This window comes from Algoriphagus marincola DSM 16067, assembly GCF_000429405.1.
Classification (GTDB): Bacteria; Bacteroidota; Bacteroidia; order Cytophagales; family Cyclobacteriaceae; genus Algoriphagus; species Algoriphagus marincola.
The window spans coordinates 115,344-173,014 of sequence record NZ_AUBU01000013.1; the positions used below are offsets into that span (position 1 = coordinate 115,344).

The 57,671-nt window shown below is 42.3% G+C and carries 51 protein-coding genes (2 of these 51 cut by a window edge); 22 read left to right on the plus strand and 29 right to left on the minus strand.

The features are described from left to right. The 4 genes in view from G457_RS0112385 to G457_RS0112400 are tightly spaced (at most 38 nt apart) and all read right to left on the minus strand, a layout consistent with a single transcriptional unit that may run on beyond the window. Positions 1-24 carry the 5' end (the start) of an ion transporter gene (locus tag G457_RS0112385; protein WP_026946770.1) on the minus strand. 795 nt of this gene lie to the left of the window's left edge, so the window shows 24 of its 819 coding nt (coding positions 1-24); its start codon is at positions 22-24; its stop codon lies off the left edge, out of view. A 38-nt stretch (positions 25-62) separates the two neighbouring features. Next, positions 63-2,522 carry a bifunctional UDP-N-acetylmuramoyl-tripeptide:D-alanyl-D-alanine ligase/alanine racemase gene (locus tag G457_RS0112390; RefSeq protein ID WP_026946771.1) on the minus strand — a complete coding sequence of 820 codons (2,460 nt, stop codon included), beginning with the start codon at positions 2,520-2,522 and terminating at the stop codon, positions 63-65. Next, positions 2,515-3,588, minus strand: a complete 1,074-nt coding sequence (locus tag G457_RS0112395; RefSeq protein WP_026946772.1) for a lysylphosphatidylglycerol synthase transmembrane domain-containing protein — start codon at positions 3,586-3,588, stop codon at positions 2,515-2,517. Before G457_RS0112395 ends, G457_RS0112390 begins: the two co-directional genes overlap by 8 nt. Before the next feature lie 2 nt (positions 3,589-3,590). Then, positions 3,591-4,340, minus strand: a complete 750-nt coding sequence (locus tag G457_RS0112400) for a segregation and condensation protein A (RefSeq protein WP_026946773.1) — start codon at positions 4,338-4,340, stop codon at positions 3,591-3,593. 177 nt (positions 4,341-4,517) lie between these two features. Here G457_RS0112400 and dxs point away from each other — a divergent pair, with 177 nt between their 5' ends. Both dxs and G457_RS0112410 read left to right on the plus strand, forming a co-directional pair. Further along, positions 4,518-6,434: a 1-deoxy-D-xylulose-5-phosphate synthase gene (gene dxs / locus G457_RS0112405; protein ID WP_026946774.1), complete on the plus strand. Its 1,917-nt coding sequence runs from the start codon at positions 4,518-4,520 to the stop codon at positions 6,432-6,434. 4 nt (positions 6,435-6,438) lie between these two features. Continuing rightward, the gene (locus G457_RS0112410; protein ID WP_035483792.1) at positions 6,439-7,206 is read left to right on the plus strand and encodes an alpha/beta fold hydrolase; all 768 of its coding nucleotides are present in this window, start codon (positions 6,439-6,441) and stop codon (positions 7,204-7,206) included. Here G457_RS0112410 and prmC read toward each other — a convergent pair whose 3' ends face one another. Further along, complete coding sequence (gene prmC, locus G457_RS0112415; protein WP_026946776.1) at positions 7,207-8,043, minus strand: peptide chain release factor N(5)-glutamine methyltransferase; 837 nt, start codon at positions 8,041-8,043, stop codon at positions 7,207-7,209. A gap of 53 nt (positions 8,044-8,096) precedes the next feature. On the opposite strand from prmC, the gene G457_RS0112420 reads away from it, so the two are divergent. Genes G457_RS0112420 through G457_RS0112435 form a run of 4 tightly spaced genes read left to right on the plus strand, consistent with a single transcriptional unit; the run spans position 8,097 to position 10,744 of the window. Beyond that, the gene (locus G457_RS0112420; protein WP_026946777.1) at positions 8,097-8,903 is read left to right on the plus strand and encodes a hypothetical protein; all 807 of its coding nucleotides are present in this window, start codon (positions 8,097-8,099) and stop codon (positions 8,901-8,903) included. A gap of 57 nt (positions 8,904-8,960) precedes the next feature. Beyond that, positions 8,961-10,148: an RsmB/NOP family class I SAM-dependent RNA methyltransferase gene (locus G457_RS0112425; protein ID WP_026946778.1), complete on the plus strand. Its 1,188-nt coding sequence runs from the start codon at positions 8,961-8,963 to the stop codon at positions 10,146-10,148. A 52-nt stretch (positions 10,149-10,200) separates the two neighbouring features. Beyond that, complete coding sequence (locus tag G457_RS0112430) at positions 10,201-10,452, plus strand: type II toxin-antitoxin system ParD family antitoxin (RefSeq protein ID WP_026946779.1); 252 nt, start codon at positions 10,201-10,203, stop codon at positions 10,450-10,452. After that, entirely contained in the window at positions 10,445-10,744 is a 300-nt protein-coding gene (locus G457_RS0112435; RefSeq protein ID WP_026946780.1) for a type II toxin-antitoxin system RelE/ParE family toxin, read from the plus strand. Before G457_RS0112430 ends, G457_RS0112435 begins: the two co-directional genes overlap by 8 nt. A 50-nt stretch (positions 10,745-10,794) precedes the next feature. Here G457_RS0112435 and G457_RS0112440 read toward each other — a convergent pair whose 3' ends face one another. From G457_RS0112440 to G457_RS0112505, 14 genes are all read right to left on the minus strand, one after another. Next, positions 10,795-11,628 (minus strand): universal stress protein, encoded by an 834-nt coding sequence (locus G457_RS0112440; protein WP_035483794.1) that lies wholly within the window; start codon positions 11,626-11,628, stop codon positions 10,795-10,797. A 184-nt stretch (positions 11,629-11,812) separates the two neighbouring features. Continuing rightward, entirely contained in the window at positions 11,813-12,448 is a 636-nt protein-coding gene (locus G457_RS0112445) for a hypothetical protein (RefSeq protein ID WP_026946782.1), read from the minus strand. Between the two features lie 101 nt (positions 12,449-12,549). Beyond that, the gene (locus G457_RS21445; protein ID WP_051260817.1) at positions 12,550-13,095 is read right to left on the minus strand and encodes a DUF4136 domain-containing protein; all 546 of its coding nucleotides are present in this window, start codon (positions 13,093-13,095) and stop codon (positions 12,550-12,552) included. A gap of 82 nt (positions 13,096-13,177) precedes the next feature. After that, positions 13,178-13,771, minus strand: a complete 594-nt coding sequence (locus tag G457_RS0112455; protein ID WP_026946783.1) for an outer membrane beta-barrel protein — start codon at positions 13,769-13,771, stop codon at positions 13,178-13,180. A 2-nt stretch (positions 13,772-13,773) separates the two neighbouring features. Next, a complete protein-coding gene (locus G457_RS22270; protein WP_051260818.1) occupies positions 13,774-14,421 on the minus strand; it encodes a DUF4136 domain-containing protein in 648 nt (215 codons plus the stop codon). 19 nt (positions 14,422-14,440) lie between these two features. Next, positions 14,441-14,908, minus strand: coding sequence for a hypothetical protein (locus G457_RS0112465; protein WP_026946784.1), 468 nt, complete (start codon positions 14,906-14,908; stop codon positions 14,441-14,443). A gap of 126 nt (positions 14,909-15,034) precedes the next feature. Beyond that, entirely contained in the window at positions 15,035-16,246 is a 1,212-nt protein-coding gene (locus tag G457_RS0112470) for a BamA/TamA family outer membrane protein (RefSeq protein ID WP_026946785.1), read from the minus strand. Positions 16,247-16,366: 120 nt separating this feature from the next. After that, the gene (locus G457_RS0112475; protein ID WP_026946786.1) at positions 16,367-17,023 is read right to left on the minus strand and encodes an outer membrane beta-barrel protein; all 657 of its coding nucleotides are present in this window, start codon (positions 17,021-17,023) and stop codon (positions 16,367-16,369) included. 36 nt (positions 17,024-17,059) lie between these two features. Beyond that, complete coding sequence (locus tag G457_RS0112480) at positions 17,060-17,614, minus strand: hypothetical protein (RefSeq protein WP_026946787.1); 555 nt, start codon at positions 17,612-17,614, stop codon at positions 17,060-17,062. Between the two features lies 1 nt (position 17,615). After that, positions 17,616-18,641 carry an HAD family hydrolase gene (locus G457_RS21455; protein ID WP_035483796.1) on the minus strand — a complete coding sequence of 342 codons (1,026 nt, stop codon included), beginning with the start codon at positions 18,639-18,641 and terminating at the stop codon, positions 17,616-17,618. Between the two features lie 54 nt (positions 18,642-18,695). Next, positions 18,696-20,255, minus strand: coding sequence for an arylsulfatase (locus tag G457_RS0112490; protein ID WP_026946788.1), 1,560 nt, complete (start codon positions 20,253-20,255; stop codon positions 18,696-18,698). 276 nt (positions 20,256-20,531) lie between these two features. Beyond that, positions 20,532-20,654 (minus strand): hypothetical protein, encoded by a 123-nt coding sequence (locus tag G457_RS23100; RefSeq protein WP_282705552.1) that lies wholly within the window; start codon positions 20,652-20,654, stop codon positions 20,532-20,534. 97 nt (positions 20,655-20,751) lie between these two features. Continuing rightward, positions 20,752-21,753 (minus strand): helix-turn-helix domain-containing protein, encoded by a 1,002-nt coding sequence (locus G457_RS0112500; RefSeq protein ID WP_162142703.1) that lies wholly within the window; start codon positions 21,751-21,753, stop codon positions 20,752-20,754. A 287-nt stretch (positions 21,754-22,040) separates the two neighbouring features. Then, on the minus strand, positions 22,041-22,829 hold the full coding sequence (locus tag G457_RS0112505) for a hypothetical protein (protein WP_026946790.1): 789 nt from the start codon (positions 22,827-22,829) through the stop codon (positions 22,041-22,043). A 339-nt stretch (positions 22,830-23,168) separates the two neighbouring features. Here G457_RS0112505 and G457_RS0112515 point away from each other — a divergent pair, with 339 nt between their 5' ends. Further along, positions 23,169-23,900: a DUF2092 domain-containing protein gene (locus G457_RS0112515; RefSeq protein ID WP_026946791.1), complete on the plus strand. Its 732-nt coding sequence runs from the start codon at positions 23,169-23,171 to the stop codon at positions 23,898-23,900. A 3-nt stretch (positions 23,901-23,903) separates the two neighbouring features. Next, the gene (locus G457_RS0112520; protein ID WP_026946792.1) at positions 23,904-24,923 is read left to right on the plus strand and encodes a DUF6515 family protein; all 1,020 of its coding nucleotides are present in this window, start codon (positions 23,904-23,906) and stop codon (positions 24,921-24,923) included. A gap of 229 nt (positions 24,924-25,152) precedes the next feature. Here the strand turns inward: G457_RS0112520 and G457_RS0112525 are convergent, their stop codons facing one another. From G457_RS0112525 to G457_RS0112535, 3 genes are all read right to left on the minus strand, one after another. Continuing rightward, complete coding sequence (locus G457_RS0112525) at positions 25,153-25,782, minus strand: low molecular weight phosphatase family protein (RefSeq protein ID WP_051260819.1); 630 nt, start codon at positions 25,780-25,782, stop codon at positions 25,153-25,155. 72 nt (positions 25,783-25,854) lie between these two features. Then, positions 25,855-26,739: an arsenite methyltransferase gene (locus G457_RS0112530; RefSeq protein ID WP_026946794.1), complete on the minus strand. Its 885-nt coding sequence runs from the start codon at positions 26,737-26,739 to the stop codon at positions 25,855-25,857. A 38-nt stretch (positions 26,740-26,777) separates the two neighbouring features. Continuing rightward, complete coding sequence (locus tag G457_RS0112535) at positions 26,778-27,113, minus strand: ArsR/SmtB family transcription factor (protein ID WP_026946795.1); 336 nt, start codon at positions 27,111-27,113, stop codon at positions 26,778-26,780. Positions 27,114-27,271: 158 nt separating this feature from the next. Here G457_RS0112535 and G457_RS0112540 point away from each other — a divergent pair, with 158 nt between their 5' ends. Beyond that, on the plus strand, positions 27,272-28,351 hold the full coding sequence (locus tag G457_RS0112540) for a hypothetical protein (protein ID WP_026946796.1): 1,080 nt from the start codon (positions 27,272-27,274) through the stop codon (positions 28,349-28,351). On the opposite strand, the gene G457_RS21460 is transcribed toward G457_RS0112540, so the two are convergent. Then, positions 28,348-28,977 (minus strand): response regulator, encoded by a 630-nt coding sequence (locus G457_RS21460; RefSeq protein ID WP_035483801.1) that lies wholly within the window; start codon positions 28,975-28,977, stop codon positions 28,348-28,350. The genes G457_RS0112540 and G457_RS21460 overlap by 4 nt on opposite strands. Positions 28,978-28,990: 13 nt before the next feature. Next, positions 28,991-30,979, minus strand: a complete 1,989-nt coding sequence (locus tag G457_RS0112550) for a tetratricopeptide repeat-containing sensor histidine kinase (RefSeq protein ID WP_026946797.1) — start codon at positions 30,977-30,979, stop codon at positions 28,991-28,993. Positions 30,980-31,241: 262 nt separating this feature from the next. On the opposite strand from G457_RS0112550, the gene G457_RS0112555 reads away from it, so the two are divergent. Continuing rightward, positions 31,242-31,685 (plus strand): DUF6252 family protein, encoded by a 444-nt coding sequence (locus G457_RS0112555; RefSeq protein ID WP_026946798.1) that lies wholly within the window; start codon positions 31,242-31,244, stop codon positions 31,683-31,685. A gap of 122 nt (positions 31,686-31,807) precedes the next feature. On the opposite strand, the gene G457_RS0112560 is transcribed toward G457_RS0112555, so the two are convergent. Then, entirely contained in the window at positions 31,808-33,874 is a 2,067-nt protein-coding gene (locus G457_RS0112560; protein ID WP_026946799.1) for a helix-turn-helix domain-containing protein, read from the minus strand. A 235-nt stretch (positions 33,875-34,109) separates the two neighbouring features. Between G457_RS0112560 and G457_RS0112565 the strand changes: the two genes are divergently transcribed. The 8 genes from G457_RS0112565 to G457_RS0112605 all read left to right on the plus strand — a co-directional run bounded on the left by G457_RS0112565 (position 34,110) and on the right by G457_RS0112605 (position 46,531). Then, entirely contained in the window at positions 34,110-34,682 is a 573-nt protein-coding gene (locus G457_RS0112565; protein ID WP_026946800.1) for an ankyrin repeat domain-containing protein, read from the plus strand. Positions 34,683-34,706: 24 nt separating this feature from the next. Continuing rightward, on the plus strand, positions 34,707-35,801 hold the full coding sequence (locus tag G457_RS0112570; RefSeq protein ID WP_026946801.1) for an acyltransferase family protein: 1,095 nt from the start codon (positions 34,707-34,709) through the stop codon (positions 35,799-35,801). Positions 35,802-35,837: 36 nt separating this feature from the next. Next, entirely contained in the window at positions 35,838-36,527 is a 690-nt protein-coding gene (locus tag G457_RS0112575; RefSeq protein ID WP_026946802.1) for a DUF4386 domain-containing protein, read from the plus strand. Then, positions 36,524-37,576, plus strand: a complete 1,053-nt coding sequence (locus G457_RS0112580; protein WP_026946803.1) for a serine hydrolase domain-containing protein — start codon at positions 36,524-36,526, stop codon at positions 37,574-37,576. Before G457_RS0112575 ends, G457_RS0112580 begins: the two co-directional genes overlap by 4 nt. 255 nt (positions 37,577-37,831) lie before the next feature. After that, positions 37,832-41,206: an isoleucine--tRNA ligase gene (ileS, locus tag G457_RS0112585; protein ID WP_026946804.1), complete on the plus strand. Its 3,375-nt coding sequence runs from the start codon at positions 37,832-37,834 to the stop codon at positions 41,204-41,206. A 9-nt stretch (positions 41,207-41,215) separates the two neighbouring features. Continuing rightward, entirely contained in the window at positions 41,216-41,842 is a 627-nt protein-coding gene (locus G457_RS0112590; RefSeq protein ID WP_026946805.1) for a lipoprotein signal peptidase, read from the plus strand. 144 nt (positions 41,843-41,986) lie between these two features. Beyond that, positions 41,987-44,926: a DEAD/DEAH box helicase gene (locus G457_RS0112595; protein WP_026946806.1), complete on the plus strand. Its 2,940-nt coding sequence runs from the start codon at positions 41,987-41,989 to the stop codon at positions 44,924-44,926. A gap of 258 nt (positions 44,927-45,184) precedes the next feature. Further along, the gene (locus G457_RS0112605) at positions 45,185-46,531 is read left to right on the plus strand and encodes a PhoH family protein (RefSeq protein WP_026946807.1); all 1,347 of its coding nucleotides are present in this window, start codon (positions 45,185-45,187) and stop codon (positions 46,529-46,531) included. Between the two features lie 47 nt (positions 46,532-46,578). Here G457_RS0112605 and G457_RS0112610 read toward each other — a convergent pair whose 3' ends face one another. Then, on the minus strand, positions 46,579-49,728 hold the full coding sequence (locus G457_RS0112610) for an AsmA-like C-terminal region-containing protein (protein ID WP_026946808.1): 3,150 nt from the start codon (positions 49,726-49,728) through the stop codon (positions 46,579-46,581). A gap of 487 nt (positions 49,729-50,215) precedes the next feature. Between G457_RS0112610 and G457_RS21465 the strand changes: the two genes are divergently transcribed. Beyond that, a complete protein-coding gene (locus G457_RS21465) occupies positions 50,216-50,428 on the plus strand; it encodes a hypothetical protein (RefSeq protein WP_134199243.1) in 213 nt (70 codons plus the stop codon). Between the two features lie 238 nt (positions 50,429-50,666). Continuing rightward, complete coding sequence (locus tag G457_RS0112620; RefSeq protein WP_026946809.1) at positions 50,667-51,617, plus strand: hypothetical protein; 951 nt, start codon at positions 50,667-50,669, stop codon at positions 51,615-51,617. On the opposite strand, the gene G457_RS0112625 is transcribed toward G457_RS0112620, so the two are convergent. The 3 genes from G457_RS0112625 to G457_RS0112635 are packed head-to-tail and all read right to left on the minus strand — an operon-like array spanning position 51,609 to position 54,275. Continuing rightward, positions 51,609-52,169, minus strand: coding sequence for a LutC/YkgG family protein (locus tag G457_RS0112625; protein WP_026946810.1), 561 nt, complete (start codon positions 52,167-52,169; stop codon positions 51,609-51,611). The genes G457_RS0112620 and G457_RS0112625 overlap by 9 nt on opposite strands. Beyond that, on the minus strand, positions 52,162-53,523 hold the full coding sequence (locus G457_RS0112630) for a lactate utilization protein B (protein WP_026946811.1): 1,362 nt from the start codon (positions 53,521-53,523) through the stop codon (positions 52,162-52,164). Before G457_RS0112630 ends, G457_RS0112625 begins: the two co-directional genes overlap by 8 nt. Next, positions 53,520-54,275 (minus strand): (Fe-S)-binding protein, encoded by a 756-nt coding sequence (locus G457_RS0112635; protein ID WP_026946812.1) that lies wholly within the window; start codon positions 54,273-54,275, stop codon positions 53,520-53,522. The genes G457_RS0112630 and G457_RS0112635 overlap by 4 nt, the downstream gene beginning before the upstream one ends. Before the next feature lie 156 nt (positions 54,276-54,431). On the opposite strand from G457_RS0112635, the gene G457_RS0112640 reads away from it, so the two are divergent. Next, positions 54,432-56,963, plus strand: coding sequence for a M14 family metallopeptidase (locus tag G457_RS0112640; RefSeq protein ID WP_026946813.1), 2,532 nt, complete (start codon positions 54,432-54,434; stop codon positions 56,961-56,963). 410 nt (positions 56,964-57,373) lie between these two features. Then, positions 57,374-57,671, plus strand: the 5' end (the start) of a protein-coding gene (locus tag G457_RS0112645; RefSeq protein WP_026946814.1) for a carboxylesterase/lipase family protein. Its footprint extends 1,352 nt past the window's final position; only the first 298 of its 1,650 coding nucleotides appear in the window; its start codon is at positions 57,374-57,376; the stop codon falls past the right edge of the window.

The following is a 57,671-nucleotide window of genomic DNA, read 5'->3' on the forward strand; positions in this document are numbered from 1 at the left end:
AAGTCGCTTTTTGGTTAATTCCATGAGGGAAGATAAAAAAAATGAATTTCTGTTTTTACTGATCAGTCCAAAAAGTACACGCGCTTGACCCGGGTACTGATGTGGGTTAGTAACTCATAAGGAATCGTTCCGATGGCCTCAGCGAGGGGTGCCAGAGGAATCTCTGCACCATAAATTAATACTTCATCTCCCACTTCAGCATCGATAGCAGTCACATCGATCATGACCATATCCATGCAGACATTTCCGATTACAGGCGCGTTCTTTCCTCTAATCAAAACATATCCCTTACCGTTGCTGAAGCGTCTGTCATAGCCATCTGCATAGCCAATGGGCAAGGTTGCGATTTTACCGCCATTGGGGAGTCTTCCTTTTCGGGAGTATCCAACACTTGCTCCTGCCGGTAAATCTTTGATTTGGGAAATGGTCGTCTTCAATTGACTGATGGATTGGAGTTCGGATGAGTAATTTCCGGTGACTTCCACGCCGTAGAGACCTATACCCAGACGAACCATATCAAATTGATAATCCGGAAAGGCTACGATTCCAGCCGAGTTGAGTGCATGAAACAGTGGTTTTTCGGGTAGGAAAGCAGAGATTTCTGTACTCATTTCCTCAAAATCTTTCAATTGACTAAGCGAATACTCTTTTTCGTGGGACTCATCAGCAGCAGCCAAATGGGTATAAACTGACGCGATGCTAAGTTGGGGATATTCTTGAATGAGCTTTTTGAGTTCCTCCAAATGAGCTTTTTCAAAACCCAATCGATGCATCCCTGTATCCAGATCCAGATGAATCTTCATAGCCTGACCTCCATGCTTGGACCATTCTCCTACAAGCTGAAAGAATTCCAAACTAAACACTACTGGTTCCAATTGATATTCCTGACAAAGACTCAGGGACTCTTCAGCAGGATTGAGAACCATGATGGGTAAGTGTATGCCCTGCTGCCGCAAAGCCACTCCTTCGTCTGTAAAGGCAACTGCTAAATAATCTGCTCCCAAAATCTGAAGGTGATTGGCGATCTCCGGAGCCCCGCCTCCATAGGCAAAAGCTTTGACCATGACCATTACCTTGGTTTGGGGTTTGAGGAGCTTTTTATAAAAATTGAAATTATGGGTCAGGGAATTCAGATTGATTTCCAGAGTTGTTCCATGGATTCGCTGCTGCAGCTGATTGACAATTTTTTCAAACTCAAAAATCCTCGCTCCCGTGATCAGAAGCAGATCATTTTCGAAATTGAATGACTTGAGTTCTGCTAGCAAGCTTTGGGTAGTTGGAAACCAAGAGAATGAACTGATTTGGTGATTTTCTAAGGTTCGAATCTCTTTGCCCACCCCTATGATCAAGTCCAGTTGGTGATTCTTCAAAATTTCTGAAGCCTCTTGGTAGATTTGGGCTGCTTCCCCTTGCTGCAAAAAATCGGATAAAATTAAAATTTTCCTCCGCTTCGGTCGCTGCTGCTTCATAAAATCCAGAGCAACTCTCAGTCCTCCCAAGTCATGATTGTAAGTATCATCGATCAGTAAGCAATCCCGTATGCCCGCCTTTAGAGTCAGGCGCATGTCTACCGGTTTGAGATGACTTAGACCTTCTTGAATCTTTTGAGCTGGCAGACCCAAAGTCAAGGCTGCAACGATGCAATGGGTGATATTTTCAAGGGAAGCTGTGTCACGAAGCTGTGTCCGGAAAGTATGTGTGGACAGATCTTTTTTGATGAAAATAAGCCGAGTTTCGATCGCCTCTTTTTTTACAATTCGAGTGAAATCTGCTCCTTCCCTATCCGACCAGGCAATCAAACCATCTTCAGGGAATTTTCTTTCAATTTCCTCTCTCACTATTTCCTGATCCTTGCAATAGATCAAAAGCTTAGAATCTTTAAAAAGCTGGAGCTTTTCCTGAATCTTGGATCTTCTGTCCGGAAAGCCTGAGTCATGTGCCGTCCCAATATTGGTGAATATACCCAAGTCAGGCCGGATCATTTCTCCAAGAGTTTGCATTTCGCATACCTTAGAAATCCCTGCCTCCAGAATTGCCACTTGATGATAAGCTTGGATTTCCAAAATTGATAAGGGCACGCCTACCTGTGAGTTGTAGCTTTTGGGACTTTTGACCACAGAAAACCCTTGCTGTAGGAGTTGACCAAGCCATTCTTTGACGATGGTCTTTCCATTGGATCCAGTGATTCCAACGACTGGCTTTTCAAAATGATCTCGAAGCGAAGCACTGATTGCTTGCAATGCTTTGTGAGGATTTGCTACCTGAATAAAGTTTGCTTCTAGCCCCTGTGGATCAAATGAATCAGGGATAATAAAGGATTTTACGCCCTTTTCAATCAGCTCAGGGATAAAATCCACTCCATTTGCCTTTGCCCCTTGTAAGGCTACAAAGAGACTTTTGGATGGCTGAAATACTTGCCGGGAATCTATGAAAATGCGATTTATTTCGAGATCCTGCTGATTGGATGACAGGCTTCCCTCACAGATTTTTGCAATCTCCGGTAGCTTTAAAGGCCTAATCATGACTTTGACTTGGTGTCTTTTTCTTTTTGAAAAAAACCTGCCGAATCCATCTAGGAAGGAAAATGGCTCCTAAAATCAAATAAGGATAATAGGAAAGCAAACGCCACAGAATGCTGGTCACAAAGGTGTAACCATCTAGGAACTGGGTGAAAAACTGCCCGAAGAAAAACTCGGCAGTTCCCGAACTTCCCGGAGTCGGAGAGATCATCATTACGATCCACATGATCACCTGTCTGGCAAAAACAATCACGTGATTATCGAGGCTGAGCGGGACATAGGCTGAGATCAGCGCGTTTAGCATCAAGTATCTCGAGCTCCAGATAAATATCGTAGCCAGTATAATCGGAATCCAGTAGCTCCACTTTTTATCGCTAAGTTCCTTGGATGCTTCGATGATCTGATTGCCGTATTCCTGTGCATCATGCTTCCACTTTTTAAGCCATTTTATAGAAAATATCTTGATCAGTACCCATTTGAATACGCGTGGTCTGTAGAATAAGGCTGCCGCCATGATCAAGCTATAAGTGGCATACAGGCCATAGCTGATCCAAAATATTGCCTGTAGGCTGTTTTCAAGCTGATTTTCGAGGATTTTGCTGTCTGGAAAGATGTTTCCTTTGGCAAAGAATAAAATAATGGGAGCTCCGATGACAAAGAATAAGTTGTCCAAAATGGCAGTCACCATGACAAAAGAAATGGCTCTTCCTAGCTTGATTCCTTCCTTATTTAGGATGAAAATCGCGACAGCAGTACCGCCTACCACGGAAGGAGTCACCGCAGAGGCAAACTCCCAAAGGATGATGACATAAATCGCTCTAGTCCAAGTTAGCTCTCGCTGGGTGATTTCACGAATTCGGTAGACGTAGCCGGCATCTCTGAAAATGATTACCAGGATCGCCAAAAAGATGTAGGGTAATGAAGCGTCAAAGACTCCTTTCAAAGTCTTGGTATTGACATTGGGATCGAAATAAAACATTGCGAACACAATGCCTAGACCGATTAGGATCGGAACCCAAACCTTATTAGGGTTTAGCGTTTTGAAAATCTTCTTGTTGTCAAGCTTCATACTTAGGCTGCAGCGATTGGCTCAGTCTTTTCTACCCAAAAATTATTATATCCTTCACCAATGACAATGGTAACCTCTGAGAGCTGTAAGAGTTCCAAAATGGCAAGAAAGGTGTAAATGACAAAAATCTTATCAGGCTTGTATTCAATAAAATCTGAAAAGGGAACTTGTTTCTTGAAGCTTATTTTTTCCAATACGAAGTCTTTTTGTTGCTCGATAGTGTATGGATACTGAATGATGGTATGTTTTGTTTCCTCAGTTCGTGCAGCCATTTTGGCCATGCACTTTTGGAATACCTTCAGCAGTTTGTAGAGATCCACATGCTGCATTTCTGCATCCACATCATCGATCTTATGAAGTGATTTAAGTTCGGCTGCGATATTTCCCCGCTTTTCTTTAGCCTGACGGTCAGATTCCAGACTAGCTAAATCCTGAATGACAGACTTGTATTTTTTGTACTCCAGAAGATTTCGAATGAGTTCTTCTCTCGGATCGATTTCCTCTCCTTCTTCGTTGAGTTCGGGTCGGGGTAGTAGCATCCGAGACTTGATTTTCATCAGCGTGGCTGCAAACAAGATGAATTCGCTTGCCACCTCGATCTCCATCCGTTCGAGATGATGGAGATAATCGAGGAAATCATTGGTAATCTTGGAGATGGGAATATCGTAAATATCCAATTCGTCACGCTCGATGAAAAAGAGCATGAGGTCGAAAGGCCCTTCGAAAAGTGGTATTTTGATTTCGAAACTCAAAGGATATTTAGATTATTGGTTAATTTTGCGAACTTATAGCCAAAGATATTCAATTAAAGTAAATTAATTGAAAAGGGGAGATGGAGTAGCGGCTCGATTTTAGTTGCTATGCTAACTAAAAAACAATACCAAATCACGCTGGTTTATCTTTCCAAACATAAAAAAAGCAAAGAATTCATGTTGATCCAACCTGGAGAACTACTCGCCCAAATCGACAGCCCTGCCGATCTTAAAAAACTTCCAAAAGACAAGCTTGTCCAAATTTGTGACGAACTCCGCGACTTTATTGTGGACAATGTTTCTGTATATGGAGGGCATTTTGGAGCTAGTCTGGGAGTAGTCGAACTCACAGTAGCACTTCATTATGTGCTTAATACACCTGAGGATCAGTTGGTTTGGGATGTGGGGCATCAGGCATACGGGCATAAAATTCTAACAGGGCGAAAAGATAAATTCCATACGAACCGAATTTATGGAGGAATTTCAGGTTTCCCCAAGAGGTCAGAAAGTGAATATGACACTTTTGGAGTAGGGCACTCAAGCACCTCTATTTCGGCGGCGCTAGGAATGGCGATGGCCTCTAAATATAAGGGCAAAAACAAGCAGCAACATGTAGCAGTGATTGGTGATGGTGCCTTGACAGGAGGTATGGCTTTCGAAGCTATGAATCATGCGGGAGTCAGCGACAGCAATATTTTGATTATCCTGAATGACAATTGCATGTCTATTGACCCGAATGTTGGGGCTCTAAAGGATTATCTTACTGATATTACCACTTCTCATACCTATAACAAGGTCAAAGACGAAGTTTGGAAAATGCTCGGTAAACTGAGCAAGTTTGGCTCGTCTGCCCAAGAAGTTATCTCCAAAGTAGAGGGAGCGATCAAATCCGCTGTCCTTAAGCAAAGTAATTTATTTGAATCACTTAATCTTAGATATTTCGGTCCGGTGGATGGACATGATGTCAACCACCTAGTGGAAATTCTTCGAGATCTTCAAGATATTCCAGGTCCGAAGATTCTGCACTGTGTGACCGTAAAGGGCAAAGGATATGCTCCGGCTGAAAATGGAAATCAAACCACTTGGCATGCTCCCGGTACTTTTGACAAAGTGACTGGAGAGATATTCAAAAAAGTGCCTTCCACTCCACAGCCACCGAAATATCAAGAGGTTTTTGGACATACCATTGTAGAACTGGCAGAGCAGGATGAGCGAATCATGGGAGTGACCCCGGCTATGCCTTCCGGTTCTTCGATGAATATTATGATGAAGGCCATGCCTCACCGAGCTTTTGATGTGGGTATTGCGGAGCAGCATGCCGTGACCGTTTCGGCCGGTATGGCGACTCAAGGCCTGAAGCCTTTTTGTAATATTTACTCCAGCTTTATGCAGCGGGCCTATGATCAGGTGATCCATGATGTCTGCCTCCAAAATCTTCCTGTCGTATTTTGCTTGGATCGAGCAGGATTTGCAGGAGCAGATGGACCGACTCACCATGGTGCATACGATTTAGCTTATTTCCGATGCATCCCAAATTTGGTTGTTTCAGCTCCTATGAATGAGGAAGAACTTCGAAATATGATGTATTCCTCGCTTAGTCATGAAGGTCCTTATTCTATCCGATACCCAAGAGGTAAAGGCGTGATGCCTGAGTGGAGAACGCCTTTTCAGCAGATTCCTCTCGGACAGGGTCGAATTGTGAAAGAAGGGGAGGATGTAGCCATTTTGAGCATTGGACATATTGGAAATTATGCTGTCAAAGCTTCAGAAGAGTTGGCGAAAGAAGGGCTGAATCCAGCTCATTATGACATGCGATTTGTCAAGCCATTGGACGAAGAGCTACTGCATGAGATTTTTGGAAAATTCTCTAAAGTCGTGACCGTGGAGGATGGATGTTTGATGGGTGGTTTCGGATCCGCAGTATTGGAGTGGATGATGGACCATGGCTATCAGGCTCAAATCAAGCGATTGGGTATTCCTGATGCGATTATCGAGCACGGAGAGCAGGAGCAACTTCACAAGCTTTGTGGTTTTGATGCTGCGGGCATTGCTGATGCAGTTCGTAGTCTAGCTGAGGTAGCAAAGGCACACTAAAATCATGTCTTCAGTTTATTTTTTTGAAAAAGGCTCAGGTCAGCCTGTGGTTTTGATCCATGGATTTTGTGAGGTCGGAGCCATGTGGGAGGATTTTGCCCAAGAATTATCGCAAAGTTTTCGTGTACTTTGTCCGGATTTACCGGGTTTTGGAAAGAGTCCTTTGCCAAAGCCGCAAATCTCCTTGGAGGAAACTGCAGTGATGCTGGAGGAATGGATGGAAGAGCATTCAATCCAAGACCCCATGATTATTGGTCACTCATTAGGAGGTTATGTAGCCTTGGCACTATTGGAATTGATGGGCAGTAAAATCAAGGGAATAGGGCTTTTTCACTCGACGGCATTTGCTGATGATGCCGGGAAAAAACAAATGCGGAATCGTACGATTCAGTTTTTGAAGAAATTTGGAGCAGAGAAATTCGTCAGCTCTTTTGTTCCCCCGCTTTTTTCGGAGAAACACCGGGAGGAATTTGCCTCTGAAATCGAACAAGCTACAGAGCAGGCCAAGCAGTCTAGCTTGGAAGGATTGATCGCTTTTACCGAAGCCATGCGAGACCGAAAGGATAGATATGACGTTTTAAAGAGTTTTCAAGGCCCCAAACTCATGATCGCAGGTACGGAAGACGGAGCTGTTAAAATCGAATCCAGTCGGAGGCAAAAAGAAGCATTCTCCCACTATTACGAACTAGAAGGTACAGGCCACATGGGAATGATTGAGGAAAAGGAAAGGACTTTAAATCTTGTAAAGGGGTTTTGCCTAGAATTTTCCTAATTATAGGTTTTTGCCTTTTACCATCCGATCTTTCCCATTCAAATCAGGAATGATTTCTACCTCTGAATAGCCCAAATCAAAAAGAAGGTTCTGGACATCTTTTCCATAATCCTCATGGATTTCGAAGTAAAGCTTTCCCTTAGGTTTTAATGCCTTTTTACCCAAAATGGCAATTCTCCGATAAAAAAGAAGCGGGTTCTCGTCAGGTACAAAAAGTGCCAGTTCTGGCTCAAAATCCAAGACATTGCGGTGCATTTTTTCCTTTCCCTTTTCAGGAATATAAGGTGGATTGCTTACCAAGATATCCAAATCTCTGATTGGAATCTCTTCTTCCAAAATATCCTGCTGAACCCAGCGCACTTTCGTTATTAATGCCTCTGCATTTTTCTGAGCAATGGCTAAAGCCGACTCAGACACATCCAATCCGTAAACTTCTGCCCCGTTCATTTCCAAAAACAGAGTAATTGGAATACAACCTGTGCCGGTTCCGATATCGAGAATTTTAAGACCTGATTGCGGATTTTCCTTGATGATCAAATGCACCAATTCCTCGGTTTCATTTCTTGGGATCAAGGTATCTCTGCTTACCTGAAATTCTCTTCCGTAGAACGGAGCTTTTCCAAGAATCTGTTGAATTGGCTCTCCCTTTTTTAGTCTTTCAAAGTCATCAAAGAGGGATTTTGGCAAATCCTTTTCCTCCAAAAAATTCATCATGTCCACTCGTCGAAGCCCTAAATGATGCTCCAAAAGCCACTCGACCAAGTTTTGAGCTTCGGGTAGCTCATAGAGTTCAAGTTCTGAGGCCCACTTTTTGACGAGACTGTTATAATTGATCATTGGTAGCGAATTAGGTCTTTGCTCCGTAAAGGTAATCACTAATCAAGCTATCGATGAAAAAACTACTGCTACTCTTCGTTTTCGGTCTCAATCCACTTCTCTCTTTGTCTCAGGAAAGTAATAGAGGTCTCTTTTTTGAAATCGATGGGAGTTATTGGGAAAGGGCCATCAAGCATCCTCAATTCTTTGCTCCTGAGAAAAATCGCTTTGGAAGTGTACGTGTATTTTTGGGGCTTCCAATCGGTCAAAATTGGGCTATTGGTTTACTAGGTTCACATCAAGCCTACTATGAGGAGCAGGCAAATGGCTATCAAAATCGTGAGATTTATGGCCCTGACCCAAATGAAAGCGGTAATTCTATCTTGCTGGGATACACACAAGACGAATTGAATGTAGGATTGCAAAATGAACTGGTGGGATGGGGACTATTTTTACAGCGAAAAATCAAGCTTGGCACTCGGACTTCGCTGAATTTCAACCTGTATGCCATGAGAGAAAGCGGGAAAAATGGCCAAATAGAAATCTTTCCTGATTATTCCTATTGGGCTTGGTGGCCTTGTCCTAATTGCCTGTCGATTGCACCTGGCCCTATCATCCGAGCATTGGAGGAGCGCAATTGGAAATCGGGGATTGATTTGGCTTTTGCCTGGGCACTTTCCAATAAACTTGACTTGGGAATCAGAGCAAATTTTTTGGAGTTTCGCAAGCGAACGATCTCCACGAATTCTGGAGAAATCAACACGCTTGTTTTTGACCCCTTACAAGCCCTTGCTGATGGTTATGCAGGGGACCGCTATGACTTTGGGTCGGCGGTAGGTAGGGAAGGTGTCCGAATTTCCTTGACCTTTAGGCCCTTTTAGCATTCTTTTCCTTAAGTCTGCAAAAGAAAAACTACCTTTGTGCAGAATATATTTCTGATGAAGTTACACAACAACACCATACGAGGCGTGCATGATGCCTTAGAAGCCATTTTTGAACGGGGACAATTTGCCGATAAGGTCATCGAGCGAACCCTCAAGTCCAATCCAAAATGGGGAGCAAGGGACAGAGCATTTATAGCTGAAACTACCTACGAGATGGTGCGTTGGTGGCGCCTAGTAAATTACCTCAGTCCTTCTTCCAATTATTGGGATCTTTTTGGGACTTATTGGTTGATGCAAGGCCATGAGCTTCCTTCTTGGGAGGAATTTTCTAAGCTAAATCCAGCCAAAATCAAGGAAAAGTATGAGCAACTGCAGGATCCGGGTATTTTGGAATCTGTGCCAGAATGGCTTTATGAATTAGGAAAAAAGGAACTGGGGGAGACCTGGGATACTGAGTTGCACAGTCTCAACCAAGAAGCAGAAGTTGTCATCCGTGTGAATACCCTAAAGACTACTCGGGAGCGGCTGAAGAATCAATTGCTGGAAGAAGGAATCCGAACCTACCATGTGAAAGGTTATCCTGATGCTTTGATTTTGGAAGAAAGACAAAATATTTTCCGTTCTGCAGCATTCAAGTCTGGGCTATTTGAGGTGCAAGATGCATCCTCCCAACTGGTAGCTGCATCCCTTGCGGTGGAGCCTGGTATGCGGGTGATTGATGCTTGTGCAGGTGCAGGCGGAAAGACCTTGCATTTGGCAGCTTTGATGGAAAATAAGGGGAAAATCATCTCCATGGACTTGGAGGAATGGAAACTTCAGCAGACCAAACTCAGAGCGAGACGAAATGGAATTGACATCATCGAACGAAAGGTGATCGAAGGATCGAAGACTATCAAAAGGCTGAAAGATTCTGCGGATCGATTGCTTTTGGATGTCCCCTGCTCGGGTCTTGGAGTACTTCGTCGCAATCCGGATACCAAGTGGAAACTCAGTCCAGAGTCCATAGCAAAAGTGCAAGAGGCACAGCAAGAAATCTTACAATCCTATCCTAGCATGCTAAAAAAGGGTGGACAGCTAGTCTATGCCACCTGCAGTATTCTCCCTTCAGAAAATGAACAGCAAGTCAAGAAGTTTCTGGCATCAGAGGCAGGAAAAGACTTTGAATTACTGGAAGAGCAGAAGGTCTTTTCCCATCAGAGTGGATTCGATGGATTTTACATTGCGAGGATGATCAGGAAATAACTCAACATGGATTTTTTACCGATTTTTGGTAATTTTAATGAAAGGTTTTCCTATGAGTAAAAATACATCTATATCGTTAGGAGATTATTTTGACCGTTTTGTAACTACTCAATTGGAGTCAGGACGGTATAAAAATGCAAGTGAAGTCATACGGGCAGGGCTTCGTCTCTTAGAAAATCAAGAGACCCAGGCTCTGGCTTTAAAAAATGCAATTGAGGAGGGCTTAAATAGCCCAAGAGTAAATGAGTTTGATTTTGATCAGCATCTAATCAAGCTCAAGTCCCAAAAGAAGGAAAATGGATAATCTTGTTTTTCGGCAAGAAGCCATAGATGATCTTTCGGAAATATGGGAATATACTTTTTACAATTGGTCCGAAACGCAAGCGGATAAATACTATGAAATGCTAAAACTTGCCTGTCAAGAAATCGCTTCAAATAGTCAGTTAGGGAAAGATTACAGTGATATTTTACAAGGGTTGAAGGGTTATCGAATTGGGAAGCATATTATTTTTTATCACAAGTCAAACCCGTTTGAAATTGAAATTATCAGAATTTTGCATCAGCAGATGGATCTAAAAACAAGGTTAAAGGAATAATTCTTTGAAATTAACTGGAGTTTAGAAATTCCTTGCCTATTTAGAAATTTTCACTCCGCACAGATCGAAAGCATAGGAAAATTATGAACCCGTACTAGATTTTCGGTTAGACTTGGATTGAAAAACTTGCTAAAGCCTGACTTGTCGGTCTTAGCTAATGCTAAAATATCCGGTTGATTTCGCTCCGCATAGTATAAGATTCCATTCTCAGGATTTTCTGCATTGATGAGAATTTGGCGGATGGATGTGTCTCCATCGCATAGTTCTTGAAAGAGTTCATCGGATCGCTCCTGCTCATAGAAATCGTAAGGCGTATTAACAAAAATGACATCCAGTTCTGCTCCAAGCATATTGGCCAAGCTTTTTAGTTTCTGAAATACAGGTCTTTGACTTGGCTCAAGAGTGGAGAGAAAGGCAATCCGTTTGATTTCCATTCGGGCAGGCTCTTCTTTCACGATTAGCGTAGGGATTTTGATGTTCCGAAGAATCTTTTGGGCTGTCGAGCCTAAGAAGAAAGGTTTTTTAGATCCTCTTCCCTCGGAACCCATGATCACAAAGTCTGGAGAGGCTTGATTGACATGTTCGAAAACCGTCTCCGAGCCATAGCTATAGATCAGAGTAGAAAAAGCATCTAAGCCACCTTGCTCAAACTCATGTACTAAGCCTGAAAGCTTGTTTTTGGCAGAAGAGATGTCTTGCAAGGTTTGAGGATAAAACTTTTCCTTGTCTTTATCCAATCTCACCCAGTCTACGGGAGTGCTGAGAATATGCATGACTTCTACGGATGCTTTGAGTTTGGAAGCAAGCTGCTTAGCATAGTAAGCCGCATAGCCTGCGACCTCCGAGAAATCGGTCATCAACAAAACTTTAGATCCTGTCTTCATGGTTGTGATCCTTTTGGTGTAATACCAAATTACAAAAACTTCCCCCAATTTAGATTGAAAAATAGTGTCTCAAGAGCTGATATTTATCAGCTAGTCAGGAGTTTAATGGTAGGATTAGCATGTGTGAATAAAAAAGACCAGTTTGATAAAAACTGGTCTTTTCTGATTTGGATGCTTTAATTAATTATTTCGCAATCAAACCATCCTTGATCAATTGATTGATGATGGTTGTGGAGAAAGATCTTGAAAAGGTCTCGATAGAGCTTGGGTTGGTAGTTTCAGACTGGGAAGACCAAACTAGCTCTTCGGTAGCTGCATCATAAAGATTGGCCTCTAGGTAATATTTTTTGTCAGTAGTGTAATACCCTGGATCATACATGACGGGATTGTAATAATTATAGTAACCCCAGAATCTGCCATAATACCCATATCCCATCGGAGAATACATGGTTGAGCCTGGAACGTATCGCGTTTCATTGGTTTGGTCCAAAACTGCCACCGTAAGAATTGCATCGGTACCTAGTTCTCGGATTTTTCTTAGAACCTCCTCTTTATCAACTCCATCGGATTTGAATCCAGGAGGAAGAATATCAAAACTGCTTTCAGCATTTACTCCTTCTTCCATTAATAGATTATCCAGGTCAGTTTCGACCATTTGTCTGGCAAGTATGTTATCTGTCAGAGCCGTGACAAAAAGGTTGCTATATCCTTCAGCTGGTGTGCTTGGACCAGTCCAAGAACCTAGGATTTTTACACTGGGAGAGCAGGAAAGCATCAAAGCCACCAAGGATAGGCTAAGGATTGATAAGTTTTTCTTCATTTCTATTTTATTTTAAGCTGTTCAATTTACTAAAAATGCCCGATTAAATTTTCCATCTTTAAATTTGATCGGAGCTCCCATGAGAATACCAGCTGGGGTAATTATTTATCGATTTTAAGGAATAATAGGTCCACTGCACTCTGAATGGTACTTGGGATATTTTTTTGCTTTTTAGGAAGTGCCCGATCTATGGTGCCTACCCAAACGGCCTCATTGTCCGATACATCTACCAAGTGCATGGTCAGTGATCCCTCTGTATAGGTATTTACGGGTACTTCTGTCCTTGTCCAAGTATAGCTTCGTTGCCCAGTGTACATAAATGGATCAGTTGCCAAACTTGTCTCGCGGGTCTGAATTTGTTCTTGCACGCTGATACCCAAATTCACTTTTAGATCGGGGTTATTTGCATCTCGTTTCAAGCCCCTCTCTTCCATTTTTTTGGTTATGGCATCTTGAAGGAAGGCTATGTTCTCTTCATAGTATTCTCCACGCTCCTCAGGACCTTTGAGCTCATAGAAGTCAAAAGATTTATACTCTTGCAGATTGAAGTCATCATATATCCCTTTGGGAACATTCACGTATTTTTTACCAGAGCAAGAAGCAAGTATTCCTGCGATAGCAATCAGTAAGACAAATGAATTTCTCATAGCTGTTGAGGTTGATAAGTTAATATTTATTCAAAAAGCTACTTTTCATTGAGGCTAGCTTAATCATTAGATTTTATTTGTCTTAGCGAAGAAAGACAATTCCAAAGTTGATCCCAAGGTTAGATTGTCCGGCTAGATTATTACTCTCGAAGGAGTTGTAATATTTTGCCCCGATCTTGAATCCTACCTGAGGGGATGGTTCAAAGATCAATCCCACTTCAGGACGAATAGCAAATTGCCAATGGGTATCTTGTGATGTGAAAATTCCCATGTCAATTCGTCTATCATGAGCGATTGTACCTATTCCCAATCCTGCATAAGGCTTGACTTTACCTTCTACCACAGGGAAATAAGAACCTGTCACTAAGATAGGATATGCATATTGGTAGCGGTATTGAACACCAGAAAGGGAAGCGGTACCTTCGGTATAAACTTTATTCTCTTCTCTTTTATAAAGTGTCAGGTGGCCTACTTCACCACCCACGGCTATTTCTCTAGTGATAAATCGTTGGTACTCGATATTGATGCCTCTTAGGGCTGATTGATCAATGAAGTCTGAGGTATTGCCCAAGGGAATGGTCACAGGTACTTCAATAGTGAATGCAGATGTCTGGGCCTTAGCAACGCCTAAGCCCAAGAAAAGAAATAGAAAACTGCTGTAAATGATCCTTTTCATGGTTATTTGGCTAGGTAAGGTGATTGATTAAAAGCTTGATTGATGCCATTGGTGATTCTAGTGGCAATCTGATCTCTACTTCCTTCTAAAAGACCATTCATAATTCCAGACCAAACCACGGGGATTTTATCTGAAGCACTGATTCCGCTTGGCTGAGTCATCTGTAGAAAAACAGTACCGGTGCGTACTCTAGAAACTTGTGGAGGGAAGTAGCCAGGATAGTACCAGCCCCAGCCAAAGCCCCATCCCGGATAGTACCAGTTCCAATACCACCAATCATAGTAAAAAAATACCTGATCGGTTTGAAGAGCTGATGGTAATATTATCAAGTCAGGGTTTGCACTCTTATCGACTTCCCTGTAGCCCAAAGCATTCATATTGGATCGGATGGAAGCAATGATAGTTGCCGAATAAACCGGATCTATAAATTCTGGCTCGAAACCTTCTTCTCCATCAATCTCATCACCGGTTATTTTGATGACTTTGTCAGGTACTGAATAGGTGCTCTGGGAAGTAAAATTAAAATCCTCAGAGTAATTGGTGTAAACGATGTCTAGCTCATCAACATACTCTGCTCCCTCTGGAATACAGGCAGTATAAATGACCGCTAGAAGTAATCCTAGAAGGATTCCTTTGTAACTTTTTCTCATATTAATCTATTAGGCGTGTTTAGTTTTCGTCAATAAATGGTAACTCTTGTTGCATGGCATTTCGGATGGTATTGTGGATATACACATCGATTTGCAGAAATTTAGCAGCATCCTTGGCAGAAGTGGCTTTTTTGAATTTCTTGAAATAGGTTTTATGTAGCTTGCTCAGAGCAAGGTCGTTATTCAAGGTTCTTGTAGCCAAAGAATTGGCTTCATCTTCTCCGATGGAATCGAGACTTTCTAGATAATCATTGATAATAAGAAGTCTTTCCCGGGCGAGAAGCTGTCTTTCGGCTTCGTACTGTTGATAGACAGACCAAAAACTATTGGCAACGGACTCTGGTAGATCCATGTAGGCTTCCACCAACTGTTTTTTACCCATCCCAAATTCTGCCTGTATCAAGGTGATTTCATCGTCAATGGATTGGGCTTTGAGTGAAAAAAGAATGGAAGTCAGAAAAAAGGAGGCTAAGAATAGTTTTTTCATAGTAAGTTAGTTTTCATGGGTTTTCAAAAGTAGGGACTCAGTTCTTTAATTGATTTTATTTTTCCGCAGGTTTGTGAATATTCATTGAAAATAAACTTTTATCATGTAAAACCCTTATCCTAAGTATTAAAATGACTCATTAATGTTTAAGTAAAATCCTGAATTGCCTTCTCTCCCAAAGCCATAATCAATGGTGATCGTGGTTCGGTTTTTTTCATTGATCATTACCCGGAGACCAAGTCCATATCCAAGATTGACTTGATTCAGCAGCTTTTCTTGATTGAATTCATTTCCAAATGAGTTGGCGTTTAGGAATAAGGTGCCTCCAAAAGTTTCCTTGTTCTTTTGTAGCGGAAATCGGTATTCTACCTCTGAATAAAGCATGGATTCTCCCCGAAATCTTCCTTGAGCATAACCTCTTCCGGTACGGCCAAACATATCCCAAGTCAGTGCAGGAAGGTTCATGTAAGGTAGCTTTCCGCTGACCAAAAAGTTGCCAAAGGCCCAAAATCCAATGAGGTGCCTTTTTCGCCTTTCACTCAGGTTAAAATAGTGCCTGTAGTCCAGCAGAAGGGTGGAAGAACTTTGATCAGATCCTAGGAACGTAGGATTGACTTTATAAGAAATCAAGGCAAAGTTTCGCTCATAAGGAGAGACTGGAACGTCTCGGTTTTCGTAAACTGCATTGAGTGTGAGACCTGATAAGGCGTAGGATTCTGTATCAAAACCATTGGAAAGGTTGTATGCATTATGCGTGAAAACTTCCTCCGGAGCTGAAATTGGTTCATCAAGGAAGTTTTCGATTCTGGAGTGAATGTCAAGGTGGTAGCCAATTCCTAAATAGAAATTACTGTCCGAGATTCGCTTCAGGACTGTCTCATAAAAACGTAGCAATCGAAAATTCATCTGCTGCTCCCCCCACAAAACACCCGGTGGTTCACGGAAATATGGATCCTGACTGGGTTCATTGGGAGAGCTACTTCCCAGCCCAAAGGTTGGCTGAGAGGTAATAACATAACGCCAATCCCCAACTAATATCCAGTCGTTTTCATTCAAGAAGATATTGCTTCTCACACTAAAAATCCATTGCTTCTTGGTGGTATAAAGGATGTTCCCTACCAAATTTGACAACTTGGTCGTCTGGGGATCTCCCATGTACCAAGTGGCAGAAGGAGCCAAGCCAAACATCCAGCCATTTGCAGGATTGGATCCGATGGCTGGTAGTGGTACAAATTTGAATTGGTTGATTTTATTGGGAGTATATTGGACTGGTTCTTGCCCAAATCCCGATCTGCAGAAAAAGAGAAGACAAAACCAAGCGAGGAGTGTGTATTTCATAAGGAAAGATAGAGTTTTTGAAGAAAACTCTCGCTTCGTCGGATGATCTTTGAGCGATAGCACAGGCATAAAAATAGGCCTTTACATAAAAGCAAAGGCCTTTAATCATAGGATAAGCAATTATTTCTGAGGAATTCGGAATACCAACCCTCCGTCAAATCCAAACTGATACATGCTGGAATATGTACTTAATCCTCCTCCCACTCCACCAGTTCCAAAATATAATCCGCCACCAATCGCCTGAGTAGCTGAAAATAAAGAAGCTTGGATTCTCAATGCCACATTTTCGGCCAACCAGAAATTGGAACCGCCTCTGATTTGCCAAGAGAATTTTGTGGAAGAGTTCGAATTTCCATTGTCAGGATTGTCTACTCCAAAGATTCCTAAGCCAATTCCTGCGCCGGCGAAGGGCTCAACAGTTTCATTGATCGGGAAGTATCGGGTACCATTAAGCATGATCCAATTGATTGCCAAATCAAAATTGGTGGATTGAAGTTCCCCATTCAAAAAGCCTCCATCCTGATAAATGGTCGGCGCATTGGTGTCTTGTCGAAGGTATTGAAGTTCGATTGCACCTTTTTGTGGAATATGGTACTCCAATCCCGCTCCCCATCGAAACCCATCTTGGATGGTTCCATCAAAGAAAGATGAGTTGGAGAAGTAAGAGTCCACGCGGTCTTTAAACACATAGCCGCCGTAGGTGTTAAGTCGGACTTCCTGTGCATAACTCCCGAATACAATGAATAGGAGTGCGAAAAGAGTTGTGATTTTTTTCATGATAAGTAAAGATGTCTGAGTCTCTGTTTTAATTTTTTATTCTTCCTTTTCCCAAAGCAGTTTGTTGAATGCGATGCCAAAGGTCCAAGCATTGTAGACATCCTGCTTGGTTTCGTAGGCCAGATTTAATGCAATTTCAAACTTTTCGGTGATTTCAAAGCTATATTCTGATCCAAACCGGAAAAAGGATAGATTTTCGTTCTTTTCGAATTCATAACCCGGTCCGGCATAAAAGGACCAATGCCTTTTTGCATGATAATGAAGCACAAAAGCTCCAGAAAATGGATAGCTTCGCTCCAAAAGTACTTCCTCTTTTTCGACTTCGAAGGACTGAACCTTCATATCAGCCTGAAAAGCTACCGACCATTTGGGATGGAAATAATAGTCTATATCTAGGCCCCAAGTAGGAATAATTGCGACCCTTTTATCACCTTCAAATGCATTGGGGACGTGGGAATTTGCCATCATGATCGCTCCCCGAATTTTTGGGATATGAGATTTTTCCCGCTCTGGTTCCTCAGTTTCTTGAGCTATTGAAGCAAAAGAAATCAGACCACTAAGAATCAAAAAAAAGCTAACCTTAAAAGTCATATCAATCCGGATAAATGGATTTCCAATCTTCAGCCATATCCACGATAACCCAACCTAGGCCAGGACCATTGTTCAGTCCCATTTTGAGATTTCCAATGGCCGAAAGGCTATCATAAGCATATTCCCGCTCGGAATCAGTGTGGTGGATGAGGATACCTAGCCTGGGGCCAGTTGAGTTGGTGGTGTATTCCAGCATTTGATAGTCCCCGTCTGAATTGCCTACCGCAATAGTAGGGCGAATACCCAAATGCTGGTGAATGGCTACGGGTTTTCCTTCCTTGTCGTCGATGAAGTTCAATTCTGGGATTTTAATGACCTGTTTTTCACCATCTTTTTCTTCATACTTGGCTTTAAGCGAAGAGCCCACCACTTGATAGGGAGGGATATCGTAGGCTTCTTCTGCCCAAACCCGGATAAAATCAATTCCTCCCCCTGAGACGATAAAAGTTTTGTATCCATTTGCTCTTAGAAATTCTAAGAGCTCCAGCATGGGCTGGTAGACCATCTCATTGTAGGCTTTTCCGGTATCGGGATGGCGAGTAGTCTCCAGCCAGGATTTGACTGATTGAGCAAATTCATCCTCCGACATTCCCGCGTGAGAAACCATTACCAATTCAAATATAGCTTGATGCCCTCCGGCTAAAGCCCCACTAAGGTCGTCATTCAAAATGGCCTGAATAGCTTCGCTGGAAGACCATTCGGGATGATTAGCCGCATTTTTTTTGATGAAATCCACGGCATATAGCAGCTGATAGTACATGGGCTGCTCCCCCCATAGGGTGCCATCATTATCAAAAACGGCGACACGGTCCTTTTCCGGAACGAAGTTGGAACTCCCTTCGGAAGCTGTGCTACGGATAAAATCTTCGATTTTTGACCTTGCTTCTCCATCATTCCAAGATTCTAAATAGGTAATATCTGTAGTTTCGGTCTCAGTATTTCCACTTGTATTTTCTGAAAACTGACAGGAGTAAATGATTATAGCGAGTAAGGAAGGCGCAATTATAGAAAAGGTATTCTTTTTCATAGTAGGATGGGAAAAAAAAGAGCTATGGTTTGGTGACCATAGCTCATTGATTAATTATTGGTTTTGGCCTTTCACCATGTCTTCGATTTGTTTTTCGACCTTGCCAAGACTCCAGTCACCAGCAGTCTGGCTTGGAGGATAGTCTTTGAAGGTAGAAAGGAAATTAAATGCATAGCCTTGGATTGAAATCAAAATGTAGGCTCGATCAATATACCAGTCATAGTAGGTATTTGATCCATAGAGCGCTTTTTCAAAAGGATCTCTTCTTAGATTTATCAGATAAGGCGCTCTTAATTCTACAAAAGGTTCGAGCCAAATCTGAAGCTGATCAGCTCTGTTTTCCAAAAACATCGCTTTCCAATCATCGTATCTAAGTGCAGCGATCGAGCCAGCATCATTCACATATACAAAGCCTTTTCTCGGTGATTCCTTCGCTTTACCAGTTAAATAGTCTAATTGGTTGACTCCGTCGATGTAGTTTTTATAGGTCCTTCCATTCAAAGTGACCCCATTCATAATTTTAGATTTTATGTTAGGATCACCTGCTACTGCTGCAAATGTTGGGAGCCAGTCCTCATGTGATACAATGCCATTGTAAGTCACTCCTGCTGGGATTTTTCCAGGCCATCTTACAAATGCAGGCACTCTGAAAGCACCTTCCCAGCTGGAGTTCTTCTCTCCATGGAAGGGAGTAGTTCCAGCATCAGGCCAGGTATTGTAATGAGGGCCGTTGTCTGTTGAGTAAAAAACAATGGTATTGTCTGCTATTCCCAATTCATCCAGAAGAGCCAATAGCTCACCAACATGGCGGTCATGCTCTACCATACCGTCGCTATATTCATCTTGACCTGAGATTCCTCGGTTTTCCTCTTTTACGTGCGTACGGAAGTGCATCCTAGTTGCATTCCACCAGGTGAAAAAGGGCTTTCCATCTGCCACTTGCTTTTTGATATGCTCTTTTGCAGCAGCAAGGGTTTCCTCGTCGATCGTTTCCATTCTCTTTTTGGTGAGTGGTCCCGTATCTTCAATTCTTTGACCACCTTTACCATCTGCCCAACTATGAATTACTCCTCTGGGGCCATAGCGGTCCTCAAACTTAGTACCGTCTGCTAAAATTAATCCCGTTGGATAATCCTCATTTTCAGGCTCTTCTTCTGCATTCAAGTGATAAAGGTTCCCAAAGAACTCATCAAATCCATGATTGGTAGGTAGATGTTCATCCCGATCTCCTTGATGGTTTTTACCAAATTGGCCAGTTGCATAACCGAGGCTTTTCATGACAGTTGCAATCGTCACATCAGACTCTTGCCATCCTTCTTTTGCCCCTGGCATACCAACTTTAGTCATTCCTGTTCTTACAGGGACATTCCCTCCCAAAAAGGCTGCTCTTCCAGCGGTACAGGATTGCTGTCCATAATAATCCGTAAATCCGGCTCCTTCTTTGGCAATTCTGTCAATATTGGGAGTCATGTATCCCATCATTCCACGGTTGTTGTGGCTGATGTTCCAAGTACCGATGTCATCTCCCCAGATGACCAAAATGTTTGGTTTTTCCTGTGCCCAGCCAATAAAGCTGAAAAGGAAAGCACCCATAAAAAGACTAAGTTTCTTCATATGCGAAATAAAATTTGATTTAAATAATTATGTAAGGTAGTTTTTTAAATGATTCAAAAGTGATCGAAGCTTTCAATAAGGTTCTGAAATTCAGTCAATCACTGTGAAGAATTACTGAATATTTACAAAATCAATTTCATTTTAGATAAAAACCTTCCTTTTAGAATTCATCCAATTGGACCTTGGAAGTCTATTCGGATCTTGCAGCCATTAGGTGATTTCATGAATTCTGGTAGCTAAAACACTTGGATTCATTTATTAAAAAATCGATACAAATTAAGAGCAAATGCTTTGGGTATTATTGATGAGATAAAAATCCTTATGATTATCCGGAGTGGTTCCAGTAAGCTCATTTTCCTTGCTAAATGCCCGATAATGAATTCTGCATGAATAGATCATTTTTGCAGAGTTTAGCCATTCAATTACGCCACTAAAAAGATACCGGATCTATATAAAAATCTAATTTCCAATTTGGTAGGACTCTAGCCTTTAGCATTTAATTGGAACTTATCATGGTTTTTTCTTTGAGATATTCGCTAGGAGTTTTACCATTGATCTTTTTGAAGGATGAAATGAAGGTAGTTCGATTGGAAAAGCCACACTTTGAAGCCAAACCGTCAAGTGTAAGCAGATTGTGTTCTCCTTTTTCTACGAGCCTGTTAAATTCTTCAATGCGGAATTTATTGATCCACTGATTGAAGTTTGTATCATAACATAGATTGATAGCAGGGGAGATTTTATATACCGGGATATTCAATTCATTGCTCAAGTCATTAATGGTTATTCCTTGCTTTAAGTATAGCTTTTGCGATTGGACCAGGTCAGTCAATTGCTTACATAGCTGTTCCAATTCCTCCGATTGTGAATATCCGACTGGCTTTGCTGGTGAGATTTCCTTTTTTTTGACCTCTTCCTGAACGCTTCCAGACCAATAAAAACCGTAAAGAAGCCGAGGGTTAAAGACTAAGAAAATCCCTGCACCAATCAAGGCAGTGGATACCGTAAGTGTCTGTACCTCAATAGTAAACCCGCCCCATCGATCGATAAACCTAAAAAATCCCGGTAAAATGGCAAAGCAGAGGATGGAGGTGATAAATACCAAAAAATTGAAAATGTATCGGTTCAGGTGAGATTCTTCCCTGTTTAGTTGGTTTTTGTTTTTCCATAAAAGATTAAAGACCAAAACGAGGAAGATCAACAACCATACTTGCCGAAAGAAAAAATGAAATTCATCGGGAAAAAAAATCCCTTCTTTGAATAGAAAATGATTGTAGTTCAGTTGTTGGCTCTGGATCATTTCCACTTTTTCAGAAGCGGAACTGATATAGTAGGGAAAATAGTCTACTATATAACCTATAGAAGGAATTGCAAAAAGCCATCTCCACCTTTCTACTTTTTCTTCTCGGTAAATAATTTTCTTTACAAAAAGAAAAAAAAGTGGAGCGATCAAGTAGGCTGATATATTTCCTGTCCTCGAAATATGAGGAAAATCTAACATCAACTCACTCCGGTATAATTCCGAAGTCAAAAGTGCGTGAGTCAAGCAAAACAATGAAAAGCCAAGTATTAAATTACCGTTTCTTTTTGCACCTGGGTAAAAAATCAATATGATTGACACAAGAAAACCTATAATTATTCCTGTCCAATTGTATAACTCCATAAAAGTAGGCGTAATTCGAATTCACTTTAAATATACTATTTAACCTTAAAAAATGAAGGATTTGGGAAATCTATCAATCTTTATTCAAGGTAGGATAAAGTCGATGTAGCCTTTGGAAAATAAAGTTACTGAGAGAATAAAAACACCACTACTGCTCTCCATCCCCAATCTGCTTTTCCACCATCAGGAGCTGCTAAGTTTAATCTTGGACCTACTGCAAACTGCACCTTTTGAGAGCCAAGGGAGGTGACACCACTTACGGTTGGGTTCAACCAAACGGTCGTCTGATTGGATTTCCAATTTTGAGTCCATTCAAGATTTCCACCTAGCCCCGCACCAGATTTCCAGTTGTACACTAGGAATGGTTGAACAAACATCTGACTGACATTCGGTCTTTCAGCACTTCCTGCAACAGACCATATTTGGTTGATTAGTCCTCCGACAGTCCAACCATTGCTTTGCTTTAATGCTACGGCCGTGGGCCCCATTCCAAATTTCTTGGCAGTCAGGAAGTCATTGGTACCCACGGGAAGTAGCAAGGCTGGCCCAACTCCCCAAGTAATTTTTTCAGAGTTTTTTGGGGAGAAAAAAGCTGACATCACTGCGTCTCCCAAACCTAACTCCTTTTGTCCTTCTCCAGTGATATTGTACTGAGTAATGACAGGAAGTACTACTCGGGTAATCATATTTAGATTTTCACTGATGGAAATCGGGACTACCGGTTGTATGTTAAGCGTGTTTCTTGTACCGTTAAATGCTCCAATTCCATAATCCGTATTATTCTGAAAAGGAACCGATATCAGAGAAGCGATTGGATTTGCGAGTTTTTTTGCTAATTCTGCTGCATCGTCTTGAGCTAAGGCCACAAAGGAAGAAACCAAGAATAGGAAAAGAAGGCAAGTTGATTTTCTCATGAGAATAGGATTAGCTATTATTTAAAGGAAATTATCATAAAATTGAAATCAACTGAAGGTATATTGATCCTTTTCAATCTACCTGATTAAAGCTAGTTTTTCTTTAAAAAGTCAAACCAAGTAAAATATTCTTAAGCTTTTTTACACTGATCCTGATTTTCTGTGTCTTTCTTGGTAAGATTTACCAAATCAAAACAGCTGCAGGTAATTTTGGAGGTTAAGTTTTTCATCAGCCCTCTATTTTTATTGTTTACAAAAACTTCTTCTTTTTGCTTACTGCGTATCGAAGAGCTTTTTGATTAACTTACAGTATTCTGCTTTAGTGTAAACTATGATTCTATGAAAAAAGCTTTATTTTTCTCCCTGATCGCTTTCTGTTGTTTTTTCCGTACCCAAGCACAGGAGGTTTTTCATGACTCCACGGCCTTACTGATTTTGGACAAGGTTGGAGCTTATTTTGGGGAAGTGAATTCCTTGAAATTTAATACCAAAACTTCTCAGGATGTAGGCTTCCGTGATGATTTTTTCATCAAGGAGTTTCGCTCCGGTGAGTTTATCATACAGGGGCCAAATCAACTTTCAGCCAAAGTAATTGCCCAAGGTAAACCCCAATATTACTTCTACAATGGCAGTCAGATCGTATACTACTCCCTAGAGGATAAGATCTTTGTAGCATCCGAGGCTCCGGACAATACCTTGGATATGCTGGAAAGTCTGTACACGGATTTTGGAATTCAGCTGGTGGCCGCGGATTTTTTGTATCCGGATTTTGCCTTTCACATGACTGAGACCATGGACTACATCGAATACCTTGGGGAAGCAGAGGTTCATGGTCAAAAGTGCTTCCATATAGGTGCGGCAAATGCTGAGATGACTTTTCAAATTTGGGTCTCACAAGACCTGGAAGCCAGACCAGCCAAAATAGTGGTGACTTATCTGGGCGAACCTTATGCCCATCAAGTGGAGGTAACCTTCGAAAATTGGGAGATTAACGAGACTTACCCTGATTCAATTTTTGAATTTCTCCCCCCACCCAACTCAAAACAAATCACTTGGACCAAAAAAGACTAGGCTATGCATACTTTTAAGACAATTATCAAATACTCCTTCTTCCTGTCTTTACTGATTTTATTTTCTTTGCCTGAATTAAGTCATGCCCAGCGATTTGCAGGTAGGAGTGGTGGTGGGGCGCGTCCTGCTGTTTCAAGACCGGCTTCCCGTCCGGCTACAAAGCCTGCTGCCAGACCTGCTACTCAGAATAGAAGCCGAAATACCAATACTAATCTCAGTCGCCCTGCACAGTCTTCAAGTGGAAACAGGGGAGGAGCTATCAATGGTGGCTCCAATCGAGTTACTAAGTCGCCGAAAGTAGAAAATAAAGTTAGCTCCATCAAAAATACCGGAAACACCAATAGCGGAAACCGGCTAAACAATGTAAACACAGGCGATCGGGGATCTAACAACCGAGTGAATATTGATAAAAGCCGCGGTGACGTCAATATCAATATTGACAATAGCCGAAACACCATTGTCCGGAATAATCGAAATGTAGCGTATCGACCACCTTATCGTCCCTACGTCAGACCACCCTACATCTGGGGAGGATTCGGGTTTTCTTGGTATAGACCCTATTACTATCATCCGTTTACACCTTTCTATTGGGGGCCGGCCTGGCATCCATGGGGCTTTTTTGTGGCAACCCTTGCTGTGACCGCTATTGTGGTGAGTGTGGATAACCAAGACTACCACTACGATGAGGGGGTTTTTTATGTGGAAGCAGATGATGGCTATGTGGTAGTAGAGGCTCCTCAAGGAGCTACTGTGAAGGTCATTCCCAAGGAATCCGAGGTAGTGGAAGTAAGCCCTACGGTGAACAATTATTACTACGGTGGTACCTTCTATGAGCAAAATGACGGAACCTACACGGTAGTTCCTCCTCCAGCAGGTTCAGTCGTATCCAACCTTCCTGAGGGTGCCGAGGAAGTAAAGGTAGGGGAGCAGACCTTTGTGAAATTTGGAGATACCTACTACATGCCCGTAGAAGTGGATGGAAAAAATATGTATGAAATTGTGCAGGTGGAGGAGGAGTCCTAGGTTTTATTCATGGGTTGAAGGCAAGGGAGCTTAGGGTTTTGGAGGGAATGGGCTAAAGCCAAATTTCTATTCAAAAGAGGCATTTAAAATGCTGCCCAATGCCAAAGCATTTTCGGTGAAAGCTAGAATCGGTGAAGATCTTAGACCCAAATTCAATTTGGATTAGTACATGCCGTGCCTTCAGGACAACATGGCAAATCGGAAAGGTTGAACTTGTGGGAAAAATGATTTAAGTTTGTTTTTGCACTTGAGAAAAAACAAATAGCATCTCCGAAGCGATCTGCATGGACCGCTCATCGTATTTTTCCGCCTCTAATTCGGTATTATCAAAGGCCTTGGGATCTTCATAACGCACCGGAATGCGCTGCTCTGTGCCAGGGATAAAGGGGCAGTTTTCATCGGCATGATCACAGGTCATTACTGCAGCAAAATGTAGGGCATCATTGGCGGGATCATTAAAAACCTTGGAAAAAGCGGTGATTGGATCACTTTCGTCAGAGTAAAAAACAGAATAAATCGGATTGCTTCCGTTTTCCTTGTATGAGATTCGAAACCCGCTCCTTTTGAGTGAACTGACCGCCCGCTCATTGAATGCGGTGACTTCGACACCTCCGGAATAGCAATTGGCCAGAATGCCATGGAGATCGGCAGCTGTTTGTGCCCAAATCTGGGAAAACTGACTCCGTCGGGAGTTATGGGTGCAGATAAAATTCAGGTTCACATTCTGACCTTGATCGAGTTTGGATTGAATGTAGCTGATCAAAACTTCCAAAACGGCTTTGCGCTCAGCAGAAATGGGAAGTTTCTGAGCCTTTTGGATGAATTCGATTAGGGAAGGATAAAGGGAAATTTTTTGCATATAGAAAGCGGATTGGCACAAGTAAAAAAAGACCTTCCAGGTTTTGAAACCTGAAAGGTCTGAACATCTGATTTAGCAGCAGCCTGATCCCGGAGCGCAGGAAGAAGCCTGCAATTGCTCCAAACTAAGCTTTGGTTTTTTGTTTTTTTCTCCAGGTTTTTCAGCATATACCGTGATGCTGAAAATTCCCGTTTGCTTGCATAAAAACTGCTGAATTTCCTCCTGAGAAAGATACTTTTCTAGGATATCATCGGGCAGGGTGATGGTCTTTTCTTTTTGGATTTGGATAGATTGGAATCCAGCCTGCTGTATGAAGGACAAGTAGTCGGATTTTTGAATTGCTCCCGCCACACATCCTGCATACATCTCTGCATCCTGTCTGAGTGCCTCTGGCAAATCTCCTATCAACACGATATCTGAGATACTGAAGTGACCTCCGGGCTTCAAAACCCGGAAAATTTCACCGATGACTTTTTCTTTATTAGGAACCAAATTGAGCACACAGTTGCTGACAACCACATCGGCCACATTGTCATTTACCGGCATCTGATCGATGTCTCCTTCCCGAAACTCCACATTGTGATATCCAAGCTTTTCCGCATTGGCTCTTGCCTTTTTGATCATCGCAGGGGTAAAATCAATCCCGATTATCTTGCCTTCAGGGCCGGTTTCGTGTCTTGCCACAAAGCAATCGTTGCCCGCTCCTGATCCCAAATCAATGACCACGTCTCCTTGTTGGATTTTGGCAAATTGGGTAGGAAGTCCGCAGCCCAATCCCAAGTCGGCATCTTCAAGATAGCCCTCGGTACCTGAGTAGTCGTCCATCATGATGTTATACACTTTGGTGGAAGGTGAGGTAGCTCCACAACAGGAGGCGGCGTTTTCTGCTTTTCCCTGTTCGGCGATTTTTCCATAGCGCTCCCGCACTACTTCTTTTAGTTTTTGTTCTTGATCCATGTTTTGCTTGTGAAAATGAATGTCTTTTTTGTCAATAATCAGGTACAGGATGGGGTCGTACAATTAGAATAAGATTCAAAAAAGGAGTGGAAGAGGTTTCGGAGCATGGTCCAATTTTCCGGATGAATGCAATAATTAACTCGAGTACCTTCTATGCTGCCCTGAATGAGACCCGCTTCTTTGAGTTCTCGAAGGTGTTGCGAGATCGTCGCCTGTGCTAAGCCGATTTCCATCACTAAATCCCCATTGATACAGGAATTGGTTTTGATCAAGTGTTGAAGGATGGCTATTCTGGCAGGATGGGCAATAGCTTTAGCCATTTGGGCAATTTTATTTTGTTCCTCGGTGAACAGATGCGTTTGAGTGACTCCCATTTAAATATTATTTCATTGCAATATTACGATAAATAAATTAAACGAGAAGAATTCTAAGATTTTTTATCCGTGCCAGTACGGATACAAATTCAGGGTCTACGGGGATTTTAGAGCTTTTTAAAAAAATCGAATTTTAAATTCCTAAACATTAAAAAATTATGAAAAGCTTATTACTCATTTTCCTCCTGCTCTTTGTGGAGACAGTTCCCGGCACCATTCTCGATGAAAAAGACTTGAAAGTAACCAGTTACAATAAAAAGAAACAATATCAAAAATCACCCAAAAAAGTGTTTATAAGAAGCTATAAAGCGCTTTTTGAGGTTTTTGAGGAGGCTTCGGCAAAGACTTCTGGCTCTAAAAAAGAGCGTGCAAACCGGACCACTTTCACCTCTGGAACTTCTACTCGAATGGGAGTTCAGATATCCGGAGTGGATGTAGCTGATTTTCAAAAAATCATTGATCAGTCGTATCAGGATTTTGTCAATCAACTGACTAGTCAGGGATTTGAAATCATGACAGCAGCTGAGGCCAGCCAAAGCGACTATTTCGAAGGTTGGACGCTAATGAAAGGTGGAGCTTCTTCGGATGACCAAGCGGCAGGATTTGTCATGGTTACCCCTACCGGATTTGAGTATTTAGTGAAAGGTGTCGCCAAAAGTGGACGTGAAAAAGGCACTTTTTTGGATATGGGACCAAAAATTTCAAAAGAGCTTGGCGATGTCTATGTAGCTGATGTCAATTTTATCTTTCCATTTGTGACCTTGGATGCGGATGCCTCTATGTGGACAAATACCTCCTCTGTCAAGGCGAAAATCGGGTATCGAATCGAACCGATTATGAACACTTCACAGGAAAATCAGCAGACTTCATTGACTGGCTTTGCCAAAGGTTTTGGATCTATGGGTTCTTCTGAAGTAATCAGTTCCCAAGTACGCTTTCTCTCCGGAAATGATATTGGCAATAATCCATTCTTCGACGCTAAAGTGGAGTTGAAGAAAGCGGTGTATTTCGAAGATGTTTTTGAAGATAAAAAAATCAAGGAAGTGACTCAGGCACAATCTGATATGTTTTCTAAAACGGGATATAGTCAGCTAGTGATGGTATCGGGTGATCAAAGTACAGTCGCTTCCCATTTTGCCGAATGTGACTCAGAGCGCTACGTTAGTTCTGCTTCAGGTGCGATGAAAGATATGGTAGATGCGGGGATTTCAAATTTTGTGGAAATGACAAAAGATTAAGCCATTCCGCCCACCAAATTATTTTCCAAGGCAAATTTCAAAAGACCAACCAGCGTGTTGGTCTTTGTTTTTTGGTAGATATTTTTTCGGTGGGTTTCCACCGTTCGCTCAGATATGAAAAGTTTTTCGCCGATTTCCTTATTGGAAAACTCATCAAAAATCAATGTTAAGACCTCCTTTTCCCGATCTGTAAGAATCCGCTCGTCTTCTGGAAACCGCATTCGCTGAATAAGAATTTTCTGAATCTCAGCACTGAAATACATTCCGCCATCGGCTACTTCCCTCAAGGCTTTTAATAGTTCTTCATGTGCCGCTTTTTTCAGTACATAGCCTTCTGCCCCTGTGGCTAAAGCCTCCTTGACCCGATAGGGCTCCTCATGCATACTGAGAAAAATCAATTTGGTGCCTGGGTATTTTGATTTCACTTTTTTGGCCAAGGCGATCCCCCCAATTTCGGGGATGGAAATATCTGAAATTATCAGGTCAGGGATCTCGTTATTTATCCGTTCCAAAGCTTCCTCTACGGTAAAGGCAGTATCAACTTGACTTATTTCCGGCTGACTTTCGATCAAAAACTTCAAACCGTCTAGTAAAATCCGATGATCATCAACGAGAAGAATTTTCATTCAAGAATGGGGTTTAATTGGCTCGGTGGACATACGGAAAGGTAACCAAAAGCTCAGTTCCTTGCTGCCCTTCTTGCGTGAAAAGCTCCAATCTTCCATTGAGCAATTCGGCACGGGTGGTGATATTTTTCCAGCCATTTCGCTTGCTGTGCTGAAAAACATTCGGATCAAAGCCCTTTCCATCATCCAGAATCTGGAGTTTGGCGATACCCTGATTTTGTGACAAAATAAGCATGATATGACTTGCCTCGGCATATTTGAGGACATTGTTGATCCACTCCTGACAGATTCGGAAAAGGTTGATCTCAACCAATTCATCCATGCGGTCCGGGAGGTCTTGGGACTCGATTTCCAGTTTTACTTTTTCTCCGGCATTGATGCGGTGAGCGAGGTCTTCCAGGGCCGAAATTAACCCAAATCGGATCAAGGTAGCAGGCATCAGATCATAGACCACATTACTGATTTCCTTGGACATCTCATCCAAAACGGAATCGGTACGGCTGACCAGTTCGGTTTTAAGCTCTTCTTTGGCTTGATTGTTTTTGAGCTGGGACACGTACATCCTAAGTGCTGAAATATACTGCCCAAATCCATCATGAAGATCCTGAGCCATACGTCTTCGCTCCTGCTCTTGGGATTCTAGAGAAGCTTGGATAAATGCTTCTTTGACTTTCAGTTCCCGATCTTTCACAAGCAACTCTTGCTTTCGCCTATTTCGGTTCTGATAGAAAATAAAAATAGCGATTAGAAGTACCAACAATAGTCCTAAGGCTGCAAACGCAAAGTAGTTTCGCTGTAGCGTCGCATTTTTTTCCTGAAGTTCCGCATTTTGTAAAGCAATTTGGCTTTCCTTTTTTTCCAGATCATACTGCACCTGTAAGTCTGTCAGTAATTGTGCGTTTTCTTCGCTGAAGACTTGCTTACTTAGCTCCTGATATTCGTCTAAGTAGGCATTGCCTTTTTCAAAGTCACCCTTTCTAAAAAAAATCTTTGCTAAGGCGTTTTTTAGGGTCAGGGAGTAGTTGACCAATTCTGGATTATTCTCCAAAACTTTCAGTCCTCGTTCGGCAAACTGCAAGGCCTTTTCACTTTGACCCAAATCAACATGTGCTGTCGCCGCGTTGCTGACGATGCTCAGTTCCATTTTGGGATCAGGAGTAAAGCCGTCCGAGTCATCCAAGGCTATAGTTAGCATCAAAAGTCCCTTTTCATAGTTTTTTTGTCCTATGTAAAGAGCTCCCAGATTGTCGTGCACTCGATGATAAAGCACCTTGTTTCCTGCGATTTTGGCATTTTCAATGGCTTGTCGGTAATATCGTTCGGCCCGCTGCTCTTCTCCCATCAGCCTGTAGCAAATACCCAGATTTGCAGATGAAATCGCAATTCCGTTGGAATCCTTTAATCGCTTCCTGATTTCTAAAGCTTCCAAATGATACTTGATAGCTTGGTCGTAAAGTTCTAGCTCCTGATTGGCAAGCCCAAGATTTGAAATACTGCTCACAAAATTAGCTTCGAGGGCGTTGGGATCACTACGGCCTATTTCCAGTGATTTGGAAAAGTAATCAATGGCTGCTTTGTAGTCCGAAGAGTTGAGCCGATTCATTCCCAGATTATTGAATGAACGCTGTTCCAAAGCTTTCCAGCCTTGTTTTTGGCTTTCTTCGAGTATTTGGGAAAAAATAATCAACGAACTGTCTGTTTGCTGATGAACATCGTAGTAGATACCGAGATTTTGAAGGATTTCGAAGTAAATGCGGGATTTGCCTACTTCCTTTTCAGCAGTTTTCAGGACTTCTTGAATCTTGGATTTGGCTTCTTCTCCATCACTGAAAATCATGGAAAAGGTATGCTGCTGAATGGCTCGATAGCGAATAGAATCAGGGAGATTCTGATTTTGAAAAACTTGTTCTAAGCTATCAGCACTTGATTGCTGCTTGCCTAAAGCCAGGGATGTGCCTACCAAAAAAATAAAGAGGAAAGAAATGCTGTGGAGTTTTTTCAATGGAGGGATTTTAATCTCACAAAGTAACTCCACTGACTATTTAATCAAATTTTTTTTATAGATATGGTTCATTTTTTTCTCCAAATAATCATGTCGTAGAATCTCATAGAAATTAGTGTAGAGCCTTCATTTCTGTGAATTGAAAGACGAACCCTTCCCCTTCCAAACTATAAAAATACCCACTAGCACGGATATCAAAATGCCCAATTCATTGTATTTCTCTGGATGATTTTTACGGGCAACTTGCAAATAAAAATCCACTATGAAACTAAGATCTTTACTACTTGGCCTCTTGGCCTTCGTTTTTTTTGCATGCCCGGATAAGGATGATGAGATTCCTCAGGGTTCTCTGAATGTAGAGGCTACCATCGACGGGGAAGCCTGGAGAGGTGCCGGAAATAGCCGAATTACCAATGTGGCAGGTTTCACTGTCTTGGCTATTGGAGCTGGAGCGACGGATCGCTCTAATTTGGCTTTTACGCTGGATGCAGAGCGAACTGGGAATTTTGATTTGACAGGAACTGCACTTTGGACTACATCCAATCAAGTGGTGCATAGCGCAACCTCCGGAACTCTTACGATCACAAATATTGATGGGGACAAAGTTTCGGGAACTTTTTCTTTTAAGGCGACTCCGATGACTGGAAGTGGGCCCGAGGTGAATATTACCAACGGGAAGTTTACGGATGTAAATATTATGCGCTGATCAATTTTTAAGTGAAACTGAAATTCACAAAAATCCAAACCCTATAGAGTTAAATGGACGACTTTTAGCTTTTGTTTGGGACTTTTTTGATAAAGGGGAGGCAAGGGTGTGCCTCCCTTTTTTTAGATCAGGTTCTCCTTTTCTAGTTTCAATTTGATCCGTTCATGCTGCTCCCAGAATCTAGTCTCAATTTTCTGCATCGCGCTCTGGAATCTCGGTCGATTCTTTATCGGTTCAAATACCGGTTCATCTTTCAGATACAAAAACCAAAATTGATTGGTGTTGTCCGCTGCAAAAGCATCTAAGTACTCTAGAGTCCTTTCCCAATCCTCCTCTATCGCGTACTTGGTGGCCAAAGCTATATTGCGGTAAATGGATTGATCTAATTCAGCAAATTCTTGGTACTCTTCAAAAAGTCGATTGGCCTCCTTTACTTTTCCATTCTGCTCATAGACCAGTGAGATTTTAGAATTTTCTAATTCATAAATAGAAAGACCATTGGTCTCTCGAGCTTCCACAAAAATGGTGTAATAGAAATCTGCACTGTCGTACTTCCTGTCTAGGTAGAAAAACTTTCCAATATCCTGAAGAATATCCAGTCGGCTTGGATCTCTTTCCCATAACTTAATCAAGCGCTGACGCATCTTTTTATTGTCCTTTTCTTTGGCAAAGAGGATGTATGACCTCAGGTGCGGGGCATAATAATTTGTCGAATCAAAAGCTAAAGATCGATCGATAAATTCCTTGGCTTCATCTACAAAACCTGCCGTAACCAGGGCATTTGCCAACTGAAGGTAGCTGTAACTTTGAGAAGTGGAGTCTCCACTTTCTACCTGAATCTGTACTGCCTTTAAGGCATATTCCAGGTATTTTTCTGTATCTGGCTCCAGCCTAAAATAGAAATCTGCTAGCATTTGTATGGCTAAGGCCGAATTTGGGTTGTATTCGAGTGCCTTTTCCAAATAAGGTCTTGCAAGGGCAAATTCTTCGCTTTGGATATAATAAAAGGCCTTAGCCGTCAGGCTTTCGGCCGATTTTGAATCGAACAAGAGCGCCTTGTCGGCGTAAGAATTTATTTTCTCGGTATACTGCTTTTCAGCGCGAAACATCTCCAATAAGTAGTAGGAGATAGCAATATGTGCGTAAGCCAAAGAAAACTCTGGGTCCTGCTCGATTGCCTTTTTGAAAAGGGCAATCCCTTTCAGAAGGCCTTCGTCAGTCCGGGAATGGTAAGGTTCCAAAGCCTGGAGGTAATAGTCGTAAGCGAGAAGGTTATCCGTCGGTCGCTTTTCGATTTGTTCAAGTTCAGTCGGAGTGACGAATACCTTGATCGCATCTGTGATTTGGGTCGCAATTTCATCTTGAATGGAAAAAATGTCTGCCAATTGACGATTGTACTGCTCCGCCCAAACTTGCCGCTCTGTCTCTGCATCGATCAACTGGATGCTGAGTAAGACTTGCTCCCCGACCTTTTGCCCGCTGCCTGAGACAAAATAGCTTACCCCAAGCTCTGAAGCCATTTCAGGAATGCTTTTGTTGGTATTTCGGTACTTTTCTACGGACGAGCGACTGATCACCCGGAGGTTTTTGATTTTCTGAAGATTGTTCAGGGTAGACTCCATCAGACCATTCACAAAGTAGAGATTGCTGGAGTCGGCACTTTCATTTTTAAAGGGGAGTACCGCAATGGATTTCTCTTCCATGGAAAACGGAGACTCCGTTTTGGGCCAAAAGAAATAGCCGAATGCTACAACTAGTAAAACTGCCAAAAGTCCAAAAATCCAAGTTTTCGAAAGCCTATCTTGGTTTAGTTGTGTGATAGGGTTATCTTCTTTTTGAGGTATTTCTATTTTTTGTTTTCCTACTTCGCCGGGAGGAAAACCATACTGTTCGCGAAAACACTTGATAAAATAAGACGCGCTACCAAAACCTACCTGATACGACACTTCCGAAACAGTCATGTTTCCTTCTTTGAGGAGATCCATGGCAATTTCCAAGCGGATTTTTCGGATGAAGATGCTTGCCGAAAGGCCGGTCCCTGCCTGTATTTTTCTCAATAGGTTGGATCGGCTCATGTTCATCGCCTCTGCGAGTTCGGATACACCAAATTGCTCATCGGAAGCTTTATCCACCACGATGGCAGTGGCCTGAGAAAGGAAGTCTTCGCTATGTTTTTGATCTTCTGCCATGCTAAAAATTCATTTTCAAGGTAGAGAAATTTACTCAAAGTGACAGCCACTTTTTCCGAAGATTCTCCTGCCAATCCAATGCTTTTGCGTCATAGTTTATAGCCTTGCGTCATAAATTTTATCCTTGAGCGATACTTTATGCTTTTGGCATCCTGCCTTTTACACCCACCTCTGAGGCTTGCCCCAACTTTGTAGCAAACAAAATTCAAAAAGTATTCAATCAAAAAACAACACTATGAAAGCTTTAAAAAACAACACGCTCAAAGTCATTGCTAGCCTTTTACTAGCAGTAATCCTTTTGCCCGCATGTAGTAATGCGCAAGACAAGGCTGGAAAAACTCAGCAAATTGAAGCGCCTAAACTTGACATTCATACGGCAGTGATGACCAATAATCTGGATGTGGTCAAGCAGCACATTGCTGCAGGTTCGGATATTAATGCAAAGGAATCTTTTAGTGGATCCACTCCTCTCATTACAGCAATCACATTTGACAAGCGGGAAATCGCTCAAAATCTAATTGAGGCCGGAGCGGACTTGACCATCGCCAACAATGACGGAACGACTCCACTGCATGCTGCGGCCTTTTTTGGTCGAGTAGAAATCGTGGAAATGCTGCTTGATGCGGATGCGGACAAGTCACTCCAAAATAATTTTGGGTTTACTCCTCGCGAGACGGTCATGGGACCATTTGCCGAAGTCAAGCCGATCTATGAAATGATGAAGCAGCAACTCGGGCCACTTGGTCTTGAATTGGACATGGAGCGACTGGAAAAGACTCGCTCCGTCATTGCGATGATGCTTCAATAATTCCCAATATCATTTCATCAGATCATGACAACTCAAAGAAGATACGATATTGATTGGCTGCGGGTGATTGCGATCGCCCTGCTGCTGATCTACCATATTGCGATAGTATTCCAGCCTTGGGCCATGTTTCTCGGTTTTATAAAAAGCGAGGAGCTCCTTACAGGGCTTTGGAAGCCGATGACCCTATTGAATGTCTGGCGGATACCTTTTCTGTTTTTCGTATCAGGAATGGGGGTTTACTTTGCTATCCGCAAGCGAAACTGGAAGGAACTCTTGATGGAGCGGAGCAGGCGAATCCTGCTTCCCTTCCTTTTTGGAGTGGTGGCGATTGTGCCTATTCATTTTTTGATTTTCCAAGCTTATTATAATCTCCCGTTGGGTTACTCAGCACATCCTGCCCATTTGTGGTTTCTAGGAAATATTTCCGCCTATGTGCTTCTTTTAGCTCCGATCTTCTTTTACCTGAAAAAATCAGAAAATGGAGCTTTTAAGAAGACGCTAGCAGTCTGGATGAGTAATCCCCTTGGCCCTTTGTCTCTTTCATTGCTTTTTGTTTTGGAGGTGATTTTGGTCAAACCACAGGTCTTTGAAATGTATGCCTTGACTTGGCATGGATTCTTTATCGGAATTTTAGCTTTTTTCTGTGGTTTTCTGCTGGTCTACAGCGGAGAAGCTTTTTGGAAAACGGTCTTGAACTGGCGCTGGGCTTACCTAGGGCTAGCTTTGGGGATGTATCTGACTCGATGGATGGTCTATGATTTGGTCGCTCCCGGCTATTTGATGGCGATAGAATCGATCTTTTGGATTATGGCCATTTTCGGTTTTGGCTACAAATACCTGAATAAGCCCAGTGCGATTTTGAGCTATCTGAGTCAGGCGGCGTATCCGGTTTATATCCTCCACATGGTGGCATTGCATACTGCGGCTTCGGTGATTTTACCGCTGAATTGGCCGATTTTCTTTAAATTTCCTGCCATTATTGGATTCACAGGAATTTTCTGTTTCGTGATTTTCGAATTCCTGATTCGTCGAATACCATTCCTAAGACCGCTGTTCGGACTTTCTTGGGATTTCAAAACCTCCAAAATCAAAGCTATTTCCGTTCCATCTCCCGATTGAGATACTCAGGGAGATAGGAGCTATTTCTATTGCACTATGAATTTATCAAAAAGAAAATATGCCATTATCGCTGGACTCTCGCTGATTCTGATGGCCGTTTTGGCTGGCTATGCTTATGGATTTGTTTATGGCTTCTTAGTTTTTCCAGCAGATGCTGAGAAAACGAGGGATTCGATCCAGCAAGCTCTTGGAACCTATCAATCTGGCATCGCTGCTTGGATAGGGATTTTAATCTTGGATATTTTGGTCGCATGGGCCTTGCATCAGTATCTTCAGGAAGTACATCCTCGCCTTTCCCTCACTACCGCGATGATCCGAATTTTGTATTCAGGAGTACTTGGACTAGCGATTTATCATCAGTTGGCAGTCCTTTCAGTATTGGATGGTGGGGGAACTTGCAGTCAAGTGATGCAGGAGCTGAAAGCCTTCGAAAGCATTTGGTCCAATGGCTTGATTATTTTTGGGCTCCATTTGATTGGTTTAGGGTTTCTTGCCTGGAAGGCTGAATTCGTGCCCAAATTTTGGGGAGTACTATTGATTTTTGCAGGAATATCCTACTCGGCAATTCATGTGGCAAAAGCTTTTTTTCCTGATCAGATCGATCAGATCATTTCGGTCGAACAGGTACTCTCTTTACCCATGGCTTTAGCTGAAATTGGATTGGCAATCTGGCTTGTTTGGAAGGGTGGAAGGATTCCTAGTCACAGTAAAAATTTGTCTCAATGAAACTCAAAAAAGTACTTCGAATCCTTTTTATACTCGTGTCAATTTCCGCTACCATTTATTTCGTCCCTTGGTTGATCCTGCGGGCTTGGCTGGCACCGATCCCTGATACAATTCAGGAGCAAGTGGATATGGCGATTAATTACCAGCTCGATGGGATTATTGTCTATGTGGATCAGGGTGGAAAAGAACCTAAATTCTTTTCGGCTGGCTGGAAAGATCGGGATCAAAAAGCCCCTGCCGACCCCAATTCACTATTCAAAATCGCCAGTATCAGCAAGCTCTACATCGCCGCTGCAGCCAGCAAAATCGTGGCGAGTGGAGCCCTCTCGCTGGATGATACCTTGGAAGAGTTGCTTCCTGAGGTTGCTAAACATATTGAAAATCCAGATCAAATTACCCTTCGACTTTTGATCCAACATCGCTCCGGGATTCCTAATTATTCTGACCAGCCGAATTATCCCTGGGATAAGCCATTTACCGAAAATCGTCCGGCCTTGGAATTGATCTACGACTTGCCGGCTGACTTTGCTCCCAATGAAAAATATGCCTATTCCAACACGAATTATTTGCTGATCGGTGAAATTTTGGACAAAACCTTGGGCTATTCTCATCATGACTTTATCCGAACAGAGATTTTAGAGCCTCTGGGTTTGAAGCGCACCTATAGTTTGCTATCGGAAGTGGATCAGGAGGAACTGATGAGTGGGTACTTTATTGGATATCCTTTGGATATCAAGGGGAATGATTTTATCCACCCGGGAGGATCCATGATTTCAACTGCGGAGGAAGTGGGAATTTTCCTCCGCGCCTTGATTGACGGGACCTTGCTCACAGAAAAGGAGCAAGAAATTTATTCTTCGGTATACGTCTATGAGCACACTGGGCTCGTGCCTGGCTACCAAAGCATTGCCAGATATCATTCGGATATCGATGCGGTGGTGGTACAGTTTGTCAATACGAATGGAGGCTACGCCTGGAACTTACACGAGATTGTATATAATCGGGTGGTGAAGATTTTGAGGAAGCATACCGCATCACATAGTGAGTAAGCCTACTTTTGAAAGGTATGAGTTTGACTTTTTTATTTAGAAGAGGAATTTGCTTTTTCTTTCCCTCAAAAGCCCATTTCTGCTATCTTTGTGCCTTATTTTGAGCGGGATGCCCCGCGTGAGGGATAGAAGCGGTATCCGCCTGATCCGATGGCAATCGGATCAGCGGATAAGAGCGGATAGCCCGACCCCGCCTTTTCCGGCGGGGGCACGCCCAAAAAAGCCCGACATTCATTCATCCGACCATATTCGATAGTGAAAACGTATCAGGAATTCAAACAGGTAGATTACCCGCACATCGGGGAGTCAATCCTTCAGTATTGGAAAGAAAATCAAATCTTCGAAAAGTCCATTGCCAACCGGGAAGGGGCTGAGACCTTTACCTTTTTTGAGGGCCCGCCTTCGGCAAATGGAACTCCCGGGATCCACCACGTGATGGCCAGGACGCTGAAGGATATTTTCTGCCGTTACAAGACACTGAAAGGTTTTCAGGTCAAGCGAAAAGGAGGCTGGGATACGCATGGACTTCCTGTGGAGCTTCAAGTCGAGAAGGAACTCGGCATCACCAAAGAAGATATCGGCAAGAAAATCTCGGTGGAGGAATACAATAAGCGCTGCAAGGAAACAGTCATGCGATTCAAAGACGAATGGGATGACCTGACCGAGAAAATCGGCTATTGGGTTGACTTGGATGATCCGTATATCACCTTTGACAGCAAATATATTGAGACGCTTTGGAGCTTGCTGAGAAAGCTTTATGACAAAGGCTTGCTCTACAAGGGCTACACCATTCAGCCTTATTCACCGGCTGCCGGTACGGGACTTTCTTCCCATGAGTTGAATCAGCCGGGGACCTACAAAGACGTCAAAGACACTTCCATCACGGCTCAGTTTAAGTTGAAAGGGGAGGAGAATACCTACATTCTCGCCTGGACCACTACGCCTTGGACTTTGCCTTCCAATTCGGCTTTGGCGATAGGTGAAAACTTGGATTATGTGAAAGTGAAGACTTTCAACCCTTATACCCACGAACCTGTCACGGTCATCTTAGCAAAGTCAAGAATGGGAGCTTATCTCAATTCAAAGGCTGCGGAGCTGAAGTTGGAAGATTATAAGCCCGGGGATAAATTGATTCCTTACGCAATCGTGGATGAATTCAAAGGCAAAAGCATGCTGGGATGGGAATACGAACAACTGTTCCCAATTGAAGCCTTGGCATTGCCGAGTCCGGCATTTACGGTAGTAGCGGGTGACTATGTGACCACTGAAGATGGTACGGGAATCGTTCACTTGGCGAAGGCATTTGGTGCGGATGACTTTCGAACTTTGGTACAGAATAATGTGCCCGGCGTGTTTGTTAAGGATGATTTGGGAAATGATATCCCAGTCGTAGACAAGCAGGGCAAATTCCTTCCCGTCGTAGGGGAATACCTCGCTGCGAAAATGAAGGAGCATGGAATCACGGCTCACAAAGCGTATGGGGCGGATGATTTTTATGTCAAAAATTACACCGAGGATGATGAGAGTGCTGCGGATTTCAAAAACACAGATATCATCATCTCTATCATTCTGAAGAATGAAAATAAGGCCTTCAAGGTCGAGAAGTATGAACACACCTACCCTCACTGCTGGAGAACAGACAAGCCTGTCTTGTACTACCCCCTAGAGAGCTGGTTTATCAAAACCACTGCCTACAAAGATCAGCTGGTAGCCCTAAATAAGACCATCAACTGGAAGCCTGAGGCAACCGGTACGGGGCGATTTGGCAACTGGCTGGAAAATCTGGTAGACTGGAACCTCAGCCGTTCCCGATTCTGGGGTACTCCCCTTCCAATCTGGAGAACAAGTGATGGTACCGAAGAAAAATGTATTGGTTCTATTGCGGAACTCAATGCCGAAATCGAGAAATCCATCGCTGCTGGCTTTATGAAGAAATCTCCTTATGAAGGGAAAGAGCTTGATCTTCATAGACCCTATGTGGATGATGTGATTTTGGTTTCGGAGAAGGGTGAAAAAATGTTCCGCGAGCCGGATTTGATCGACGTGTGGTTTGATTCTGGAGCCATGCCTTATGCACAGTGGCATTATCCCTTCGAAAATGAGGAAATCTTCAAAGCCAACTATCCGGCAGATTACATCGCAGAGGGAGTGGATCAGACTCGAGGATGGTTCTTTACCCTGCATGCCATTGCCGTGATGCTTTTCGATAGCGTGGCCTTTAAAAATGTGATCGCCAATGGCTTGGTCTTGGATAAAAACGGCAACAAAATGTCCAAGCGCTTGGGCAATGCCGTGGATCCATTCAAGACCCTGAAAGAATACGGTCCGGATGCATTACGCTGGTACATGCTAAGCAATGCCAACCCTTGGGACAACTTAAAATTCAATCTAGACGGTGTAACCGAAGTGCAGAGACGCTTCTTCGGTACGCTTCAGAACAGCTATAACTTCTTTGCGCTATACGCTAATTTGGATTCATTCGTCTACGACAAGGCACAATCCGTACCGGTAAGTGAACGGGCAGAACTAGATCAGTGGATCGTTTCTAAGTTGCAGTCTTTAATTGCCGAGGTGGAGGAAGCCATGGATAATTATGATGCCACAAGGGCAACTCGGGCGATTATGAATTTTACCGTGGATCAGCTTTCCAATTGGTATGTGCGTTTGGCTCGGAAGCGATTCTGGAGGGGCGATATGAATAGAGATAAGCAGGCTGCCTACGAGACGCTTTATGAGTGTCTGCTTTCTATCTCCCAACTCATGTCTTCCTTTGCTCCTTTCTATGCTGATTGGCTCTACAAAAATCTGACAGAGGCAGGTGAAAGCGGCCAAGAATCTGTGCATTTGACGGATTGGGTTTCCGCAGATCGAGCCTTGATCAACAAGGATCTGGAAGAAAGCATGGATTTGGCGCAGACGATTTCTTCCTTGGTGCATTCGCTTCGCAAAAAGGAAAAGTTGAAAGTTCGTCAACCGCTTCAGCGAATCTTGATTCCTGTTTTGAGTAAGAAAACGCAGTCTCAAATCGAGCATGTTGAAGAGTTGATCAAAACTGAGGTCAATATCAAGGCGGTTGAATACATCGATGATGCTTCCGGGATTCTAGTCAAAGAAGTGAAACCAAACCTTCCGGTACTGGGTAAAAAATATGGCCCAAAGATGCGATTTGTGGTTGCTGCGATCAAATCATGGGGACAAGATCAAATCAATCAAGTCGAGCGAAACGGTTCGATTGCCATAGATGTGGATGGAGAAAAGGTAGATCTACTTTTGGAAGAGGTACTCATTTCTTCTCAGGACATTCCAGGATGGTCTGTAGCTTCAGATGGAGGAGTGACAGTTGCCTTGGATGTGACTTTGACCGATGAATTGAAGCAGGAAGGAGTGGCCCGAGACTTGGTTAACCGTATTCAAAACCTTCGCAAGGAGATGGGACTGGAAGTGCAGGACAAAATTCACATTTTGGTGGCTGATGGGAATGAATTGGTGAATGATTCGATCAAAAACTTCGGTTCTTATATTCAATCCGAAACCCAAGCCTTGAGTTTGCGTGTGAGTGAGGAGGCTAAATCAGGAACATTGCTCGATATGGATGATTTTGAAATCGAAGTAAAGCTTACCAAAGCCTAATCCTAAATCATGAATAAATACATCAAATATTTCGGAATTGCGCTGTTGGTAATCCTCATTGATCAGGCGGTGAAAATGCTGGTTCATTTTGAGATGGATTTTGGCACACCGGGTCAGATTAAGATTTTTGGGGACTGGTTTAAGCTTCATTATACCACCAATCCAGGGATGGCTTTTGGGATGGAGTTGGGGACTGAATATGGTAAGTTATTACTTACGAGTTTTCGTCTCGTAGCCATGTTTGGCATCGGTTATTATTTATATTATATCATACAAAAGAAGAATCATCCTCTTTATATTATTTGTATTTCCATGATTTTGGGAGGTGCGATTGGTAATTTGATAGATTCTATATTTTATGGTGTTTGGTTAAATAATGCCCCTTATGATGCACCTACACCATGGTTTCATGGTCAGGTAGTGGATATGTTCTATTTTGATATTTGGGAAGGATACATCCCTGATTGGGTTCCGCTTTGGGGTGGTAGTTATACTGCTTTGTGGCCAATATTTAATATTGCCGATGCCGCGATTTTTGTAGGAGTGGCCATTATTCTGATTTTCCAAGGGCGTTTTTTCCCGGAAACGCCGAAAAAAGAATCATCGGAACCCGAAATTGAGGTGAATGAACAGTGATTTTTGATGAATCAAAAAGAAAACCCTTTCTGGAATGCTCCCGAAAGGGTTTTTTTGTTAATTTTCACATTCCTATTCAATAATAAATAGCCGCCTCTTTATCGAATTATCAAAATTCGTTGGTAATAATTATACAATAATTAAATGATTGTAGATTCCTCGCAACCTTTTCAAATAGTCTATTCTATTTTCAATCATGAGTTTTTAGGCTTACTCTTTGAGTCTTTTGTAGTGCAAATTGATGATAAAGGAAGACTCTCTTTAGCCTACCAAAATATCAGTTCCGCCAATGCCTCGGAGTTCGATTCCGGACTCGATACTAAGGACTATGAGTTGATCAAGTTGATGGATGCGATGCAACCGGAGGAGGTAATCAAACCGTTAATCCCTGCCAAGAAGAAAGTCCGTCCAAAAGACTATGTACAGCAGGTATTTGATCCAAAAACTGAAAATAAAGCCGTTCAGGAACTACTGCAAAAGCGTTTAGAGCGACAGCGCGCTGAGATATTGCCCAAGCTGATTGGTCGAAGACTCTTTGAGATGGGATCGGACGGAAGCCCTACCTGGAAAGAAATTGAAGTGCTGCCAGAGCCTACATCGATTATTTTTCATTTTCATAAAAACCCAGACAATACGCATTATTACCCTACTCTTAAATACAAGGGGGAGAAGGTAGTGATTCATGGAAAAGGGGGATATCTTCTTTGTAAGGACCCTGCTTGGTTTACGGTTGATCAAAAGCTTTATCACTTTCCCAATCATGTAGATGGAATGAAGCTTCTGCCTTTTTTGAGGAAGAAGTTTATTCTGATTGAGAAAAAGATGGAACCGGTGTATTTCCGAAAATTCATGGTTCCGATGATGACGCAGTACAATGTAGACCCCAAAGGTTTTGAGGTGACTACGGATCGGGGAAAGCCAGAGACCATTCTACAGTTTTACCCTTTGAGTGGAAGCCAAGGCGATATTTGGGGAGGCTTTTCGGACGAAAGTGAAGAGCAAAAGATTGTTTTCGAAATTCGATTCAAATACGGTGATGAGCTTTATCCTCCCGGTGCAAAAGAGGATGGATCCAGTCAGCCTGTTACCTTGATTGAGAAGGACGGTGAGTTCATGTTTAAGCAAACCATCCGGGCCGTACAAAAGGAAAAGTCCATGATCTCATTCATCAAGAAGCTTGGGATGGATTTTACCAAAGAGCGTCCTGTCAATCTTGCCAAAACTCTGGCATTTGAGTGGCTAAGCGAAAATGAGGACTTTCTTGAAGAAAAGAATATCAAGGTTATTCAGAAGCCAAGCTTCGAAGGAAAAGTCTATCATATAGGCAAGGCTCAGATGACCATCGAGGTCAATGAAAATATTGATTGGTTTGATGTTAAAGCCATGATCAAGTTTGGGATTTACTTAGTTTCCTTCCAGAAAATCCGAAAAATGATTCTCCAGGGAAAGACCGAGTTTGAATTGCCCAATGGAGAAATGGCGGTTATTCCCGCTTCTTGGTTTGTCAATTACTCGGAGCTGTTTTCTTTCATGGAAGATGGTACGGTGGATGGTCAAGTGATCATGCGGAAGCATCATTTGGCTTTGGCCAAGCAGCTGGAGGAAGGCAATCTTGTTCAGTTGACGCTCAGTAGAAAACTTGAGCAGCTTCGAGACTTTGAAAGTATTGAGGATTACGCATTGCCAGAATATTTTGAAGGTGATTTACGACCCTACCAAAAGGCCGGCTACAACTGGCTTCGTTTCCTTAATGAATTTAGATTTGGAGGCTGCCTGGCAGATGATATGGGTTTGGGTAAGACTGTGCAAACACTGGCTCTTTTGGCCTACGAGAAGCAGGAAAACCCAGGTTTTTGTTCATTGCTGGTAATGCCTACTTCCCTGATTTATAACTGGGAGCTAGAGGCTAGGAAGTTTTGCCCCGATTTGAAAATTTTGGTCTATTCAGGTACACAGCGTATCAAGGACCCTTTCAAGTTTAGAGAGTATGATTTGGTGCTGACATCCTATGGGATTACTAGACTGGATATCCATGTGCTGAAAGATTTTTATTTCAATTATGTGATTTTGGATGAATCCCAAGCGATTAAAAACCCGAGTAGTAACATCGCCAATGCAGTTAATAAACTAAAAAGTAAGCAAAAGCTGATCTTGACAGGTACGCCTGTGGAGAATGGGACCATGGACCTTTGGTCTCAGATGAACTTTGTAAATCCCGGGCTTTTGGGAACACAGGCAGGATTCAAAAGGCAGTTTCTTCAGCCTATTGAAAAGCAAAATGATAAGGAAAAGGCGGCAAAGCTGCATTCCATGATCAAGCCGTTTATTCTTCGAAGACTGAAGTCGCAAGTTGCTACCGATTTGCCGGAAAAAATCACCAATGTTAAGTACTCTGCCATGACCGAGGAGCAGGAGAAAGTGTACGAAGAAGTGAAGAGCTACTACCGGGAGAAAATTATTGGCGAAAATCCGATCGCCTCTCTTGGACGCCAGCAGTTCACCTTGCTTCGGGGTCTTACGCAACTTCGACAGATTGCCAACCATCCCAAGCTCGTCCGGGATAATTATGAGGGCAACTCTGGTAAACTAGAAGATGTGACTTACATGTTGCAATCGACAGTTTCCGAAGGCAACAAGGTTTTGGTCTTTAGTCAGTTTGTGCGACATCTCGCCATTGTCCGGGAGTTTTTGGATTCGGAAGGGATTTCGTATTGCTACTTGGATGGCTCGACCAAAGACCGTCAAGCTCAAGTAGAGCGGTTTCAGCAAGATGATAGCGTCAAGGTATTCTTGATCTCTTTGAAAGCCGGCGGAGTTGGTCTTAACCTGACTAAAGCGGAATATGTCTTCCTACTCGATCCTTGGTGGAATCCAGCCGTCGAGGCACAGGCCATCGACCGTGCGCATCGAATTGGGCAGGAGAACAAGGTGATCATCTATAAATTTATCAGTAGAGGATCAGTGGAGGAGAAAATCATGGCCTTACAGGATCGAAAGCTTGCACTAGCCGGGGAATTGATCGGAACAGAAGATAGCTTTATGAAAAGCCTCGATAGTGAGGATATTCGGGCTTTGTTGGATTAAATAATTTCAAAATTCCAAAATTTGAAAATTACAAAATTGGAATAACTCTTCCGTTTTGGAGAATTGAAAGATTGGTAATTAGCTACTGGATAATTTTTCAATTTTTGAATCTTTCAATTTTCAAATTTAAAAAATTGAAAGTCAGTCGACTAGGCTACTATTCATAAGATTTAACCATAATTTATTCTTATCAAGTGATATTCTCAGAGATATTTTTCTAAATTATTACAATCAATTACCATTTATTCTTTCCTGCACATGCCTAGAGCCAAATCCGATAAAGATCGGAAAATCTTTGTGCTGGACACGTCAGTGATCCTATACGCACACAATTCCATTATGAATTTTGCCGAGCACGATGTAGTCATCCCGATTACGGTGTTGGAAGAACTCGACCAGTTCAAAAAGGGCAATGATACCAAAAACTTTGAGGCCCGAGAGTTTATCCGATTATTGGACAAGCTGTCCAGAGATCAGATGATCCATGAGTGGACTCCGCTCAATGGAAAGACTAAGGGGAACTTCAAGGTCTTGATGAACCCGGATAATAAGATCAATGCCAATGTGATCTTTGGAGAGGAGAAGAATGATCATAAAATCCTCAATGCGGCTCTTTATCTTAAAGAAAATGAGAAAAACAGAAAGGTCATTTTGGTCTCAAAAGACATCAATCTTAGGCTAAAGGCAAAATCGCTGGAGATTCTTGCTGAGGACTATGAGACTGGTAAGATCAAGAATATCACCGAACTCGAAAATACCGGCAAGTATGTGCTCGAAGATGTAGATCTAGATCATATCAATACCCTTTATGAGGTAGGATTTATCGAAGCCAAGTCTGTTTTGGGTACTCGTAAGCGAAAGGCTAATGCTTATTACATCCTCAAAAGCAATAAAAACTCGGTCTTGACTTATTACAATTCCGATGAGAATGTACTGGAGAGAGTAGATAAAAAACTAGCTTACAATATCAAGCCCAAAAATGCGGAGCAGACTTTTGCACTGCACGCCATCACTAATCCAAATATTAGACTGGTGTCCATTCAAGGGGTAGCGGGTACCGGAAAGACTTTATTGGCATTGGCTGGGGCCTTGGAGCAGCGTAGAGATTACAAGCAGATCTATTTGGCACGGCCGATTGTGCCTCTTTCCAACAAGGATATCGGGTATTTGCCTGGAGACATTAAGTCCAAGTTGAATCCTTACATGGAGCCGCTTTGGGATAATCTGAAGTTTATCCAAAATCAATACAAGGAGACAGATAAGGAATATCAAAAGATCACTGAGATGGTCAATCAGGAAAAACTGGTTATTCAGCCACTTGCGTACATTCGAGGTCGTTCTTTATCCAATATTTTCTTTATCGTGGATGAGGCTCAAAACTTGACTCCTCACGAGATCAAGACCATTATTTCCCGAGCAGGTGAAAATACCAAAATCGTTTTCACCGGGGACGTGCATCAAATTGATACTCCGTATTTGGACTCCCAGTCTAACGGCATGTCCTACTTGATTGACCGGGTCAAAGATCATCCTCTCTATGCCCATATCAAGTTGGAGAAAGGCGAAAGATCAGAGTTAGCCAATCTTGCGAATGAGTTGTTATAGTTCATGAATTAAAGCCCAAAGCCCTGCAGACCACATTGCAGGGCTTTTTAGTTTTTGGCTTTTCTCAAAGTAATGTTGTAGTCATCCGGAGTGCCAGTGAGGTTAATATTGACAAATCGTACCCGTTTGTCTGCATCCCGGTATTGGATGGCATCTTCCTGATCGGGGTCTACTTCTTCTGCATTTTTACCACCAAAAAGTGATTGAAAGCCAGCCTTAGTAACAAGCTTGAGTGGGATTCTCAGGTAATACTCCATCTTATAGTCGAGGCTTTGTTTTCCAGAAATCTCCATAAAGCCAAGACTTGAATTGATATTCATTTTGGGTATTTCTAAAACGCCATTATCGAGATTGAATGTGTTTTGTAGCGTGTCAAAGCGGACGAGATTAAGGTTTTTATCCTTGAAATAGGATGACATGGCTTGAAGGGGAGTGAAATTTACCAGACTCCCATCATACACCGTCAAGTCAAGGGTTGCACTGCTTTTTTCTAGAATGGGTGTCAAGTCCGGATAAACTAAGAACTTACTATCGATGGTTCCACTTACTTTTCCATGTAAGTTTTCATTGATTAAGTAATCTTGCCCAAAATTAGAAAACTTCACCATCAACTTATCTAGGTCTAATTTGTCCGCCTTCATTTGGCTGGAAAAGTAAATTTGATTTGGATCAGTGCCATTGAAATAGCCTGACATAGCCAGCACCCCATCTGAAGTATGCACCTCAAGTCCATCTAAGTAGATAAAATGATCTGTAGTAATGCGGCCTGAAAAAGAAAAGTCCTCGAGCCAGAAACTGTGATAATTCAACTCTTTTACAGAAACATTGACTTGCAAATCAGAGAAAGGAATTTCAAAAATATTAAAGGCACTATCATGGTTTACCTGCTGACTGGATTCTATATTATAGTTCATCAAGGCATCCAAATCCAATTTGGAGGAAGTCAATTCAAATAAATTGTCCCGTTTTCTTAAAGTAGAGTCCACTCCAGTGTACCAACTGAGATTCACAGTAAAATCGCTTTCTCCCATTTCCCCTGAAAAGTTTTCCACCAGTAGATGATCATTTTCATAGTGTACCCTGCCGTTAAACCGCTCGAGCTTAAGTGGGTGAATCTGCATTTTTGTACTTAATTCTGTCAGGTAAAAATCAGCCGACTGAAATAAACTATCATAATGTAAATCCACCTTGCCATGAAGCTTCAGGTCTTTCAATTCTTCTTTTCTATATTCCTCTGGCAGGTAGTTTTTTCCCTGATAACTCAGCAAGTCATTCAAATGTAATTCTTGGCTTGTAAGATCAAATTCAAAACTGCTTTCACCTTTGGTGACATCCTTAAACCATTTTGGGTAGTTTTCTACTAAGCCGCTAAAATGGAAATCGGTTTCATCGATTTCTCCTGAAAAATCTATGAGTTCTAGGCTTTCTTTTCCGATCAGTACATCTGCATGAAAATCATGAAAAGTATGGGGAAAATGCTTGAGCTTAGCATAGAAATCCTCTATGAAAAACTCCCCTTGCGGAAGATGCTCGAAGTAGCTCAGCTGTTTTCCAGTAGTACTGAAGGCTAATTTGATCGAAAAATCTGTGATTTCCTCTGCGGTGGAATCAGAGATTGTTGAATCATTAGCGAAGAGCTCATTGAACTTCAGAAGCTTACTTGAGGCAAGGAAGGATGCTTGGATTGGAGAATCCAAGCCATGGAAGAGTGCAGGGAAATCAGTCATGGTCCCTTTGGCAGTGAAATCTGAGTCGCCTAATTTGAATGATAATGTGTCCAGGACCACAGCTCCGGAACGCATTTGAGCATGCATGTTCGCATCCCGGATTGGAATTGGGTGATTGGGAAGCTTGAAGGAAAGATTTTTCACGGTAATTTCACTATCGATGCCTTCCCGTAGATGGGAGGTATCATCAAATGGTAGATTGAGGTCTCCTATTTCATTGAAATGCATATCTACCCTCACCTCTCCCCGGAGCTGATCAAGGATCTCTACTCCAAAGAATTCACTGAGAAATTCTAAATCTAGGTTGGCATGAACATCCACATTGACAAATGGATCATTGAAATTTCGGATTAGGAATGTCCCCTCAAAATCACCTTTTTCCGGTTTGAAATAGAAGTTTTTCAGTTGGATCTCAGAGGTCTCTAAGCTGCGATCTGCGCCATTGGTAAAGTAGCCTTTAAACCGCATATCTTCTACTCGCTTATTGACATCAGGATTTAGAAACCAGGCATTTTCACAACCAAATTCTACTGATACAGCCGGTGTATTTCCGTTTGCAGCTTTTCCATTGACTGTGCCCAAAAAATAAATATCTCCTTCGTTCTGGTAGGCCTTCAGTGCGTCTCCCACTTCTTTAGGAGCAAATGCCGCAAAGAGGTCAAAGTTTGGTTTTTGTCCTTCTAGCTTCAAGTTACATAGGAAGTCATCATCTAAGTCTACCGTTCCCGAAACTCCAAAGCGAGATTGCTCCAGGTCTAAGTAGCTGGGAGTAATTTCTAAAAGTTGGCTTGTCTGGTTGAAATCCAATTCCAGATTTAGATGTACGGCTTTGTTGGAGAAAAAAGTATGTTCCTTATTCTGATCAATGTCCAAGATCAGATCTCCGATGAGATCGATGAAAAAATGATCCTCTGAGACACTGATTTTAGATTCCAGCGCTTGTATTTTGGCGATTAAGTCCTGACCGCTGATTTGATCTTCATACATCAATGAAAAATCTTCCAGGAGAAGGGTTTTTACATCGAATTGAAATTCACTTTCCAGAGAATCAGTAGGAGTGGACTGTATGCCTTTGGCTAGTAAGAGGTTGATTTCACCGTTTGGATAAGCTATGACGTTTAGAAATCCTTCCTGAATTCTGATTTTTTCAAGTTGATAATTGCCCCGAAGAAGTTTGATCAGCGAGAAACCCAGATAGATATCCTTCGCTTGATAGAGAGGGGTTTGACTCTTGTCTTTCGATTCATAGAAGCGCACATTTTCGAGGTCGATGGAGATATAGGGGAAGTTGGCAAATGGAGCAATATGAGAATCTTCCAACTCCAAATAGCCATCAAACTGTAGGTTTACATTTCCAATAGCTCGCTGGACAAGGGAATCCTGATGTCTAAGCAGGAGGAAGACTCCTACAACACAGATCAGGATCAGGGATGCAATTGAAAATAAAAAAATCTTGAATGAATTACGCATAGGTTAGGCTCATATCCCCTTACAGGAAATACGAATTATTGAAAGACTTATTTTTGATTTCTTGTTGGAACAATTTCTTTAAAACAGGTCAAAAGTAAAATTGTGAAGAAATTACTAAAGATTTTTAGAGGGAGGCAGAATTAGTAGAAATATGGGTATTGTAGCTTTACAAATTCAAAATATTTTTCAAAACCACATTTATTAAATAACAAGTGACGGGCTGAAGTAAAGATGAAAATGCTTATTTGATTCAAGTTATGATACTTGATAAGTGGCGGATTTTATAAAATCCAAAAAGTTCTAAAAATCTGTAACCCGCTGGGACCCAAATTTTATTTTGGAATTTGTCCGCCGCTGAAAGAATAGCGTACGATTTTGAACACTAATTTTTTGATAAAGCTTAAAATCAGGCTTCCAGGGCAATATTTTCACTTTGGGTCAGTTTTGGCATATAGGATTGGTACAAAAGCAAACCAAATACAAAGCCATGACTACTTCAATCTTCACACAAAAAAATATCTGTGCAGCTTTAGGATTGGCAATGGCTGTTACCATTGTCATCAAAGCAAATGTCGAACAAAGACAAACAGAAAATACTGCCCGATTTGAAATCACTAAACCAACTACACAAATGGGCTTAGAAACTGCCGAAGGTCCTGAGATTCCTCAGGTAAAAATTTATCGAGAGGAAAACTCCTGATTAAAGAGGAACTCTCAAAACGACAACTCGTAAGGGTTAATTTGGTTGATTGTTTGGTTAAATAGAAAGAGACGGGCATTGTCCGTCTTTTTTTTTCAATCAAACGTAGTTTTTTAATATTCCTTTCAATCAAATTGAATCTTATCAATTCCTTAAAACTAATTACCGAATCAATTTTTACATTTGAATCGCTGGAAGCATTTAATAAAATAAATACCCTAGACAAATTTCAGGGTCTATGCGCCAATTCATCCGATACGTCCAAGGCTACTTTCAAGAGCATTTCCATCTTGGGTTTTATCTCAGTGTGACACTTTTTCTGGGCTTAGGGATTTTTCTCAATTATAGATTTGACTTCGAAAACAGCTTCATTGATTCATTCCATCAGACCTGGGCTCAATGGCCATTGATGTCCATTGTTACCATGTTTCCTTTTTTGGTCATTTGTGGACTGCTTTATTTATTTAATCTAAACCGAAAATGGCTTTTCTCTTTAGAATTTTGGCTTCTGTTTTTGCTGGCAACTTTACTTATTGGATTTCAGCGTTCTTTCTTTTTACACTATGCAATTGTGGACTTATTTGAACTTTCGGATCGTCTTTTTATCGGTAAATTACTTTGGTATCTGAAGTCCTATATCATCACTTTGGTTCCTTTGTTGGTCTTTTATCGATTTTATGAGTATCCCCAGGATCCGCATAAATCTTGGTACGGATTAAAGGTAAAAGGCTCTGACTTTCGACCTTACCTTTTCTTGATCCTTCTTGTCTTTTTAGGAATAGGTTTGGCTTCTTTTATTGGAGATCTGACTCGCTATTATCCCCGCTTTGATAAGTCAGGAGGAGATATTTTTGCACAGGCACATGGGATTCCGGAGTGGGTCAGCATTTTCTTTTTCGAACTGCTATATGGCCTCAATTTTCTGAATATTGAGTTTTTCTTCAGGGGCTTTCTGGTAATAGGTTTTTCCAGAATTTTAGGAGGAAATGCAGTGATGGCTATGGTGGGGGCTTATGTTTTCTTACATTTTGGCAAGCCCATGGCAGAATGCATTTCTTCGGCCTTTGGGGGCTATATTATCGGGGCATTTGCCTTTTATTCAAAGCGTATTTGGGGAGGTGTGGCGCTGCATGTCGCCTTAGGTTGGAGTATGGAGTTTTTTGCTTGGCTTCAGAAGTCCTTATACTAAGATCACCCGCAGACTTTTTGCACCATGAGCTCCGATTACCAATGATTGTTCGATATCCGCAGTCTTGGATGGCCCTGCGATAAATAGTCCAAATCCTGAATGATCACTGCCTATTCTATCATAGGCCTGATGCATATTGCTGACCAAGGTTTCTTTCGAAAGAATCAAGACCAAATGCTCGGTGATGAAAGGAAGGGCTCGGTGGGGTAATTGAGAATCATCCAACCACATCGCTCCATTTTCAGCTACTCCAAACTGAGCATCCAAAATCGCCAACTCAAGATGATCTAATTGATGTGCATCGTCAGGCAGCTCTTGCGTAGCGTAGGTATGAAAAGGCTCCGAACAGGAAATGACGTGTTGAAAATTGGTACTTGCTATCCAGTTTTCAAATTCCTTCTTGCTCAAGATTTCTCCTTTATTGGCCTCAATGGCACTTTTAAAAAGTTCTACCAAATCACCTTCTAGCTGAAAGTTTGGGATATCGGGTAAGAATTTGTTTTCTTTTTGAATACCCCGTATCGAATTCAAGATTTCTTCCCGACTACTCATGGCGATTTCGTTTATACCAGTCCTGAAATGATTCCTTTGGAGCTTTGGGAAGGTCTCGGCTTTTTCCCCAAATATTCAGCGGATTATAAATCACGCTCTCTGGCAAGCTTTTGATTACTTTTCGCATCAAAGATCCAGAAAATTGATAGGCTAATGGACTTTTGAATATTCCACTGGCTAATTTCATGGAAAGGCCTTTTCCTACTGTTCCATGATGTTTAGTGATTTCCTGCCTCCATTCATAGAGCTGTTCGTGGATATTGATTTTGACTGGGCAGACATCCGAGCAGCTTCCGCAAAGGGTGGAGGCAAAAGGCAAGGTGCTGTATTTTTTCATGTCTAATCCCGGCGAAAGAATAGATCCAATTGGGCCGGGGACGGTGCTGCCATAGCTAAATCCTCCGCTTCTGCGATAAATCGGGCAGGTATTCATACAAGCCCCACAGCGAATACATTTCAAAGAGTTTTTAAATTTCTCTCTTGCCAATTGTCTGGTTCTTCCATTGTCTACCAGTACTAGGTGGATTTCTTTCCCTGTTGCAGGGCTCCTGAAATGGGAGCTGTAATTGGTGATGGGCTGTCCGGTGGCTGACCGGGCCAATAAGCGAAGGAAAACTCCTAAGTCTTTTCTTCTAGGAATGATCTTCTCAATTCCCATACAGGCAATGTGCACATCTGCCAGGTGAACGCCCATGTCCGCATTTCCTTCATTGGTGCAGACCACAAATTCACCCGTCTCAGCTACTCCAAAATTCACTCCGGTAATGGCGACTTTCGAAGCCAAAAACTTTTCTCTCAAATGAAGCCTAGCGGCATTGGTCAGGTAAGAAGGATCTTCATTTCCTTTTTCGGTTTGTAATTTATCATGAAAAAGGGCTGAAATATCCCGCTTCTTCAAGTGAATAGCAGGCATAACAATGTGGCTAGGCGGCTGCTGAAGGAATTGAACGATTCGCTCGCCTAGATCCGTATCAACGACCTCAATACCCTGTTTTTCCAGATAGGGGTTTAGATGGCATTCTTCGGTCAAAATTGACTTGCTTTTGACAATAGCCTCGCAATTTTTCTCTTGAAGAATGCTCAGTACAATTTCATTGTGCTCTTTCGCATCCTTGGCCCAATGAACTTTGATTCCGTTTTTGAGTGCCTGAGCTTCAAACTGCTCCAGATACTTGTCGAGATTAGAAAGCACATTGTCCTTGATTTCAGAAGCAAGATTTCTGAGTTCTTCCCATTCCGGGATGGACTTGCTGCTTGCGTCCCGTTTGTCTCGAATCATCCAAAGTGTTTCGTCATGCCATTGGGAATTGGCTTGATCCTTTAGAAACTCAGTGGCTGCTTTGGGATGGCTCATCGAATAGCTTGATTTAGGATTTCTGCGATATGCATAAATTCAACTTTTTGTCCCTCTCGCTTGGCTATGCCTTCCAAATGCATTAGGCAAGACAAATCCCCGCCGGTCAAAACGTCTACCTCATGGGATAAATGATCGGCCAAGCGATCTTTTCCCATCTGTACGGATAGTGCCTCTTCAGTGATGGCAAATGTTCCTCCAAAACCACAGCATTCATCACTGCGGCTTAATTCAACCCACTCCAGTCCATCCAGATTAGTCAAAAGTTGTTTGGCTTTGTTGAAATGAGGGATGTTCAACTCAGAACTCGATGCAAGGCGCAGTCCTCGTAATCCATGACAGGAGGAATGATAACCCACTTTTTTTTGGAAAGTGCCTTTCAAATTTTCCACTTTGAGCACATCGGTTAAGAACTCTGTTAGTTCAAAAATCTTTTTCTGAATGCTTTTGGCAGACTTTTCTTTCCCAGGATGATTCGGAAAATGCTCTTTGACGTGGAGAACGCAACTACCGGAAGGGGCTACGATGTAATCAAACTCTTCGAAAAGTTGGATAAAGTGAAGACTTGAACCTTCTGTATCTCGCTCATATCCTGCATTAGCCAATGGCTGTCCACAGCATGTTTGCCCCAATGGATAGCTTACCTTACAGCCTAGCTTTTCCAAAAGCTCCAAAGTAGCAATGGCCACTTGAGGATAAAACTGATCCACATAGCAGGGGATGAATAGGCCAATATGAGGTTCTTTTTTCATCGATATTGTAAAGGCTTGAATTTAGAATTTTTCATTCAAGTCAATCCAAGAAAGTGATTTTTCATCAAAACTCATTGGCTATAGCGTTCTGAATTTATATTTCTGGTTTTCCAAAAGATTTTTTAACCCTAACTTCGAAGCCAAAGAATCCAAAAAATGAAAAAATCACTCTTTCTTATTTTATTCCTAGCCTTTGGGCTTGGAGCAGCTTTCGCTCAAATCCAAACCCCTGAGCAGTTTCTCGGCTACAAGCCCGGGGATCGATTCACTCCGCATCATCGGATGGTGGATTATTTCGAGCATGTAGCGGCGAATAATCCCAATATCCAATTGGTTCAATACGGGGAAACCAATGAAAAAAGGCCGCTTTTTATTGCGATTCTTTCTAGTCCTGAAAACATGGCCAATTTGGAACAAATCAGGGAAGACAATCTCAAGCGAACAGGAATGCTGGAAGGTACTCCAAGCACGGCTGTTCCGATCAACTGGATGTCTTTCAATGTTCACGGAAATGAATCCGTAGGAATGGAAGCGGCAATTTCTGCCTTTCATACCTTAGCTGACCCTACCAATGCCAAATCCCAAGAGTGGCTCAAAAATCAGGTCGTGATCATCGATCCCTGTATCAACCCTGACGGTAGAGATCGCTATGCCATGTGGTACAATCAAAAGATGAATACCATCCTCCAGCCGGATCTTCAGTCTGTAGAGCATAATGAACCTTGGCCAGGTGGTCGAGCAAACCACTACCTCTTCGATCTCAATCGTGACTGGGCTTGGCAGGTACAGGTGGAATCTCAACAAAGACTAAAAATCTATCAGCAATGGATGCCTCAACTCCATCTGGATTTTCATGAGCAGGGAATCAATAATCCATTTTATATGGCACCTGCTGCTGAGCCTTTGCATGAGCAATTGACTGACTGGCAGCATGAATTTCAGGATATTTTTGGAAAGAATACGGCCAAGTATTTTGATGAAATGGGTCGTTTCTACTTCACAAAAGAGCGTTTTGATTTGCTTTACCCATCCTATGGCGATACCTACCCGATGTACAATGGGGCGATTGGGATGACCATTGAGCAAGGTGGAAGCGGACGTGCCGGACGGGGTGGATTTAATGCCGTGGGTGATACAGTCACTTTGAGCTATCGTATCGAAGGCCACTACACCGCGGCCATGTCTGCTGTAGAAGTTACCAGCCAAAATAGCCAAAAGCTATTAGACGAGTTTTCGAAGTATTTCGAGCAGAATTCTTCAAATCCGATCGGGAAGTATAAAAGCTTTGTAATCAAAGGCGAAAGTAATCCTGCCCAAAAGGCAAAATTATTGGCACTTCTGGATAAAAATGGAATTCGATATGGTAAAGCAGCAAGTAAGTCAGGTCTTCGAGGATTTGAATACACTAGCGGGAAAAATGTAAGCTTTTCGACCAGTGAAGAAGATATTGTTATTTCTGCTTTTCAGCCAAAGTCCGTTTTGACTCAGGTATTTTTTGAGCCCAATCCGCAGTTGAATGACAGTATTACCTATGACATCACTTCCTGGGCACTTCCATACGCATACAATCTAGAAGCTTATGCTTTGGAAAGCCGCTTAGATCCTTCAGGAGAATATGAGGAGGCAGAATTTGAAAGTAATGCAGTTACGAAAACTCCTGTAGCCTATATCGCACGATGGGAAGGAACCCGAGATGCGGCATTTTTGGCCTCACTTCTAAGACAAGGGATTCGTGTCAAATATCCTGAATACGCCTTCAAAACTGAGGGCAAAAGCTTTCCCGCAGGGACACTTTTGATTACCAAAGGGGGGAATGAGTATGTAGCAGATTTTGACAAAAAAGTGGCTGATACTGCCAACCGCTTTGGAGTGACGCTCGAGACTACCATGACTGGATATATGGAAGAAGGTAAGGATTTTGGTTCGCCGAATATTCGGGTGATCCAAGCTCCAAAAGTTGCCTTGGTTGGTGGTGATGGTACTTCCTCACTCAATTACGGTGAAATCTGGCATTTCTTCGAGCAGGAACTCGACTATCCGCTTGTAAATCTAGAAATGGGTGATCTTGGCCGATATGATTTGAGTGATTATGATGTCTTGATTATGCCATCTACTTGGGGTGGCGGCTTGAGTAAGAGTGCAGAGGAGCAAGTAATGGAGTGGGTTCGCGCGGGTGGTAAGTTGATTGCCATTGATGGAGCAGTTAATCTGTTTGCGAATAAGGAAGGATTTGCCCTGAAAACATTTGATACTGATGAGGAGGAAAAAGCTGCTAAAAAAGCTGCTGATACCTTAGCCAAGGTGGAGCGATTGGAACCTTATTTGGAAGGAGAGCGCCTGGCAATTTCCAGCGGAGCAGCTGGAGCGATTTATCAGGTCGATATGGATGAGACGCATCCTCTGGGCTACGGTACGGGAGGAAAGTACTATACGCTGAAGAATAACTCCAATATTTTTGCCTACATGGACCGAGGAGTCAATGCCGGAAAAATCATTTCGAATGACTCCTACCGTACCGGATATATTGGCTACAAAATCAAATCAAGTATGGGCGAATCTCTGGCAATCGGTAGCGAGCGAAAAGGCCGTGGAGAGATCGTTTATTTTGTAGACAATCCGATTTTCAGAGGTTTCTGGGAATCCGGTAAATTGGTCCTGAGCAATGCGATTTTTTTGGTAGGACAATAAATCAGAAGCAAGAAGTTAGATTCAAGACACAAGAGACCGGCTCCGATTATCGGGGTCGGTTTTTTTTGGAAAAAAGGTGCTCTTATAAATTAAAATTGCACATTGATTTGTGCACTTTTTGTGGTTTTTTGCACATATGGATGTGCAAAAAGTCAAAGGCCTATCTGGGTGTTAATTTTATTCTATGTATTTCCGCTTTCCTGCTGGGACAATAGGTGTATAATCCAAAATAAGCCCCAAGGTTTAGAATTCGGAGACTCCATTCTTCCAACTTCTAGCTTCCAGCCAGAGTGTATAAGAATGAATTTCAACTTTTATCATTGATTACAATCTTCATCTTTTATGAAATATTCTCAATTTCTTTCCCTATTTTGTCATACTGAAACAATAAACCTTTAAACCCTTTTGCCATGAAATCAAACAGAAGAGAATTCTTTAAAAAAGTGGGTGTTGGTACACTAGCTGCATCCGTTCCTTTTTCTTCCCAAGCTTTTGCAAAGGAAAGTGCTCCAAATTCTGATGAGCAATTCCTCCAAATCGGAGACAATATTGCGATCGCAGATACCAGTTACGGTAAAGTTCGCGGCTATATCCTCAACAGTACTTATACTTTTTTGGGCGTTCCATACGGAGCAGATACCTCCGGAAAAAACCGGTTCATGGCTCCTAAAAAGCCAGAACCCTGGACTGATGTAAAACCCACACTTT

Excerpts from the sequence above, each read along its gene's own strand:
- G457_RS0112580 (WP_026946803.1), top strand. The coding sequence starts at position 36,524 with ATGAAACTCAAAAAAGTACTTCGAATCCTTTTTATACTCGTGTCAATT.
- G457_RS0112435 (WP_026946780.1), top strand. The coding sequence starts at position 10,445 with ATGGATAATCTTGTTTTTCGGCAAGAAGCCATAGATGATCTTTCGGAA.
- G457_RS21465 (WP_134199243.1), top strand. The coding sequence starts at position 50,216 with ATGACTACTTCAATCTTCACACAAAAAAATATCTGTGCAGCTTTAGGA.
- G457_RS0112465 (WP_026946784.1), bottom strand. The coding sequence starts at position 14,908 with ATGAAAAAACTATTCTTAGCCTCCTTTTTTCTGACTTCCATTCTTTTT.
- G457_RS0112455 (WP_026946783.1), bottom strand. The coding sequence starts at position 13,771 with ATGAAAAGGATCATTTACAGCAGTTTTCTATTTCTTTTCTTGGGCTTA.
- G457_RS0112525 (WP_051260819.1), bottom strand. The coding sequence starts at position 25,782 with ATGCAAAAAATTTCCCTTTATCCTTCCCTAATCGAATTCATCCAAAAG.
- G457_RS0112425 (WP_026946778.1), top strand. The coding sequence starts at position 8,961 with ATGAAGTTACACAACAACACCATACGAGGCGTGCATGATGCCTTAGAA.
- G457_RS0112515 (WP_026946791.1), top strand. The coding sequence starts at position 23,169 with ATGAAAAAAGCTTTATTTTTCTCCCTGATCGCTTTCTGTTGTTTTTTC.
- G457_RS0112410 (WP_035483792.1), top strand. The coding sequence starts at position 6,439 with ATGTCTTCAGTTTATTTTTTTGAAAAAGGCTCAGGTCAGCCTGTGGTT.
- G457_RS0112535 (WP_026946795.1), bottom strand. The coding sequence starts at position 27,113 with ATGGGAGTCACTCAAACGCATCTGTTCACCGAGGAACAAAATAAAATT.
- G457_RS0112635 (WP_026946812.1), bottom strand. The coding sequence starts at position 54,275 with ATGAAAAAAGAACCTCATATTGGCCTATTCATCCCCTGCTATGTGGAT.
- G457_RS21455 (WP_035483796.1), bottom strand. The coding sequence starts at position 18,641 with ATGAAAAAGAATACCTTTTCTATAATTGCGCCTTCCTTACTCGCTATA.
- G457_RS0112500 (WP_162142703.1), bottom strand. The coding sequence starts at position 21,753 with ATGTTAGATTTTCCTCATATTTCGAGGACAGGAAATATATCAGCCTAC.
- dxs (WP_026946774.1), top strand. The coding sequence starts at position 4,518 with ATGTTGATCCAACCTGGAGAACTACTCGCCCAAATCGACAGCCCTGCC.
- G457_RS0112620 (WP_026946809.1), top strand. The coding sequence starts at position 50,667 with ATGCGCCAATTCATCCGATACGTCCAAGGCTACTTTCAAGAGCATTTC.
- G457_RS0112625 (WP_026946810.1), bottom strand. The coding sequence starts at position 52,169 with ATGAGTAGTCGGGAAGAAATCTTGAATTCGATACGGGGTATTCAAAAA.
- G457_RS23100 (WP_282705552.1), bottom strand. The coding sequence starts at position 20,654 with ATGATCTATTCATGCAGAATTCATTATCGGGCATTTAGCAAGGAAAAT.
- G457_RS0112480 (WP_026946787.1), bottom strand. The coding sequence starts at position 17,614 with ATGACTTTTAAGGTTAGCTTTTTTTTGATTCTTAGTGGTCTGATTTCT.
- G457_RS0112560 (WP_026946799.1), bottom strand. The coding sequence starts at position 33,874 with ATGGCAGAAGATCAAAAACATAGCGAAGACTTCCTTTCTCAGGCCACT.
- G457_RS21460 (WP_035483801.1), bottom strand. The coding sequence starts at position 28,977 with ATGAAAATTCTTCTCGTTGATGATCATCGGATTTTACTAGACGGTTTG.
- G457_RS0112640 (WP_026946813.1), top strand. The coding sequence starts at position 54,432 with ATGAAAAAATCACTCTTTCTTATTTTATTCCTAGCCTTTGGGCTTGGA.
- G457_RS0112395 (WP_026946772.1), bottom strand. The coding sequence starts at position 3,588 with ATGAAGCTTGACAACAAGAAGATTTTCAAAACGCTAAACCCTAATAAG.
- G457_RS0112605 (WP_026946807.1), top strand. The coding sequence starts at position 45,185 with ATGCCTAGAGCCAAATCCGATAAAGATCGGAAAATCTTTGTGCTGGAC.
- G457_RS0112555 (WP_026946798.1), top strand. The coding sequence starts at position 31,242 with ATGAAACTAAGATCTTTACTACTTGGCCTCTTGGCCTTCGTTTTTTTT.
- G457_RS22270 (WP_051260818.1), bottom strand. The coding sequence starts at position 14,421 with ATGAGAAAAAGTTACAAAGGAATCCTTCTAGGATTACTTCTAGCGGTC.
- G457_RS0112570 (WP_026946801.1), top strand. The coding sequence starts at position 34,707 with ATGACAACTCAAAGAAGATACGATATTGATTGGCTGCGGGTGATTGCG.
- G457_RS0112595 (WP_026946806.1), top strand. The coding sequence starts at position 41,987 with ATGATTGTAGATTCCTCGCAACCTTTTCAAATAGTCTATTCTATTTTC.
- G457_RS0112420 (WP_026946777.1), top strand. The coding sequence starts at position 8,097 with ATGAAAAAACTACTGCTACTCTTCGTTTTCGGTCTCAATCCACTTCTC.
- G457_RS0112505 (WP_026946790.1), bottom strand. The coding sequence starts at position 22,829 with ATGAGAAAATCAACTTGCCTTCTTTTCCTATTCTTGGTTTCTTCCTTT.
- G457_RS0112430 (WP_026946779.1), top strand. The coding sequence starts at position 10,201 with ATGAGTAAAAATACATCTATATCGTTAGGAGATTATTTTGACCGTTTT.
- G457_RS21445 (WP_051260817.1), bottom strand. The coding sequence starts at position 13,095 with ATGAGAAATTCATTTGTCTTACTGATTGCTATCGCAGGAATACTTGCT.
- G457_RS0112610 (WP_026946808.1), bottom strand. The coding sequence starts at position 49,728 with ATGCGTAATTCATTCAAGATTTTTTTATTTTCAATTGCATCCCTGATC.
- G457_RS0112475 (WP_026946786.1), bottom strand. The coding sequence starts at position 17,023 with ATGAAAAAAATCACAACTCTTTTCGCACTCCTATTCATTGTATTCGGG.
- G457_RS0112590 (WP_026946805.1), top strand. The coding sequence starts at position 41,216 with ATGAATAAATACATCAAATATTTCGGAATTGCGCTGTTGGTAATCCTC.
- G457_RS0112520 (WP_026946792.1), top strand. The coding sequence starts at position 23,904 with ATGCATACTTTTAAGACAATTATCAAATACTCCTTCTTCCTGTCTTTA.
- G457_RS0112390 (WP_026946771.1), bottom strand. The coding sequence starts at position 2,522 with ATGATTAGGCCTTTAAAGCTACCGGAGATTGCAAAAATCTGTGAGGGA.
- G457_RS0112540 (WP_026946796.1), top strand. The coding sequence starts at position 27,272 with ATGAAAAGCTTATTACTCATTTTCCTCCTGCTCTTTGTGGAGACAGTT.
- G457_RS0112530 (WP_026946794.1), bottom strand. The coding sequence starts at position 26,739 with ATGGATCAAGAACAAAAACTAAAAGAAGTAGTGCGGGAGCGCTATGGA.
- G457_RS0112630 (WP_026946811.1), bottom strand. The coding sequence starts at position 53,523 with ATGAGCCATCCCAAAGCAGCCACTGAGTTTCTAAAGGATCAAGCCAAT.
- G457_RS0112440 (WP_035483794.1), bottom strand. The coding sequence starts at position 11,628 with ATGAAGACAGGATCTAAAGTTTTGTTGATGACCGATTTCTCGGAGGTC.
- G457_RS0112470 (WP_026946785.1), bottom strand. The coding sequence starts at position 16,246 with ATGAAATACACACTCCTCGCTTGGTTTTGTCTTCTCTTTTTCTGCAGA.
- prmC (WP_026946776.1), bottom strand. The coding sequence starts at position 8,043 with ATGATCAATTATAACAGTCTCGTCAAAAAGTGGGCCTCAGAACTTGAA.
- G457_RS0112575 (WP_026946802.1), top strand. The coding sequence starts at position 35,838 with ATGAATTTATCAAAAAGAAAATATGCCATTATCGCTGGACTCTCGCTG.
- G457_RS0112565 (WP_026946800.1), top strand. The coding sequence starts at position 34,110 with ATGAAAGCTTTAAAAAACAACACGCTCAAAGTCATTGCTAGCCTTTTA.
- G457_RS0112490 (WP_026946788.1), bottom strand. The coding sequence starts at position 20,255 with ATGAAGAAACTTAGTCTTTTTATGGGTGCTTTCCTTTTCAGCTTTATT.
- G457_RS0112445 (WP_026946782.1), bottom strand. The coding sequence starts at position 12,448 with ATGAAGAAAAACTTATCAATCCTTAGCCTATCCTTGGTGGCTTTGATG.